This is a genomic window from Halomonas sp. OfavH-34-E, from assembly GCF_024124525.1.
Lineage (GTDB): Bacteria > Pseudomonadota > Gammaproteobacteria > Pseudomonadales > Halomonadaceae > Halomonas > Halomonas litopenaei.
On record NZ_JAMXRY010000001.1, the window covers coordinates 111,846 to 169,516 of the forward strand.

49 protein-coding genes and 1 other RNA gene (1 of these 50 only partly in view) are annotated in these 57,671 nt (G+C 63.0%); 10 read left to right on the plus strand and 40 right to left on the minus strand.

Annotated features, from left to right (window positions below; translation table 11 throughout):
• Window positions 1–726, plus strand: partial view of an MFS transporter gene (locus tag NH448_RS00555; RefSeq protein WP_253028328.1) — the 3' portion only. Its footprint begins 465 nt before the window's first position; 726 of the gene's 1,191 nt are visible here — the last part of the coding sequence; its start codon lies off the left edge, out of view; it ends in the stop codon at window positions 724–726.
• Between the two features lie 206 nt (window positions 727–932).
• Here the strand turns inward: NH448_RS00555 and pstB are convergent, their stop codons facing one another.
• From pstB to NH448_RS00585, 6 genes are all read right to left on the minus strand, one after another.
• Window positions 933–1,742 carry a phosphate ABC transporter ATP-binding protein PstB gene (gene pstB, locus NH448_RS00560; RefSeq protein WP_045993272.1) on the minus strand — a complete coding sequence of 270 codons (810 nt, stop codon included), beginning with the start codon at window positions 1,740–1,742 and terminating at the stop codon, window positions 933–935.
• A 63-nt stretch (window positions 1,743–1,805) separates the two neighbouring features.
• Complete coding sequence (pstA, locus tag NH448_RS00565) at window positions 1,806–2,972, minus strand: phosphate ABC transporter permease PstA (protein WP_045993232.1); 1,167 nt, start codon at window positions 2,970–2,972, stop codon at window positions 1,806–1,808.
• An 18-nt stretch (window positions 2,973–2,990) separates the two neighbouring features.
• The gene (pstC, locus tag NH448_RS00570) at window positions 2,991–4,247 is read right to left on the minus strand and encodes a phosphate ABC transporter permease subunit PstC (protein WP_045993231.1); all 1,257 of its coding nucleotides are present in this window, start codon (window positions 4,245–4,247) and stop codon (window positions 2,991–2,993) included.
• A gap of 106 nt (window positions 4,248–4,353) precedes the next feature.
• Window positions 4,354–5,367: a substrate-binding domain-containing protein gene (locus tag NH448_RS00575; RefSeq protein WP_108132630.1), complete on the minus strand. Its 1,014-nt coding sequence runs from the start codon at window positions 5,365–5,367 to the stop codon at window positions 4,354–4,356.
• A gap of 318 nt (window positions 5,368–5,685) precedes the next feature.
• On the minus strand, window positions 5,686–6,456 hold the full coding sequence (locus NH448_RS00580) for a sulfite exporter TauE/SafE family protein (protein WP_366077240.1): 771 nt from the start codon (window positions 6,454–6,456) through the stop codon (window positions 5,686–5,688).
• The gene (locus NH448_RS00585; RefSeq protein ID WP_253028329.1) at window positions 6,453–7,652 is read right to left on the minus strand and encodes a Bcr/CflA family multidrug efflux MFS transporter; all 1,200 of its coding nucleotides are present in this window, start codon (window positions 7,650–7,652) and stop codon (window positions 6,453–6,455) included. The genes NH448_RS00580 and NH448_RS00585 overlap by 4 nt, the downstream gene beginning before the upstream one ends.
• Before the next feature lie 132 nt (window positions 7,653–7,784).
• Between NH448_RS00585 and tal the strand changes: the two genes are divergently transcribed.
• Entirely contained in the window at window positions 7,785–8,723 is a 939-nt protein-coding gene (gene tal / locus NH448_RS00590; RefSeq protein WP_253028330.1) for a transaldolase, read from the plus strand.
• Between the two features lie 210 nt (window positions 8,724–8,933).
• On the opposite strand, the gene NH448_RS00595 is transcribed toward tal, so the two are convergent.
• The 9 genes from NH448_RS00595 to NH448_RS00635 form a co-directional block, all read right to left on the minus strand.
• Complete coding sequence (locus NH448_RS00595; RefSeq protein ID WP_045993227.1) at window positions 8,934–9,443, minus strand: STAS domain-containing protein; 510 nt, start codon at window positions 9,441–9,443, stop codon at window positions 8,934–8,936.
• Window positions 9,430–10,623 (minus strand): SpoIIE family protein phosphatase, encoded by a 1,194-nt coding sequence (locus NH448_RS00600; protein WP_045993226.1) that lies wholly within the window; start codon window positions 10,621–10,623, stop codon window positions 9,430–9,432. The genes NH448_RS00595 and NH448_RS00600 overlap by 14 nt, the downstream gene beginning before the upstream one ends.
• 12 nt (window positions 10,624–10,635) lie before the next feature.
• Window positions 10,636–11,406: a VacJ family lipoprotein gene (locus NH448_RS00605; protein ID WP_045993225.1), complete on the minus strand. Its 771-nt coding sequence runs from the start codon at window positions 11,404–11,406 to the stop codon at window positions 10,636–10,638.
• A gap of 160 nt (window positions 11,407–11,566) precedes the next feature.
• Window positions 11,567–12,694, minus strand: a complete 1,128-nt coding sequence (locus tag NH448_RS00610; protein WP_108447649.1) for a beta-ketoacyl-ACP synthase III — start codon at window positions 12,692–12,694, stop codon at window positions 11,567–11,569.
• A gap of 92 nt (window positions 12,695–12,786) precedes the next feature.
• A complete protein-coding gene (gene hrpA, locus NH448_RS00615; protein WP_253028331.1) occupies window positions 12,787–16,809 on the minus strand; it encodes an ATP-dependent RNA helicase HrpA in 4,023 nt (1,340 codons plus the stop codon).
• A gap of 156 nt (window positions 16,810–16,965) precedes the next feature.
• Window positions 16,966–18,654, minus strand: coding sequence for an AMP-binding protein (locus NH448_RS00620; RefSeq protein WP_108132629.1), 1,689 nt, complete (start codon window positions 18,652–18,654; stop codon window positions 16,966–16,968).
• A gap of 125 nt (window positions 18,655–18,779) precedes the next feature.
• The gene (locus NH448_RS00625) at window positions 18,780–19,565 is read right to left on the minus strand and encodes a class II glutamine amidotransferase (protein WP_108132628.1); all 786 of its coding nucleotides are present in this window, start codon (window positions 19,563–19,565) and stop codon (window positions 18,780–18,782) included.
• Window positions 19,558–21,411, minus strand: coding sequence for a vWA domain-containing protein (locus NH448_RS00630; RefSeq protein ID WP_108132627.1), 1,854 nt, complete (start codon window positions 21,409–21,411; stop codon window positions 19,558–19,560). The genes NH448_RS00625 and NH448_RS00630 overlap by 8 nt, the downstream gene beginning before the upstream one ends.
• Before the next feature lie 141 nt (window positions 21,412–21,552).
• Window positions 21,553–22,005 (minus strand): hypothetical protein, encoded by a 453-nt coding sequence (locus NH448_RS00635; RefSeq protein ID WP_108132626.1) that lies wholly within the window; start codon window positions 22,003–22,005, stop codon window positions 21,553–21,555.
• 70 nt (window positions 22,006–22,075) lie between these two features.
• On the opposite strand from NH448_RS00635, the gene NH448_RS00640 reads away from it, so the two are divergent.
• A complete protein-coding gene (locus tag NH448_RS00640; protein ID WP_253028332.1) occupies window positions 22,076–24,259 on the plus strand; it encodes a prolyl oligopeptidase family serine peptidase in 2,184 nt (727 codons plus the stop codon).
• A 57-nt stretch (window positions 24,260–24,316) separates the two neighbouring features.
• Window positions 24,317–25,195 carry a hypothetical protein gene (locus tag NH448_RS00645; RefSeq protein ID WP_253028333.1) on the plus strand — a complete coding sequence of 293 codons (879 nt, stop codon included), beginning with the start codon at window positions 24,317–24,319 and terminating at the stop codon, window positions 25,193–25,195.
• Window positions 25,196–25,292: 97 nt separating this feature from the next.
• On the opposite strand, the gene NH448_RS00650 is transcribed toward NH448_RS00645, so the two are convergent.
• The 6 genes from NH448_RS00650 to NH448_RS00675 form a co-directional block, all read right to left on the minus strand.
• The gene (locus NH448_RS00650; RefSeq protein WP_253028334.1) at window positions 25,293–26,627 is read right to left on the minus strand and encodes an allantoin permease; all 1,335 of its coding nucleotides are present in this window, start codon (window positions 26,625–26,627) and stop codon (window positions 25,293–25,295) included.
• A gap of 208 nt (window positions 26,628–26,835) precedes the next feature.
• Window positions 26,836–27,852 carry a biotin-dependent carboxyltransferase family protein gene (locus NH448_RS00655; protein ID WP_108132622.1) on the minus strand — a complete coding sequence of 339 codons (1,017 nt, stop codon included), beginning with the start codon at window positions 27,850–27,852 and terminating at the stop codon, window positions 26,836–26,838.
• The gene (locus NH448_RS00660) at window positions 27,842–28,756 is read right to left on the minus strand and encodes a carboxyltransferase domain-containing protein (protein ID WP_108132621.1); all 915 of its coding nucleotides are present in this window, start codon (window positions 28,754–28,756) and stop codon (window positions 27,842–27,844) included. Before NH448_RS00660 ends, NH448_RS00655 begins: the two co-directional genes overlap by 11 nt.
• Window positions 28,753–30,141, minus strand: a complete 1,389-nt coding sequence (locus NH448_RS00665; protein ID WP_108132620.1) for an acetyl-CoA carboxylase biotin carboxylase subunit — start codon at window positions 30,139–30,141, stop codon at window positions 28,753–28,755. The genes NH448_RS00660 and NH448_RS00665 overlap by 4 nt, the downstream gene beginning before the upstream one ends.
• Window positions 30,138–30,395: an acetyl-CoA carboxylase gene (locus NH448_RS00670; protein ID WP_045993215.1), complete on the minus strand. Its 258-nt coding sequence runs from the start codon at window positions 30,393–30,395 to the stop codon at window positions 30,138–30,140. Before NH448_RS00670 ends, NH448_RS00665 begins: the two co-directional genes overlap by 4 nt.
• An 81-nt stretch (window positions 30,396–30,476) precedes the next feature.
• On the minus strand, window positions 30,477–31,232 hold the full coding sequence (locus NH448_RS00675; protein WP_045993214.1) for a 5-oxoprolinase subunit PxpA: 756 nt from the start codon (window positions 31,230–31,232) through the stop codon (window positions 30,477–30,479).
• Between the two features lie 132 nt (window positions 31,233–31,364).
• Here NH448_RS00675 and NH448_RS00680 point away from each other — a divergent pair, with 132 nt between their 5' ends.
• Window positions 31,365–32,273, plus strand: a complete 909-nt coding sequence (locus tag NH448_RS00680) for a LysR substrate-binding domain-containing protein (protein WP_045993213.1) — start codon at window positions 31,365–31,367, stop codon at window positions 32,271–32,273.
• Between the two features lie 95 nt (window positions 32,274–32,368).
• Here NH448_RS00680 and NH448_RS00685 read toward each other — a convergent pair whose 3' ends face one another.
• The 6 genes from NH448_RS00685 to dnaX form a co-directional block, all read right to left on the minus strand.
• A complete protein-coding gene (locus NH448_RS00685) occupies window positions 32,369–32,827 on the minus strand; it encodes a YcgN family cysteine cluster protein (RefSeq protein WP_045993212.1) in 459 nt (152 codons plus the stop codon).
• A 4-nt stretch (window positions 32,828–32,831) separates the two neighbouring features.
• Window positions 32,832–33,125 carry a YcgL domain-containing protein gene (locus NH448_RS00690; RefSeq protein ID WP_045993267.1) on the minus strand — a complete coding sequence of 98 codons (294 nt, stop codon included), beginning with the start codon at window positions 33,123–33,125 and terminating at the stop codon, window positions 32,832–32,834.
• 126 nt (window positions 33,126–33,251) lie between these two features.
• A complete protein-coding gene (rnd, locus tag NH448_RS00695) occupies window positions 33,252–34,385 on the minus strand; it encodes a ribonuclease D (protein WP_045993211.1) in 1,134 nt (377 codons plus the stop codon).
• A gap of 36 nt (window positions 34,386–34,421) precedes the next feature.
• Window positions 34,422–35,027 carry a recombination mediator RecR gene (recR, locus tag NH448_RS00700; RefSeq protein ID WP_045993210.1) on the minus strand — a complete coding sequence of 202 codons (606 nt, stop codon included), beginning with the start codon at window positions 35,025–35,027 and terminating at the stop codon, window positions 34,422–34,424.
• A 92-nt stretch (window positions 35,028–35,119) separates the two neighbouring features.
• Window positions 35,120–35,446 carry a YbaB/EbfC family nucleoid-associated protein gene (locus NH448_RS00705; RefSeq protein WP_045993209.1) on the minus strand — a complete coding sequence of 109 codons (327 nt, stop codon included), beginning with the start codon at window positions 35,444–35,446 and terminating at the stop codon, window positions 35,120–35,122.
• A 39-nt stretch (window positions 35,447–35,485) separates the two neighbouring features.
• Entirely contained in the window at window positions 35,486–37,822 is a 2,337-nt protein-coding gene (dnaX, locus tag NH448_RS00710; RefSeq protein ID WP_253028335.1) for a DNA polymerase III subunit gamma/tau, read from the minus strand.
• Between the two features lie 282 nt (window positions 37,823–38,104).
• Here dnaX and NH448_RS00715 point away from each other — a divergent pair, with 282 nt between their 5' ends.
• The gene (locus tag NH448_RS00715; protein ID WP_253028336.1) at window positions 38,105–39,382 is read left to right on the plus strand and encodes a hypothetical protein; all 1,278 of its coding nucleotides are present in this window, start codon (window positions 38,105–38,107) and stop codon (window positions 39,380–39,382) included.
• Between the two features lie 18 nt (window positions 39,383–39,400).
• On the opposite strand, the gene NH448_RS00720 is transcribed toward NH448_RS00715, so the two are convergent.
• The 4 genes from NH448_RS00720 to NH448_RS00735 all read right to left on the minus strand — a co-directional run bounded on the left by NH448_RS00720 (window position 39,401) and on the right by NH448_RS00735 (window position 44,201).
• Window positions 39,401–40,432, minus strand: coding sequence for a histone deacetylase family protein (locus tag NH448_RS00720; protein ID WP_108447622.1), 1,032 nt, complete (start codon window positions 40,430–40,432; stop codon window positions 39,401–39,403).
• 209 nt (window positions 40,433–40,641) lie between these two features.
• Window positions 40,642–41,385, minus strand: coding sequence for a tellurite resistance TerB family protein (locus tag NH448_RS00725; protein WP_108447621.1), 744 nt, complete (start codon window positions 41,383–41,385; stop codon window positions 40,642–40,644).
• Between the two features lie 249 nt (window positions 41,386–41,634).
• On the minus strand, window positions 41,635–43,005 hold the full coding sequence (locus NH448_RS00730; RefSeq protein WP_108132613.1) for an NAD-dependent succinate-semialdehyde dehydrogenase: 1,371 nt from the start codon (window positions 43,003–43,005) through the stop codon (window positions 41,635–41,637).
• Window positions 43,006–43,175: 170 nt separating this feature from the next.
• Window positions 43,176–44,201, minus strand: a complete 1,026-nt coding sequence (locus tag NH448_RS00735; protein ID WP_045993203.1) for an aldo/keto reductase — start codon at window positions 44,199–44,201, stop codon at window positions 43,176–43,178.
• Between NH448_RS00735 and NH448_RS00740 the strand changes: the two genes are divergently transcribed.
• Together NH448_RS00740 and NH448_RS00745 are read left to right on the plus strand one after the other, a co-directional pair.
• Window positions 44,200–44,391 carry a hypothetical protein gene (locus tag NH448_RS00740; protein WP_045993202.1) on the plus strand — a complete coding sequence of 64 codons (192 nt, stop codon included), beginning with the start codon at window positions 44,200–44,202 and terminating at the stop codon, window positions 44,389–44,391. The two genes, NH448_RS00735 and NH448_RS00740, sit on opposite strands and share 2 nt — an antisense overlap.
• Window positions 44,392–44,421: 30 nt before the next feature.
• The gene (locus NH448_RS00745; RefSeq protein ID WP_045993201.1) at window positions 44,422–45,384 is read left to right on the plus strand and encodes a hypothetical protein; all 963 of its coding nucleotides are present in this window, start codon (window positions 44,422–44,424) and stop codon (window positions 45,382–45,384) included.
• A 1,555-nt stretch (window positions 45,385–46,939) separates the two neighbouring features.
• On the opposite strand, the gene NH448_RS00750 is transcribed toward NH448_RS00745, so the two are convergent.
• From NH448_RS00750 to ffs, 4 genes are all read right to left on the minus strand, one after another.
• Window positions 46,940–47,419, minus strand: a complete 480-nt coding sequence (locus NH448_RS00750) for a hypothetical protein (protein WP_157033062.1) — start codon at window positions 47,417–47,419, stop codon at window positions 46,940–46,942.
• A 740-nt stretch (window positions 47,420–48,159) separates the two neighbouring features.
• Window positions 48,160–49,281 carry a PAAR domain-containing protein gene (locus NH448_RS00755; RefSeq protein WP_162197830.1) on the minus strand — a complete coding sequence of 374 codons (1,122 nt, stop codon included), beginning with the start codon at window positions 49,279–49,281 and terminating at the stop codon, window positions 48,160–48,162.
• A 258-nt stretch (window positions 49,282–49,539) separates the two neighbouring features.
• Window positions 49,540–50,013, minus strand: a complete 474-nt coding sequence (locus NH448_RS23600) for a DUF6538 domain-containing protein (protein WP_342586440.1) — start codon at window positions 50,011–50,013, stop codon at window positions 49,540–49,542.
• 71 nt (window positions 50,014–50,084) lie between these two features.
• Window positions 50,085–50,181, minus strand: an RNA gene (gene ffs, locus NH448_RS00765) — signal recognition particle sRNA small type.
• 324 nt (window positions 50,182–50,505) lie between these two features.
• Between ffs and NH448_RS00770 the strand changes: the two genes are divergently transcribed.
• Window positions 50,506–51,729, plus strand: coding sequence for a carboxylate--amine ligase (locus NH448_RS00770; protein ID WP_045993197.1), 1,224 nt, complete (start codon window positions 50,506–50,508; stop codon window positions 51,727–51,729).
• A 174-nt stretch (window positions 51,730–51,903) separates the two neighbouring features.
• Window positions 51,904–53,925, plus strand: coding sequence for a hypothetical protein (locus tag NH448_RS00775; RefSeq protein WP_253028337.1), 2,022 nt, complete (start codon window positions 51,904–51,906; stop codon window positions 53,923–53,925).
• Window positions 53,926–54,178: 253 nt separating this feature from the next.
• Here NH448_RS00775 and NH448_RS00780 read toward each other — a convergent pair whose 3' ends face one another.
• The 5 genes from NH448_RS00780 to NH448_RS23605 form a co-directional block, all read right to left on the minus strand.
• A complete protein-coding gene (locus NH448_RS00780; RefSeq protein WP_253028338.1) occupies window positions 54,179–54,742 on the minus strand; it encodes a GNAT family N-acetyltransferase in 564 nt (187 codons plus the stop codon).
• Window positions 54,743–54,825: 83 nt separating this feature from the next.
• Complete coding sequence (locus NH448_RS00785; protein WP_204248958.1) at window positions 54,826–55,062, minus strand: hypothetical protein; 237 nt, start codon at window positions 55,060–55,062, stop codon at window positions 54,826–54,828.
• Between the two features lie 789 nt (window positions 55,063–55,851).
• Entirely contained in the window at window positions 55,852–56,262 is a 411-nt protein-coding gene (locus tag NH448_RS00790; protein WP_045993305.1) for a VOC family protein, read from the minus strand.
• 165 nt (window positions 56,263–56,427) lie between these two features.
• Window positions 56,428–56,820: a GFA family protein gene (locus tag NH448_RS00795; RefSeq protein ID WP_083970457.1), complete on the minus strand. Its 393-nt coding sequence runs from the start codon at window positions 56,818–56,820 to the stop codon at window positions 56,428–56,430.
• An 88-nt stretch (window positions 56,821–56,908) separates the two neighbouring features.
• Window positions 56,909–57,313 carry a GFA family protein gene (locus NH448_RS23605; protein WP_083970458.1) on the minus strand — a complete coding sequence of 135 codons (405 nt, stop codon included), beginning with the start codon at window positions 57,311–57,313 and terminating at the stop codon, window positions 56,909–56,911.
• Window positions 57,314–57,671: the final 358 nt, after the last annotated feature.

The following is a 57,671-nucleotide window of genomic DNA, read 5'->3' on the forward strand; positions in this document are numbered from 1 at the left end:
CTGGACCTCCCCTGGGCCTGGACCCTGATCCTGTCCTCGGCCCTGGCGGTGGCCGGTGGCATCGCCGTGGCGCTATTGGGCGACGGCCCGCACCTGCCAGCAAACGCGTCTCGCGCCAGACTGAAGGATGGCCTTGCCGCCTTTCGTGATCGCCACTTTCTCAGCGTCGCCGGCGGCTACTTCGGCCACTGCTGGGAACTCTACGCCTTCTGGCTGCTGGTGCCCTTCCTGGTCGGCCGTGAGGTCACGCGCCTTCAGGCGCCAGCCGACTGGGCGCCCTGGCTGAGCTTTTCGGTCATCGCCGTGGGGGCGCTGGGCTGCATCCTGGCCGGCGCCCTCAGCCGACGCCACGGCAGCGCCAGCGCCGCCAACCTGGCGCTCGCCACCTCCGGCGCCCTGTGCCTGATCTACCCCTGGCTTGGTCAGGCCAGCCCCCTGTTACTGCTGGCCCTGCTGTACCTCTGGGGCTTCAGCGTCATCGCCGACTCGGCCCAGTTCTCGTCACTGGCCTCGGCCACCGCCCCCAGGGCGCACATCGGCGCGACCCTGGCGGTGATGAACGCCATCGGCTTCACCCTTACCCTGCCCGGCATCTGGCTCGGTGCCAGCCTGTGGCAGGAGCACGAACTGAGCGTGCTGTGGCTACTGTTGCCCGGACCGGTGCTGGGACTGTGGTCGATGCGTGGTGTCGCCGCCTACGTCCGCCGCCAACCCGCCAGCTCCTGATGCCAGTTCCTGACACCAGCCCCCTGACACCAGTCCCCTGCACCTGACCCTGACCCTGACCCTGACCCTGACCCTGACACCAATCCTGACACCAGAGCGGACCACTACGTCTCCCGGGCCCGGTTCACAGGTAGTAAAAAGGGAGGCCCGAAGGCCTCCCTTTGCTACTGCGGTGAACGCTACCACGCTGACCGAGGCTTCTCGGCCTAGCCGTAACGACCGGTGATGTAGTCCTCGGCCTTCTTGGTATGCGGGGTCGAGAACATGGTCTTGGTGTCGTTGTACTCGATGACCTCTCCCAGGTGGAAGAACGCCGTGTAGTCGGCGACACGAGCCGCCTGCTGCATATTGTGCGTCACGGTGATGATGGTGTACTGCTGCTTGAGCTTGTCCATCAGGTCTTCGATGGTGGCGGTGGAGATCGGGTCCAGCGCCGAGGTCGGCTCATCCATCAGGATCACGTCCGGCTGGACCGCGATGGCACGGGCGATGCACAGACGCTGCTGCTGGCCACCGGACAGCGAGGTGCCGGGCTGGTGCAGCTTGTCCTTGACCTCTTCCCACAGGCCGGCGTCACGCAGGGCGCGCTCGACCAGCTCGTCCTGGTCGGCCTTGCGGCTGACCAAGTCATGCATCTTCGGGGCATAGACGATGTTGTCGTAGATCGACTTGGGGAAGGGGTTCGGCTTCTGGAACACCATGCCGACCCGACGCCGCAGCGCGACCTCGTCCATCTTGGGCTCGTAGACGTCGCGGCCGTCCATCTCGATCAGGCCCTTGACGCGTACGCTCGGGATCAGATCGTTCATGCGATTCAGGCAACGCAGGAAGGTCGACTTGCCGCAACCGGACGGGCCGATCAGGGCAGTCACGTTCTTCTGGTACAGATCCATGTCGATCGACTTCAGCGCGTGGAAGTCTCCGTACCACAGATTCAGGTCGTTCACTCGAATGCTCAACTCGTGGTTGGCATCCTCGTTGCGAGTGACCGGCTGGCCGGGCTGGTCCTGCTTCATCACGCTTTCTCCGCGCTGGGCAACTTTCATGTTCATGGCAACGTATCCTGTTTGGGGGCCGGTTTACCAGCGCCGCTCGAATTTCTTGCGCAGCACCACCGCGGTGGCGTTGAGCGTGATAAGGATCGACAGCAGCACCAGAATGCCGCCCGACGTCTTCTCGATGAAGGCCCGGTCAGGCTCGCCCGCCCAGGTGAATATCTGTGCCGGCAGCACGGTGGCCGCCTCGGTAAAGGAGTTGGTCACATCGGGGATGAAGGCCACCATGCCGACGATGATCAACGGAGCGGTCTCGCCCATGGCCTGAGCCAGGCCGATGATCGAACCGGTCATGATGCCCGGCAGCGCCACCGGCAGGACGTGATCGCGCACCATCTGCCAGCGTGAGCAGCCGACGCCGAAGGCGGCATGACGGATGGAATCGGGCACGCTGCGAAGCGCGGTCCGGGTGGCAATGATGATCACCGGCAGAGTCATCAGCGCCAGGGTCAGGCCACCGACCACCGGGGAGGAACGCGGCACGCCGAAGAAGTTGATGAAGATCGCCAGGCCCAGCAGACCGAACAGGATCGAGGGAATCGCCGCCAGGTTGTTGATGTTGATCTCGATCAACTGGGTAAAGCGGTTGTCCGGCGCGAACTCCTCCAGGTAGACCGCCGTCATCACGCCGATGGGAAAGGCTACCGCCAGGGTCACCAGCAGGGTCAGCACGGTGCCCATGGCCGCCGAAGCGATACCGGCGAGCTCGGGCATCTTGGAGTCACCGCTGGAGAAGAAGGTCGAGTTGAAACGCAGCTCGGCCCGCCCATCCTCTTTCAGCCGATCGACCACCGCCATTTCCTTGTTGCTGAGCTTGGCGTGGTGGCCCTTGAGGTACTGGTCCACCTGGCCGTCGGCCAGCACCCACTCCATGCGGGTGGTACCGAGCAGGTCCGGGTTGTCTTCCATGCGGCCGGGGATCAGGCGCAGATAGCCGCGACTGACCAGCGGGCGGACGTCTTCCTGAACCGCCGCCAGGGGAATCTGGCTGGCCTGCTCGGAGTAGTCCACCTCGACCTGGATCTGGGCCTGCTGGAAGGCCGGCAGCCCCTTGACCAGCATGTCGGCAAAGAACAGCACCAGGAACAGGCCGGCAAGGCCGAGCGCTCCCATGGACGCCCACTTCAGTCGGGCCGACCTGCGGTGGCGAGCGCGGAGCTGGGCGCTGATGTCATCGAAGGATTGTCTCATTGGCTTTGGCTCCACGGCTTACAGGTTGTTGACGCGATACTTTTCGCGGAAGCGACGGATCATGATCACCGACACCAGATTCAGGCTCAGGGTTACCACGAACAGCATCAGTCCGAGTGCGAACGCCGACAGCGTCTCGGCACTGGCGAATTCCTGGTCACCGGTCAGCGCGGCGACGATGCGCACGGTCACGGTGGTCATGTCTTCCAGCGGATTGAAGGTCAGGTTGGGGCGCATGCCTGCCGCCATCACCACGATCATGGTCTCGCCCAGCGCCCGGGACACCGCCAGCAACGAGGCCGAGATGATGCCCGGCAGGGCTGCCGGCACCACGATGTCGCGAATCATCTCGCCCTTGGTCAGGCCCAGCGCCAGCGAACCTTCGCGCATGCTGTTGGGCACCGAGTTGATGACGTCATCGGACAGCGAGGAGATGAACGGAATGATCATGATGCCCATGACGATGCCCGGGGCCAGGGCGTTGTTGAACGAGGCCTCGAGACCGAAGAACCCGGCCACGGCAACGATGATCGGCGCCACCGTGATGGCGGCGAAGAAGCCGTAGACCACGGTCGGAATGCCGGCCAGCACCTCGAGCACCGGCTTGGCGATGGTACGCACCTTGGGCGGCGCGAACTCGGCCATGTAGATGGCCGCCAGCAGACCGATCGGAATCGCCACCAGCATGGCGATGAAGGTGATCATGAAGGTACCGGCGAACAGCGGCACCGAACCGAACTTGGCGGCACTGGCCCCTTCCTCGGCGCGACCGGCGGCCTCGAGGAAGCTGGCACCCGGGTTCCAGGTGGTGCCGGTGATAAAGTCCCAGAAGCTCTGCATCTGGAAGAAACGAATCGCCTCGAAGACGATGGACAGCAGGATCCCCAGGGTGGTGAAGATGGAGATCAGAGCCGCGCCGGCAAGAAAGAAGCGGATGACCCGCTCGATCGCCTGACGCGCGTGGAAGTCGGGGCGCACCATCGCCACGCCCAGCACCAGGCCGATGCAGGCGATGACCAGGCAACTGGCCAGCAGCAGCAGCGGCGGAATCTCGGCACCCACGAGCAGCATGATGAAGCCACCCACGGCACCGACCACCAGTGCCGGACCCGCCGTTGACATGACGGTGAACCAGCCGTACTGATCGGGCTGGGCGTACATGGAGGTGCCGGAGGCTCGGACTCTGGCGGCCTTGCCGCGGGCCAGGAAGAAGGCGATCAGACCGAGCAGAAGCAGCGAGCCGCTGAACATCGCCAGGAGTTGATTGGTCTGCATGGGTGTCTCTCGGGGTTCTGTGCTCAAGCAAGCATAGGCTTGCCGGAACGTGTACCGGCCGACACCCGTTGCAGGATGCCGGCCGGCGTGATCAGGACCGTGTCCCTTACTTCAGGTCGGCCAGCTCGAGGGTCTCGTGGTTCTCGACGGCACTGCGAGCCTCGGCGCGCTCGTCTTCCGGCGCCGGGATCAGGCCGATGCCCTTGAGGTAGCCGAGGTCACCGACCATCTGCTCGCTCATGAACATGTTGGCGTACTCGTACATGGCCGGTACGTCTTCGGCGTGCTGGTTCTTCACGTAGAAGAACATGGAGCGAGACACCGGGTACTCACCGCTGCCGATGGCGTCCGGAGTCGGCTCGACGCCGTCGATGCTGGAGCCGATCAGGGTGTCGGAATTCTCTTCCAGGAAGGAGTAGCCGAAGATGCCGAAGGCATCGGTGTTCTCGGCCAGACGCTGAACGATCAGGTTGTCGTTCTCGCCGGCGTCGATGAAGGCACCGTCGGCGCGCACGTCGGTGTAACCTTCACCGCCGTAGGCCTCCATGTCCTCGGAAACGGCTTCCATCACGAGCTCAGCGAAGGCATCACGGGTACCGGAGGTGGTGGGCGGTCCATAAACGGCGATCTCGCGATCCGGCAGTGAGGAATCGATGTCGCTCCACTTGGTGTAGGGGTTGTCGACCAGCTCACCATCGACCGGCACCTTGGCGGCCAGCGCCAGGAAGATCTGCTCGCGGGTGACGTCCATCGCCTCGTTGTCGCCGGACTGGGCGAAGGCGATGCCGTCATAGCCGATGAAGGCTTCGGTGATGTCGGTCACGCCGTTGGCTTCACAGGTCTCGAACTCGGAAGTCTTCATGCGACGCGAGGCGTTGGTGATGTCCGGGGTATCGTCACCCAGACCGGAGCAGAACAGCTTCATGCCGCCACCGGAACCGGTGGACTCGATGACCGGCGTCGGGAAGTCGGTGGTGGCACCGAACTCTTCGGCCACGTAGCTCGAGAACGGGTAGACGGTGCTGGAACCAACGATACGGACTTGATCGCGGGCTTGAGCGACACCCACCACGCCCATGACGGCAGCGGCGATAGCGGTGGTCTTGAGGATGCGGTTCATGGAGAAAGCTCCTGATGATGAGATGGTCAACCTTCGCGAAACACACAATGCCGCAGAAAAATGACAGCTTCATGACAGCCCACTCCGGTTAACGCCTTCCCGATACCTCTTACGCTTCCCCCCTGCCCCTCCTCCTGCCCGGCCATGTCATGACGGCGTCACGGCTCTGTCACCGCGACCCCGGTCAATGCCACGCTTTTACAGCCGACGGCAACCTGAGCGGACACAAAAGAAGGTGCCGCAAAAAAAGGCCGCCCGGCTTTGCGCCGGACGGCCAATCTGGTGTCGCTTCGATGCCGACAACATGAAACAACCGGGTTAGCTGATCAATAGCCCCAACGCCGCCGCGGCGCACAGGGTCAAGGACGCCGCCTGCAACAGTCGCCGAGGCAACTTCGGCGCCAGCACCGCCCCCAGGGCGTGGCCCGCCACCACCATGGGCATGAAACTGAGGCTCACGCCCAACAGCCACAGCGGCACCCTGCCCACGGCGGCCAGGCTCGCCAGGGTCATCAACGACGAGATAAGAAAGAACGCCGCCAGGTTGCCCCGCAGGCGGTCCATCGGCATGCCGTGCATCAGCAGCACGATGGGCGGTCCGCCGATCGCCGCCACGGCACCGAACACTCCCGACAGAAAACCAGCACCAAACAGTGACGAGCGGTTGACCGGCAGGCGCAGCTTGAACAGCGTCACCACCACCGCAAACAGCACGATGCTGGCGATCATCACCTCCAGCGTCGCCATGGGTGCCACCAGCAACAGCCAGACCCCGAGCAGGGTTCCCGGCACCTTGCCCACCAGGGCCATGGAGATATCGGTCATGGCGACTTCCCGGCGATAGCGGCGTACCACCAGACAGGACACCAGAAAGCCGTAGACCACCAGCACCACCGGCACCAGGGACGGCGCCTTCAACAGGATCAGTGGCGCCCCCACCACCGCCATGCCGAAGCCGGTGGTACGCTGGACGAAGGTCCCCAGCGCCAGTACCGCCCCCACCCACAGCCACGAGCCGAGGGTCAGCTCGCTGAGCACCCACCACTCCCTTGCGCAGTCCTGCGCTGCGGCCAGCAACGACGCCATCATGACGCCACCTCCTCGACCCGAGGCGGACGTCCGGCGAGCACGCGCAGGCCGACGTTGCCAATCAACGCCACCGTGACCATGGCGATCACCATGGGCCAGGCAGAGTCGATTTCAAAGGCGGTGACCAGGGCACCGGACAGTGCTGCACTGCTGAACTGGATACTGCCGAGCAGCGCTGTGGCGGTAGCGCTCATATGACTGAAACGCTCCAGCAGCGACGAAATGGCGTTGGGCGAGATCAGCCCCACCACGCCCAGAAACGCCATCACCAGAGGCACCACCGTGAACAGCGAGTCCGTCCCCGTGGCCACTACCACCAGCAGGCCGCCGGCGGCGACCAGCTGAATGGCGAGACCAAGGCGCAGGTTCTGCTGGGGTGTACGCCGACGCAGCAGGCGAATATTGACCCGGTTGGACAGCGCCATCACCACCACATTGGCACCAAAGACGAAGGGATAGGCCGCCGGCGACAGCCCGTAGTGCTGCATGTAGAGAAACGGCGACGAGGTGACGAAGGCAAAGATGCCGGCGAAGGACGCCGCCACCGCCAGGATGTAGCCCATGGCCTGACGGTCGGTCAGCACACTTGCGTAGTTGCGCAGCACCTGACGGGGCGAGGCCACCGGTGCCCCTGCTGGCCGGGTCTCCGGCAGAAAGGCCCCGAGCAGCCACATCAGGAAGGCGGCATAGACCGCCAGGAAGACGAAGATCAGCCACCAGTCGGCCAGGTACAGCAGCAGGCTGCCGACCATCGGCGCCACCAGCGGCGCCAGCATCAGGATCATCGCCATGGTCGACATGACCTTGGCCGCCTCGCGGCCACTGAAACAGTCGCGCACGATGGCTGCGGAATTGACCACGCAGGCGCCGCCGCCGAGCGCCTGGACAAAGCGCCAGACTAGAAGCTCCGTCAACGAATCGACGCTGACGATCACCAGACTGGCGATCAGAAACAGGATCTGTCCGGCCAGCAGCACCGGCTTGCGTCCGATGCGGTCGGAAAGCGGCCCGCAAGTGAGCTGGCCCACGGCAAAGCCGACCATGAACACGCTGAGTGAAAGCTCGGTGTGATGAACACTGGCCCCCACCGACTCGGCCAGCGCCGGCATGGCCGGCAGATAGGCGTCGATGGCGAAGGGGGCAAGGGCGGTATTGGCGGCCACCAGCAGGGCGACACGCCGGGCATTCAGGGACACAGGCGCTCCATGAAGAACAAGGTTTGAAAAATTGTCATCGGGTTGATCGTGACGCCGCTGCGGCTGTTGTCCACATCGACGCCTTGGTACAGTAGGTCCAGCTCACCACCGCCCAACTACGGAGATTGCCACATGGCAGACGATCTGCTGACCCAACTGAAGGCGATGACCACGGTGGTCGCCGACACCGGCGACCTGGACGCCATTCGTCGCTTCCAGCCCACCGACGCCACCACCAACCCGTCGCTGATCCTGCAGGCCGCCAGCCACGCCGATCGTCGCGCCCGCCTGGCCGCCATCGCCAAGGAGGCCAACGACATCGATGACGCTCTCGACGCCGTGGCGGTGGACATCGGCAGCGAGATCAGCGAGCTGGTGCCTGGGTATGTGTCGACCGAGGTCAGCGCACGGCTATCGTTCGATACCGAAGGTACCCTGGCCCGCGCCCATTCACTGATCGAGCGCTATGCCCGCAAAGGCGTCGGCGCCGAGCGCATCCTGATCAAGGTGGCGTCCACCTGGGAAGGCATTCGTGCCGCCAAGACGCTGGAGCGAGAAGGCATCCGCACCAATCTGACGCTGCTGTTCAGCTTCGCCCAGGCCCAGGCCTGCGCCGACGCCGGGGTCACGCTGATCTCGCCCTTCGTCGGCCGCATCCTCGACTGGCACAAGGCCCAGCAGCCGGAGGCCGACTTCAGCGGCGACAACGATCCCGGCGTGCAATCGGTCAAGCGCATCTACGACCACTACAAGGGCCACGGCTACTCGACCATCGTGATGGGCGCGAGCTTCCGCAACACCGACGAGGTCAAGGCGCTGGCCGGCTGCGATCGTCTGACCATCTCGCCGGCACTGCTCGAGGAATTGCACGGTCAGCAAGGCGCTCTCGAACGCCGCCTCGTGCGCGGCGACGCCGAGACCAGCGCACCGGAGCCCCAGACCGAAGACGACTTCCGCTGGGCCATGAACGAAGACGCCATGGCCACCGAAAAACTGGCCGAAGGCATCCGCAAGTTCATGGCCGATCAGCGCAAGCTGGAAAGCCTGCTGACCGAACTGCGCCAGGGATGATCACGGGCGCACCACCGGCAAGCCTGGCTGGGCCTGGCTGCAGATGATCAAGAGGGCGATCCATGGATCGCCCTCTTGCATTATGCGCTTGCCAGCTTGCGGCGATCTGACACCGCTTTCCGCTTTCGGAGTTCGCCATTTTCTACGCCTTCGGCGCCTTCTGCTGAACACGCCTTCGGCGCGTCGACGTCAGGCCCGGCAAGGGCAGGATCAGGCCTTGTGCGAAGCGTCGTTCTGGGCCTCGAGCATCTCGACCAGCGGCTGGAACTGTTCGTGGTTATGCTCGTTCATGCGCATCAAGATACGATGCGCTTCGAGGATGCGCTCCCGCAGCCCCTCTTCATCGGCGGGCACTTCGGGGAGCTCCTCGAAGTCGTCGACCTCGGCGATGGGACGCTCCAGCAAGGTAAAGAAAGCGCCAAAGCCCATCACCTCGAGCATCCGCTTGACGTCGGGATTGTCGGCCACGATGGTCGGCGCCTGCTCGAGCTTGCCGCGCAGCGCCATGGCCACCTTGGCCAGGAAGCCAAGCGCCGTGGAATCGACGTTGCTGGCCTCGCGCAGGTCGATCATCACCGCCTTGAGTCCCGGCGTGTCGGCCAGTTGCTGGGCCTGGAGATCCAGGGTGGCACACAGGGTCAGGCGCACGTCGCCACATAGCTTCAGGACGAACACACCGGCCTCGAATGCCGCCTTCAGTCGACCTTCATGCACTTTCATCGCCAAACCCGCTCACCAACATGATCGTCAAGTCGTCGGGCAGCTCTTCGCGCCCCGAGGTGGGATCCTCCAGCGCTTCTTCATCGCTGGAGAGCGCCCCCAGGGCCAGCCCCCGACGCATCGTATCCAGGGAATCGCTGTCTTCGACCCGCTGCCTGAGATCGTCAAGGCGCGCCTCGAGACTGTCCCCCGGCAAGCACTCCAGCACCCCATCGGAGCAGAGCCAGAGCGAAAAGTCATCGGGCAAGTCACATCCCAGTGCCGGATAACTGACCTCCGGAAACAAGCCTACCGGCATGCCCTCTCCCGCCAGCGTGGTGACGCCCTCGTCGGACTTCAATAGCGGCATCGGCAGCTGCGCGCCGAGAGAATAGTGCAGATAGCGCTTCTGCTGGTCGATCACGCCGACGAACAGGGTGGCGTGCTTGCCGATCCCCGTGTCCAGCAGCTCCCGGTTCAACTGGGACAGCCAGCGCGGCGGCAATGCCTCGGGTGCCTCACCGTCCCACTCGCCTTGCCAGCGATTGAACAGGTACTTGAGCAGCACCGTCACGAAGGCGGACGAGGCTCCGTGGCCCGACACATCAGCGAAATAGAATAATGTATAGCGCTCATTGTACGCCTGGATATCGAGAAAGTCGCCTGACAGATACAACGAGGGCGCAAGCCAGTAGTCACAGCCGATCGCCCCCAGCTGCTGCGGCCTCGGCGGCAGCATGCGACGCTGGATCTGGCCGCCGGCCTGCTGGTCGAGCCGGAGCATCGCCAGGTGGGTCTCCAGGCTCTCGTTGAGCTCTTCCAGTCGCGCTCGATCCTCTTCGCGCTCCCGGGCCAGACGATTGACGTCCACCACACGCCGGATCATCCGCCTGAGCAGATGGGCATGGCGCAAGGGGTCGATCACGTAGTCGACAAGGCCCGCGTCAACGGCCTTGAGCAGATCGTCGTCTCGCCGGTCCTCGCTGACCACCAGGGTGGGCCAGCGCTCGGCCAGCACCATCCACTCGCGACTCGGTACCGCCAGCGAATGTGCCACCACAAGCGCCGTGGAGCCGGGAAGCTCATCGGCGCTGGCGGCGGCAAAGACCGCAAGTCCGTCGCGAGCAATCGCGTCCACCAGGGCGTCGCGGTGCTCGCCCGGGTGGTCGATTACCCCGATCAGAGGTTTGGCTGCTTGCATGCAGATGCCACCTTACTCGGCGAAGGCATCTTCGTCGTAGTCAAAGCCATCGTCGATAAAGCTGTCGTCACCAAGCTCACCATCGGTGACCTCGAAACGACGACGCTGTAGCCAGGCGTCACGAATGAAGCTGTAGCGATCACCGCGAATCAGATCCTCCTGATCGAGAAGGCTGGCACGCGCGTCGAGCAGCTCGAGACCACGCAGCGAGTAGCGCACGGTGTCGTCCTCGACGTAGGTCAGCGGGTAGGTGTACCAGTCGACCGGCAAGGCGCTGGTGTCACGCACTGTGCTGGGGCCGAGGAACGGCAGCACCACGAAGGGCCCCTCGCCCACGCCCCAGGCAGCCAGGGTCTGGCCAAAGTCTTCCTCGTCGGCGATAAAGCCGGCATGGGTCGCCGGATCCAGAAGACCACCCAGACCGAAGGTGGTGTTCATCAAAAAGCGCATGCTCGAGTTGCCCGCATTGGCACCCTTGCCCTGCAACAGGCTGTTGAAAACCGTGCGCACTTCGCCGAGGTTGTCGAAGAAGTTGCTGACACCGCGCTCGAGCGGGTCCGGGGTCACGTAGCGATACCCCTGGGCGGCAGGCTTGAGTGCATAGCGATCCAGCACATCGTTGAAGGCGAAGACCCTGCGATTGAAGCCCTCCCAGGGGTCCGCTGGATTGGGCTCGCTGGATACGCCGCTGCTGGCGCAGCCACTTGCCGCCAGGGCGACGGCCATGACCAGGACACCCCTCTGCATGCCCTTGCCCAGGGCACCGCTGTAGTTCGCGTTCATCGTTCGACTGCCTCCCTTGCCTGTCCTTGTCACGATCGTCAATCTATCGGCGCTGTTGTCCGGGGTTGGACTCCGGGTAGCGTCAGCGACGACGCCTCTGCGTACGGCAGTCGTCTGGTTCCGCCGACGAGTCAGCTGTCGGTTCCCCGGAGGGTCGGCCTCAGTCCCTGCGAATCACCACGCAGCCCGCACTGTAGCCCGCGCCGAAGGAACAAACCACCCCGGTAGCGCCCGGTTCCAGGTCCTGATGATGCAGATGGAACGCGATGATCGAACCGGCAGAACTTGTATTAGCGTAACGGTCAAGAATAATCGGCGCTTGATCCGGAGCAGGCTCCTGGCCCAGCACCCGTCGTGCGATAAGATCGTTCATGTGTCGATTGGCCTGATGCAGCCATAACCGCGACAGCGTACCAGGCGCGATATCCAGGCTCTCCAGGTGGTCACGGATCAACTGTGCCACCATCGGGCAGACTTCCTTGAAGACCCTGCGGCCTTCCTGCACGAACAGCTTGTCGGCTGCCTGGGGGTCGGCGTCGGTGACGCGGTTGAGAAAGCCCGCATTGTTGCGAATGGCGTTGGAAAACTGCGTCACCAGTCGGGTCCCGAGCACCTCGAACCGTGTCTCGGCTGTCGCCACCTGGTCGCTTTCCAGCACCAGGGCGGTACAGGCGTCGCCAAAGATGAAGTGGCTGTCACGGTCGCGGAAGTTCAGGTGTGCCGAACACACCTCGGGGTTGACCACCAGGGCGCGGCGCACGCCGCCGGAGCGGATGGCATTGGCGGCGTTGTCGATGGCGAAGGTGGCCGAGGAACAGGCCACGTTCATGTCGAAGGCGTAGCCCCCGGTGCCCAGCGCACGCTGCAACTCCACCGCCACCGCCGGATAGGGGCGCTCCAGATTCGAGCAGGCCACGATCACCAGGTCGATGTCGGCGGCCTCGACCCCCGCTGCGGCCAGCGCCTCGTGCGAGGCGGCCAGCGCCATCTCGCACTGGATGCCAGGGCTGTCGTTGTCGCGCTCGTCGAGCTTCGGGCGCATGCGCTCGGGATTCAGGATGCCCTCGGCGTCCAGCACGTAGCGGCTGTGGATACCCGAGGCCTTGACGATGAATTCACTGCTGGAATGCGCCAGGGCGTCACGTTCCCCGGCCTCGATCGCCTCGCGGTGGCGGGCATTCTCGGCATCCACCCAGGCGTTGTACGACGCCACCAGGGCGTCGTTGTCGATGGCGTTGGCCGGGGTATACAGGCCGCTGCCGGTAATAAGCACCTTCGCTGGGGTCATGCCCTTCTCCTTCATGCGGCACCTCGGTGCCGCCGGTCGATCGCGACCGCCCGGGGCGGCCACTCACTTTCGTCATCTTTGGCGCGGGGGCCTTACCCCCGCCCGGTCAATTCCGCCCAGCGTTTCTCCAGGCGCTTCTCCGATACCGGCATGGCGGTACCCAGCTGCTGCGCAAACAGCGATACCCGCAACTCCTCGATCCACCAGCGAAACTCCACCAGCGATGGATCTTCGACGCCGCCTCGGTGCTCGGCCTGTCGACGCGTCTCGAGGCGCGTCTCGAAGTCCTGCACCGTCTGCATCAGCATCTGGTCGCGCATGCGCTCGCGCGGGGCCTTCTCCAGGCGCACCTGGGCGGCCTCCATGTAGCGCGGATAAGCCTCGAGCCAGGCACCGGCGTCGGTCACGAACCCCGGGTACACCAGCCGCTGCATCTGTGCCTTGAGGTCACTGTATACCAGCGCCAGCGACAGGCTCAGGTTACCCTTCAACGCCTTTGTCACCGCCAGGTGGCCCTCCAGTGCCGGCTTGAGCACCGCCACCAGCTTGTCGGCATGGGGAACGATATCCTGGCGAACCGCCTGAATGCGTTGTTCCAGGGCCTCGGCACTGCGCGGCAGCGGGTCCACCGCCACGACCTGCCGGAAGACGGCTGTCACCACATCTTCGGTCAGTGCACGCTTGCTGCCTACCTTGGCGAACAATAGAGCACAGGTCGACAGTCCCTGGGTACGCTCGATAGCCTTCACTTGATCTGGCAGCCGTTCCATCGCCGCCTTGACCACCCCGCGGCGATGCGCTTCATGGGCCTTGGCCGGATGATCGAACAGCTCGAGGCTGAGCCCGCTCGACGAAGGCACCAGCGCCGGGAATGCCTCGACACGAATCCCGGCCTGGGAGGTCACCCGCGACTCCGGCAATGCCTGCTCGGGGAAGCCCGACAGCTCGGACTGGCTCTCCACGCTCTTGGCCAGCGCCCGGGCACCCTGACTGGCGGCAGCCTCGAAGCGCCGCTCCAGCGCCCGCAGGTCGCGGCCCTGGCCCAGCACCTTGCCACTGTGGTCGACCACCTTGAGGTTCATCACCAGATGGGGCTCGAGCTGATCGAGGCGCCAGTCGTCCGGCGACAGGCGCAACCCGGTCTTGACCCGCAGAAATTCACCGAGCGCCTCGGTCAGGCTGCCGTCCCCGGGCACCAGTGCCTCCAGCGCTGCGTCGACCCAGTCGGGGATCGGCACCACCTGCCGGCGTATCGACTTGGGCAGCGACTTCAACAGGGCGATGCACTTGTCCCTGAGCAGTCCCGGCACCAGCCACTCGAGGCGAGACGACGACAGCTGAGACAGCATCGCCGCCGGCACCGTCATGGTCACACCGTCATCCTCGGCCCCCGGCGCGAAGTGATAAGCCAGCGGATAGCGCACACCGTCGATCGACAGCTCGTCAGGATAGGCGTCACCGGTGACGTCATCCGCCTCCCGTGCCAGCAGCGCCTGACGGTCGAACTTGAGAAGCTCAGGGTCACTGCGCTCGGCCTTGCGGCGCCAGGCCTCAAAGCCCTTGCCGTTGACGATATCCTCAGGCAGGCGAGCGTCGTAGAAGTCGAACAGCTGCTCCTCGTCCACCAGAATGTCGCGCCGCCGTGCACGATCCTCGAGGTCCTCGACCTCGTCGATCAGCGCCCGGTTGTGGGCGAAGAACTCGCCCTTGGTGCGAAACTCGCCTTCCACCAGCGCCCGGCGGATAAACAGCTCACGGCTTTCGACCGGGGCGATGGGACCATAGTGGACCTTGCGCCGGGCCACGATCGGCAGCCCGAACAGGGTGACCTGCTCGAAGGCCACCACCTGGGCCCGCTTCATCTCCCAATGGGGCTCGCTGTAGCTGCGCTTGACCAGATGGCCCGCCAGAGGCTCGATCCACTGAGGCTCGACCCTGGCCACGCTGCGCGCGAACAGCTTCGAGGTCTCGACCAGCTCCATCGCCATCACCCACTTCGGAGACTTCTTTGAAAGCCCCGATGCCGGATGAATCATGAACTTGCGATTGCGCGCCCCAAGATACTCGCGGTTCTCGGTCAGGGTGCCCAGATGGCTCAGCAGGCCGGTCAACAGCGCCTTGTGCATGGCCACCGTCTGCTGACGCTTTCGCTCCTTGGCCTGACCGTCGTCATCTTCACCTTCGGCGGCGATGGCGGGCCTGGCCGACGGCACCTGGATATCCATGTCCTTGAGCAGCTGACGCAACTGGCGGAAGGTATCGTGCCACTCGCGCAGGCGCAGGTAATTCAGGAAGTTATCACGACACCAGCGACGCAACCGGTTGCCCGAGAGTTCCTCTCGGGCGGCTTCGAAGCCGTGCCACAGATTGAGCAGCGCCACGAAGTCGGAATCCGGATCCTGCCAGCGGCGGTGGGCCTGATCGGCGGCTTCGCGCTTGTCGGAGGGTCGATCACGCGGGTCCTGCACCGCCAGCGCCGAGACCACGATCAGCACCTCGCGCAGGCTCTGCTGCTCGCCCCCGGCCAGCACCATGCGGGCCAGGCGCGGATCGATGGGTAGTCGCGCCAGCCGTCGCCCCAATGTCGTCAGGCGGCTGTTGTCGTCGACCGCACCCAGCTCATAGAGCAACTTGAAGCCATCGGTGACGAAGCGCGAGTCAGGTGGATCGACGAAGGGAAAGTCCTGGATGTCGCCCAGTTTCAGCGACAGCATCGACAGGATCACCGAGGCCAGGTTGGTGCGCCGGATCTCCGGATCGGTAAACTCAGGGCGCGCCAGGAAGTCGTCTTCGTCATACAGACGGATGCACACGCCTTCCGCCACCCGGCCGCAGCGGCCCTTGCGCTGATTGGCGCTGGCCTGGCTGACCGCCTCCACCGGCAGGCGCTGAATCTTGGCGCGATAGCTGTAGCGACTGATGCGCACCAGCCCCGGGTCGATCACGTAGCGGATACCCGGCACCGTCAGCGAGGTCTCGGCCACGTTGGTGGCGAGCACGATGCGCCGCCCGCTGTGGGGAGCAAACACGCGGTTCTGCTCGGCGTTAGAAAGCCTGGCGTAGAGCGGCAGTATCTCTGTGCTCTTGAGATCGGCGCGCCGGAGCACGTCGGCGGTCTCGCGGATCTCACGCTCACCGGGCAGAAACACCAGGATATCGCGGGGACCATGGAACCAGCGCTTTTCGCGCTCGATGGTCTCGATTTCCTCCACCGCGTGAAGGATACCCTCGCTGAGGGTGCGGTCTTCCTCGTCATCTTCGTCGCGGATCAGCGGCCGATAGCGCACCTCCACCGGGTAGGTACGACCCGAGACCTCCACCACCGGAGCAGGACGCACGACGCCGTCCTGGTCTCGGCTGGCAAAGTGCTGACTGAAGCGTTCCACATCGATGGTGGCGGAGGTGATGATGACCTTGAGGTCGGGGCGGCGATCGAGCAGGCGCTTGAGGTAGCCGAGCAGGAAGTCGATATTGAGGCTGCGTTCGTGGGCCTCGTCGATGATCAGGGTGTCATAGCGGCGCAGGTCCGGATCCTGGCGGGTTTCCGCCAGCAGGATGCCGTCGGTCATCAGCTTGACCAGGGTGTCGTCGTTGGTCTGGTCGGTGAAGCGGACCTGATAACCCACCTGCTCGCCCAGCGGCACCTGCAGTTCTTCTGCCAGACGGGTCGCCACCGAGCGCGCCGCCAGGCGCCGCGGCTGGGTGTGGCCAATCAGCCCGCGACGGCCAAGCCCCAGCTCCAGACACAGCTTGGGCAACTGGGTGGTCTTGCCGGAGCCGGTTTCGCCGGCCACCACCACCACCTGATGGGACTCCAGTGCCTTGAGAATATCGGCTCGCCGCGCCGCCACCGGGAGCTGTTCGGGATAGTCGAGCGTGACCGGGCGCGCCTGGCGCGAGGCCAGGGTCTGACGAGAGCGCTGCCAGTGGTGCTCGACCTCCTTGAGTCCCCGGTCGATGGGCTTGCCGTCGCGTCGACGACGCTCGAGACCGGCCAGACGCTTGGCCAGCGTCGGGCGATCGCGAAGCATCACCTGTTCCAGTCCTTCGGTCAGAAACTTCAGGCGAGAGGCGTCGTCGGCGTTTTGCTGGGCGGTGGGCGTAGAACTACTCACGTTGGGGTCGAAGGCTCCGGGTGGATCATGGGCGCCGCGTCGCACGGACGCGGGGCGGGAAGGCTCCCGCAACGCAAAGGGCGCTATTGTAACGCCGCAGCCAAGGCAAGGGCCAATCGCCGGCCCCTGCCCTTCCCCGGACCTTGTCGGCGGGCGTCAGCCGTCGGTGCCGGTCCCGGTTTCGGTGCTGCCTTCGTCACGCAACTGGCGCCGGAGCACCTTGCCGACGTTGGTCTTGGGCAGTTCGTCACGAAACTCCACCAGCTTGGGCACCTTGTAGCCGGCCAACTCCTGCTTGCACCAGGCGCGCAGCTCGTCACTGGTCAAGGAGCTGTCCTTGGCCACCACGAACAGCTTGATGACTTCGCCGCTGGTATCGTCGGGCACCCCGACGGCGCAGGACTCGACCACCTTGGGGTGGGCCGCGACCACGTCCTCGATCTCGTTGGGATAGACGTTGAAGCCGGACACCAGAATCATGTCCTTCTTGCGATCGACGATACGCACGTAGCCATCGTCCTGGATGACCGCGATGTCACCGGTGTGGAAGAAGCCATCGGCATCGATGACCTTGGCCGTCTCGTCATCGCGGTTCCAGTATCCCTTCATCACCTGGGGGCCGCGCACGCACAGCTCGCCCGGCTCGCCCGGCTCGGGGTCGCCACCGTCAGGGTTGCACAGCTTGAGCTCGGTGCCGGCGACGGGGCGGCCGATGGTGCCCAGCTGTATCGCCTCCACCGGGTTGAAGCTGACGATCGGCGAGGTCTCGGTCAGGCCGTAACCCTCGGCGATGGGGCAGCCTGTCACCTCTTCCCAACGCTTGGCCGCGGCCTTGGTCAGCGCCATGCCACCGGAGATGGTCAGGTGCAGGTGGGAGAAGTCCAGCGCCTTGAAGTCGTCACGATTGCATAGCGCATTGAACAGCGTATTGAGCCCTACGAAGCCGGTGAAACGCGTCTTCGAGAGTTCCTTGATAAAGGTATCGAGGTCCCGCGGATTGGTGATCAGCAGCGAATGGTTGCCGCCTTCCAGCATGAACAGGCAGTTCACCGTAAAGGTATAGATGTGATAGACCGGCAGCGGCGCGACCACCACCTCGCTACCCTCGCTCAAGCCACCCCCGATGATCTGCTTGGCCTGCAGCATGTTGGCCACCAGATTGCGGTGGGTCAGCATCGTGCCCTTGGCAAGCCCGGTGGTCCCCCCGGTGTACTGTAGCGCGGCGATATCGTCGAGCTCGCGTTCTACCTCACGGTGCTCGAGGGAGGCGCCTTGCTTGAGCACCTGACGCAACCCGACCGCCTTGGGGATCGAGTAGCGCGGCACCATCTTCTTGACGTACTTGACCACAAAGTTGATCAGCGGTCGTTTGGGGAAGTCGTGCAGGTCACCGATCTCGGTGATCACCACATGCTCGATGTCGGTCTTGTCCAGCACCCGCTCGAGCTTGTCTGCCATGTTGGCCAGGATCAGGATCGCCTTGGCGCCGGAATCCTTGAACTGGTGGGTCATCTCGCGCTCGGTGTACAGCGGATTGGTGTTGACCACCACCATGCCGGCGCGAATGGCACCGAACACCGCTACCGGGAACTGCAGCAGATTCGGCAACTGGATCGCCACCCGATCACCGGGCTCAAGGTTGGTCTCGTGCTGCAGCCAGGCGGCGAAATCACCGGACAGCCGGTCAAGCTCGGCGTAGGTCAGGGACTTGCCCATGCACGAGAAGGCCACCTTTTCGTCGTAGCGCTTGACGGAGCGGTGGAAGATATCCATCACCGAATGATAGTCATCGAGCCCTTCCAGGGCCTCCCCCCGAACGATCGATGCAGCGGCGTTCTCACTCATGGGCGTTCTCCATTCGGGGGACCAGGTCCCCTCTTATTATCAAATTGTGGTGTCGACACTGGCTACCATAGCCCAGTCCCGCAGCGACTGTAATACGCTTGATTCAAACTTTCGTTTAAAACCCGCTATTCATCGCTTAGATAACGGGCCACGATCTCGCCTTCCCGCCACACCAGCAGCTCACCCGGCTGCATGCGCACCCACTCTTCGTTGTCGGTGAGCGGTTCGGTGGCCAGCACCGAGACCACATCGTCGGGGGTGGTGTGCTCGACAAAGTTGACCACCATCTCGGCGTCCGACAGGTTGGCCTCGCCAAAGGGCGCGCGGCGGGTGATATGGGCGAGCTTGGTGGAACAATAGGTGTACAGGTACTCGCCGTCGGCCAGCAGCAGGTTGAAGACGCCCAGACCTCTGAGCTTCTCGCACAGCTCGTGCAGCGAAGACCACAGACCGCGACGATCCTCCGGCGGGTCTGGATAGCGCCGCCGGAGCTCACCCAGCAGGTGGCAGAAGGCGTGCTCGCTGTCGGTGGACCCCACCGGTCGATAGCTGGCGAGGTCCAGCGTCTCCCAGCCGGACAACTGGCCGTTGTGGGCATAGCACCAGGGCTGCCCCCACATCTCGCGCACGAACGGATGGGTATTGGCCAGCTTCACTCCGCCCACATTGGCCTGGCGGATGTGGCTGATGACGATATTCGACTTGATCGGGTATTCACAGATCAGCCGGGCGATTCGCGAGTGCACCGAAGGATGAGGGTCGCGAAATTCGCGATAGCCCCCCTCTTCGTAAAAAGCGATGCCCCAGCCGTCACGGTGGGGACCGGTGCCGCCGCCACGATGCAGAAAGCCGGTAAAGCTGAAACAGATATCCGTGGGCACATTGGCACTCATGCCCAGAAGCTCACACATGGGGTTCCTCTCTTGTTGACCCGGCCGCAGCCAGGCGAGTGCGCCGGCGACGCCACAACAGCCAGGCGATCACCACCACCGCCAGGATAGCGGCCACCAGCCAGCTGCGCGGATCATGCCGAGCACGCTCGAGGGCGGGCTCAAGACCAGGCCTTCCCTCGCGCCACCACTGCACCAGCCGCTCGGGGCCTTCATTCACCAACGCCACAAACTGGTCGGCCAGCGCCTCGCCAGCCTCCTCCTCGGCCTGTCGCTCACTGGCTTCGGCGAAGCGTTCACCGGACAGGGTGGGGCCTGCCAGCGCCCGATCCAGGGCCACCTCGCCATCGCGATTGATCCACAGCGGCGGCAGGTTCCAGCGGGTCTCGTTGCCGTCGATCGTCGCCACCGCCGAGATCCGCAGCGGACGGCTGACCTCATCCTCCTGGGGCGGAATTTCCAGGCTCCAGCGCCTGGCGTCTGCCGGGGCCACCTCCAGCGACTGGCCCAGCAGATCGGCCTCGAAGCGGGTGTTGTCGTGGCCAAGGCGCGGATGTTCGGCCACCAGCGTCACCCGACGCCCGGATTCGTCCAGTGCCGCGCCGACGGCCGGCAGCACATTGACCGCCTGCACCCGTCGGCGATGGAAGTCCTCGCCCTCGGCGGTGATCACCAGCTCAGCCGCGCCGGTGCCCGACGGCGACGGCAGCCGCCCGCGAAACACGCCATCATCGTTGCCAAGCGCCAGGATCTGCAGGCCGTCCACCGCCTCGCCGGACAGCTCCGCCGTCACCTTGAGCCCCTCGGGCACCGTCACCTCGCCGTCACTTTCGACACGCACCGCCAACGGCACCTCGAAGCCGGAATACAGCGTCGCGGGCAGCGTCTCCGTCACCAGGTGGCGATCGCTGTTGACGGTAATCCGCGAGTCCGCCGCCAGAGGACCTTCGATCCGCCACTCCCCCTGGGCGGGGTCGGGTACGCGGATCAGGTCGAAGCGTGGTTCCCGCTGCCAGCGCACCTCTGCGGGTGCGGTGTCGCGGGTGTAACGGGTGCCGTCCGGCGCCACCAGGGTCACCTCTCCCTGGCCGGGGTCATGGAAGATCAACGCGGAAAAATCGTCGACGCCGGCATCGACGGTGAAACGACGGTCCTCAAGCGGCACCTGATCCACCGGGAAGATGCGCTCGACGATATCGAGAAAGGCGCCCAACAGGGCGTCCGGTGTCTCGACCACCGCCGCCAGCCCCCCGGTGCGCTGCGCCAGTCGCTCGACCAGGGCAACGTCGGCGCCTGGCGAAAAGGCGATGGCGTGGATGGCCACCCCCTGGTTGGCCAGGTCCGGCACCATCGCCTCGACCAGGCGTTGGCGAGAGGCAAGGTCCACGTCGGGCTTGGCACCCCGGCCCGGCGACAGGTCGATCACCCCGTCGGTCAGCAACACCAGGTGGCGCCAGCCGTCACCCTCGGCTGCCGCCGCGGTGCGCAGCGCCGCCTCGATATCGGTATGCTGCTGATACTGTTCCAGCGCCGGCGGCAGCGCCAAGGCCCGCTCGCGCCACTGGGCGTCGACCTGCCCCAGAGGCAACGGATTGTCGATCGACTCGCCGAAGGTCCAGATGCCGGCGCTGACACCACTCGGCAACAGCGCCACCAGCATGTCCAGCGCACTGCCTGCCAGGCGATTGGGGTCATTGGTCTTCATGCTGCCGGACACGTCCACCACGACGCGAACGTCCGGTGGCTCATCCGAGCCCGCTTGCCCAGTCGCCGACTGGGCAAGCGCCGTCAGCGGCGACAGGCACAACGCCACGATTGTCGCCATCATTACCCCTTTCCCGCAGCGTTGCTGGCCCCGCTTGGCCATGTGTCCTCCTTGGAACTCGCCCGGAATCTCCAGGCCGTGGGCGGTGGACGTCTTTTACATCCCCCTTCGACGTGTTCATCGATGGTCCACCGTTCACGGTGGCCAGAGCGACCTCGCCAGCAGTTTCTAGCCGAACAGTTTCTAGCCGAGCACCGGCTCCTGACGCTCCCGCCCTTCTTCACGCGACGCCCCATGAGCCTCTGCGTCCTGGTCACGCGCCGCTGCAGCGGCCTCGGCCTTGCGCAGACGGCGGCGACGGCCACTCCACCACAGTGCCAGTCCGAACAGCGCACCGATCGCGGCGCCGACGATGACGCGCGTGGCCGCCGGCACCAGCACGCCATTGTTGCCGTCCATGAAGGCGACCGCTGCCACCATGATGGCCGGCGCCTGACCGCTGTAGACCTGGCCTTCCTCGATCAGCGGCAGTTCGAACATCGACGGCATCCACATCACGCCGGCCACTGCCCAGGTCAGCACCAGGCGTGGCAGGCGCGGTAAAAAAGCCAGTCCAAGGTAGCCAGCCAACAGTACGACCAGCGACAATGCGCCATAGATCAACCACAGCGTGGACATGGAATCCGAAATCAACATTGCATGCTCCAACCTGACGTGCGCGCCGCGCACAGATGAAATTTCTCTTGAGTATGGTACATCTCGCACCATGAAAGCACAGCCGCCAAATGCACCGGCCGCAGCAACTCGGGGCCCCGCCCTGGACTTCACGCGTCAGGACGATAACGCCTGGCACTGGCTCGAGAATCGCGACGATCCCGCCGTGAGTGACTTTCTCGAGGCCGCCAACCGCCAGGCCGACACCTGGTTTGCCCCTCTGGAATCCTTGATCGAGCGACTCTACCAGGGCCACCTGGCGCGGCGAGAGCTGGCCGTCAAGGGGCTGCCCAGTCGCCTGGACCACTTCACCCTGTGGAGCGAGACCGCCGCCGACGCCGACTATCCGGTCTGGTGGCGCCACCCCAACGATGCCCCGCAGTCGCGCGAGGTGTTCTTCGACCTCGAGGCCAGAGCGCAGGAGCACACCTTCCTCGAACTCGGTGACATGGCGCTGTCCCCGGACGAGCAGTGGCTGGCCTGGACCGAGGACACCCAGGGTGACGAGACCTATCGCCTGTTCATCAAGCGCCTGCCCGATGGCGCCGAGCATCGACTGCGGGACGACATCGGCCCTGAGCTGTGCTGGGCCGAGGACGGCCAGACCCTGCTGTTCACCCGCTACGACGCCACCCAGCGACCCGACAGCGCCTGGCGGCTCAGCCTGTCGCTGGATGCGGCCAGCGCAGACGCCAGGGTCGAGACCGACGAGCTGGTCCTGCGCGAGGACGACGCCGAGTTCTGGATCGGTCTGGGCAAGACCCGATCGCGGGCCTGGCTGACCATCGAGTCGGCCTCCAAGGACACCAGCGAGACCCATCTGGTTCCGGCCCACGCGCCAGCGACTCCCCCGCACTGCTTTCAGCCCCGTCGCCCGGGCGTTGAGTACGCCCTCGATCATCGTCCCGGTCACTTCTATGTGTTGCACAACGAAGGGCTGGTGCACTTTCAGCTGGAAGTGGAGAACGAGGACCGCTCCGGTCAGCGGCGAGTACTGGTGCCCCATCGCCAGGAGACCACCCTGGAGGGTGTCGATGCCTACGCCTGGGGCCTGGTGATCGCCGAACGCGACCACCTCGAGGCCCAGGTGCGCCTGCGTCGCCTCGAGTTCGACAGCGACCACAGCGTCACCCTCGACGCCCCCCTGCCCTGCTCGCCCGCACCGCTTAGCCTGGGGCTCGGCGACAGCCCACACTTCGACGACCGGGTACTGCGCCTGCGCGAGGAATCCTTCTGCACCCCGCCAAGCTGGTGGTCGCTGGATCTTGATAGCGGCGAGCGCCGACTGCTCAAGCGGCAGCCTCTGCACGGCGATCTGGCACCGGAAGACCTGCACTGCCAACGGCTGTGGGCCGAGTCCCACGACGGCGAGCGGGTACCGGTGTCCGTGGTCTGCCGCAAGGACCTGGCGAACCAGCCGCTGCCGACGCTGCTGTATGGCTACGGCGCCTACGGCGAGGCGCTGGACCCATGGTTCTCGGTATCCCGCCTGGAACTGCTCCAGCGTGGCGCGGCCTTCGCGGTGGCCCACGTGCGAGGCGGCGGTGAGCGCGGCGAACCCTGGTACCTGGCCGGCAAGCTCGAGCACAAGCCCAACAGCTTCGAGGACTTCCTGGCCGCACGTGACGCCCTGGTCGACGCGGGTGTATCGAATCCCCAGCGTATCGTCGCCTACGGGGCCAGCGCCGGCGGTCTGCTGGTGGGCGCCAGCCTCAATCGCGCGCCACAGGCATTCTGCGCGGCGGTACTCGACGTGCCCTTTGTGGACGTCCTGCGTACCATGGAAAACCCGGACCTGCCGCTGACCACGGCGGAGTACACCGAATGGGGCAATCCCAGCCACGCTGCCGACGCCCGACGCATCGGCAGCTATTCACCGCTGGACAACCTCGATGCCGAGGCCTGGCCGCCAGTATTCCTCCAGGGTGGCTGGCACGATAGCCGTGTGCCCTACTGGGAGCCGGCCAAGCTCTACGCACGCCTGAGCCTGGCGAACGCCGAGCAGGCGGCACTGTCCAACCGGACAACCCTATTGAAGACCGACATGACGTCCGGTCACGGCGGCGCCTCGGGTCGTTTCAAGGCCTGGCGCGAAGGGGCACGCCAGGATGCCTTCGTGCTCTGGGCCCTGGACTTGCTGGATGCAGACCTGGTGAATGCGGACCTGATGGACAACTCTCCGGTCGAATCACCAAGGCCCCATCCCTGCTCCACCGACGAGAGCCCGCAGGCCTGACCGCACCTTTGGACGCCCTTGGCCGCTTTAGCGGCCACTTTCAGAATAAGGAATTTCATGAACGCCAAACCGATGCTCGCCCTCACCGCTGCGCTATGGCTCGGCACCTCCCTCGTCGGCTGCTCCGACGACAGCGATTCCGAGACGTCCGAAGGCGCGTCACAGCAGAGCGAAAACGTCACCTCCGGTAATGGTGGCGGCAGCAACGAGAGCGCAGACTCCGCCAGTGAAGACGACACCAGCGGCGAACAAGGCGACGACATCTCGGAGATGAGCCCGGCGGATCGCCGCGAGGCACTGGAGCAGTCCCTGCGCGCCAACTTTGATCCCCAGCTCGGCGAGATTCGCTACCTGGTCGGCTGGAGTGACCTGAACGACGATGGTCAGGACGAGGCCGTGGTCCACGTGGTCGGCCCGATGGTCTGCGGCACCGGGGGTTGCGATACCCTGATCCTCGAAGCCCAGGACGACGCCTACCGCGTCATCAGCGCCCAGCCCACCACCCAGCCTCCGATCCAGCTTGGCGAAGCATCTCACGAGGGCTGGCGAGACCTGGTGGTCAAGCGCCACCTGGCCGCCGATCAGCCGGCGCAGGCCCTGCACCTGCGCTTCGACGGCAGCAGCTACGTCGAAGCCGAGGGCAACGAAGGCGAGGCCGAGAACGCCACCGTCCTGATCGAAGACTTCAACAGCCTCGATGACGCCCGTCCGCTGTTCACCGGTGAGGGGGCCATGTCGGGGTCTCTCGAAGGTGACATGGAAGGCGAGATGGAAGAAGCGATGGAAAGCGAGCGCTCAGAGCCGGCGGTCGACCCCGACGCCGCCGCTACAGCCGCCGAACCGCAAGGTAGCGATGACGCCCAGGCTGACAACGAAGGAGACAGCACAGAAGACGGCGACGACCGGCAGACGGACGCTAGCCACAGCGGCAATTGATCGCCAACACTCGGCGAAGCCCTCTTTGCCGACAAGGCGCCGGGCCTCTTCACGAGGCCCGGCGCTGTCGTTTCCCTATCTAGCCGGTCATAGCCGGTCAGGCGGCGGTGGCTCCATGACGGGCCAGACCACGGCCCAGGGCGTAGCTCCCCCAGGCCACCACAAAGGTCAGCGGTGCCGAGGCTCCGGCCAGACTCGGCGACAGCATCAGCGCGATGCCGACAATCGCTGCCAGGGCCCAGGCCGCCAGCCCCACAGGGTTGAAGGCGCTGATGTCAGCGTCCAGGTCGACCTCGAGACGCCCCTCCGGCGACAGGATATGGGCCAGTGCCACCCCCACCCAGGCCACCACGAACACGCCTTGATAGGCCAGGGCCGCCAGCAGGTAGCTGAACACGTCCGCCCGCATCAGCAGGTAGGCAAGCCCGCCCACCAGACAGCCGGCCAGGATCTTGTTGAGCTTGAGGCCGGTGAGCTTGCCGACGAAGGCCTCGAGATTGACCGTCGCCAGGTAGAAGTTGGCGGTATTAATGCGGCTCTGGGTCACCCACACCAGCGCCAGCCCGCCGAGCCCCATCAACTCTAGCAGCCCCAACACGATGGACGCCTCCGACAGGCCGTCGGTAGGCAGGCAGGCGTCGAGCAGGATCCCCACCACTCCGCTGAACACGAAGGTCATCAGATAAAAGGGAATGCCGAAGGTGACGCGGGCATGGAAGCGGCTATCCTCGACGCGACCGAAGCGGGCGTAGTCGAAGGTAAACATCATCAGCACCCAGACCCCCATGTAGTAGGCAAAGGTGGACAGCCAGCCGAAGGGACTGGCGCCTCCTTCGGGCACCCGGGAGAGCCAGCCGGAGGGATAGCCGAACTCGGCCATCGCCATGCCCACGGCGATCAGCATGCCGACGATGTACACCGGCAGCAGCACGCCGTTGAACTTGTCGAGCCAGTGCTGGACGCTGCCGAAGATCAGCGAGACTCCGACCACCACCACGATCAGGGTAGCGCTGGCCATGCCGAGCGAGGGCGACCACTCGGACAGCACCAGCGCCATCACATAGCCTTCGAATACCGCGTAGTAGAGCGCCGTGGCAAAAAAGATCAGGGTCGCGATCATCGCCCCCAGATGACCGAACAGGACCCGGGAAAACAGCGCCACGGTCAGCCCGGTACGTATCGCATAGCGGCTGATCACCGCATTGATGACGCCGTAGCAGACCACCGTCAGGGCGATCCCGATCAGCGCGTTGGTGGTGCCGTAACTGCGGGCCATGGCGGCGGCCACCACCATGTAGAAGATGGCGCTGCATACCGCCCACCAGGCCATCATCAGATTGCCCCTGGGCATGCGTTGGTCCAGGGGCATGGGGCGGTCGGCGAAGTCGCCGGCGCCTTGCCCAGCCTTCTCGCGGGATGTCGTGTCGTTCATGGTTGTTGCCTCGTGCTGTTGTTGTGGTTGGACGAAGCCCTTGGACCGAAAAGCCAGCCCATACCTCGGTGACAGGGCTCGAGTGACATTCCGGGCAAGGGGAGCCCGGGCGGAGACATCTGGCTCCGCCGGGCAAAGTGGCAATTGCGGGAATAAGTGAGACGGGATCGAAGCACTCAGGCTCTTGCCTTCGATCCTTTTCAGCCGGCTAGTCGAGCGCCTGGCCGAGGGCCTGGTCCCGGGCATCGCCCAGTGCTTGACGCAGTGCCTCCAGGCGCCCTGCGTAGGCCCTGCGCGCCTCCAGCGCCTGTTCGAGGGACACCTGTACGAAGCGCACCTTCTGATGGGGCTGAATCTGGCCCACCAGATCCATGTCGGCGCTGATCACCGTGCCAACCATGGCGTAGCCACCGCCGGACACGGCGTCTCGGTGGAGAATGATCGGCTCGCTGCCGGCGGGCACCTGGATCGAGCCGATGGGATAGCAGGCATCGACGATGTTGGACGGGTCGTCACCGGCTCCGAAGGGCGGCTCTCGCTCGATGAACCGAAGCGGTGTACCGCCCTTGAAGCGATAGCCGATGCGATCGGCCTCCGAGGCCACGCTCCAGTCCTCCTGATAGAAGCGTTCCCTCGCCTCTTCCTCGAGCAGGTGGTCGTAAAGTCCGGGCACAACGCGCAGCTCATAGTGCTTGGCAAAGCGCGGCACAAAGGCCTCGGGAAGACGCCGACCGACTGCCGCGCGGCTTGCGGCGTTCGATTGACCGAGGGGCAGCACATCGCCAGCCTTGAGCGGACGCCCCTCGTAGCCACCGAGGGCGCCGAGCGCGTAGGTGCTGCGGCTACCCAGACGCTCGGGCACATCGATGCCGCCCTCCACCGCCAGGTAGAGCCGCGCCCCGGCGCGCACAAAGTCGAAACTCAGCACGCTGCCGGCGGGCACCTCGAGCACCTCGAAGTTGGGATGGGGCTGGCCATCGATCTTCGGCACCATTTCCGCGCCGCCGGTGGCGATACGGCAGGCCTGGGTAAAGCGCAGCTCCGGCCCCATCAGGGCGCACTCGAGCACCGCGGCGTCCTCGGCGTTGTCCAGCAGCAGGTTGGCCGAGCGCATGGCGAACTGGTCCATGGCGCCAGAGGGCGGAATGCCCAGGTGGTAATGACCGGCGCGTCCAGCATCCTGGACCGAGGTCGCAAGCCCCGGCTTGATCACTTCAATGCTCATTGAGCACCTCCTCGACGCGACGGGCCACGGCTTCCGGGGCCTCGCGATATTCATCCAGGTCGAACACGAATGGCGCGGTTTTCGGGCGGAAGCGCCCGGCCTCGGCAGCGGCCACCATCGCGTCGTACTCGCTGCGATCGACGGGTCGATGCTTGACGATGTCACCGGGACGGAAATAGATCATCGAGTCATCGATGTGGGGCTGGCTGCCGCTGGGATCGTAGATCGGCATGGGGGTCACCCCGAACATCTGATAGCCCCCGGCGCCGCGCACCGAGTAGATGCAGCTGAAGCAGCCGCCATAGCCGACGGTCTGCTTGGGCGTATCGGTACGAGGCCGTACGTACTTGGGCACCTCGATCTGCCGCTCACGGGGCACCATCTGGTACATGAACGGCAGGCCGGCGACGAAGCCCACCATGGACACGAACCAGGGACTGGCGCTGTGGGCCTCGATAAAGCCATCGACGCTGGCAAAGCCGTTGATCCTGGCGGCGTACTCCAGATCGGTGCCTGACGGGTCCTGGTGGCGATCGCGAAAGCGCATCAGCGTCTCGTGGGTCCAGGGGTCGTTGTAGAGCACCGGCACCTCCACCACCCGGGTCTCCAGGCGCTGAACCTGCTGGCCGAGCACCTCGGCATCGATCTGCTCCAGAGTCTCGATCAAGCGTGACAGCGGCAGCCGGTCGGGATCGTAGCGCACCTGATAGGAGGCGTTGGCGGGACAGATCTCGGCCACCCCGGGGATCTCGCGCTCGGCAAGCCGACTGGTGATCGACACCCCGCGAAAGAAGGCTTCCAGGTTCATCGCCTCGGACAGTTCGACGAACAGGAACTCGTCTCCGGCGGCGCTGTAGCGCGCTGGCTTGGCCTGCCTGGGGTCACGCTGGGTGGATGGCTTCATGACGCTTGCTCCTGTACTGATGGCGCTGACGCCGCCGAGGCTGTGTCCAGCCAGAGCTCCAGGGTGCCGGTATGGAAGTCGCCGCGACGTACTGCCTGGTCTTCCACCAGCCGACGATGCAACCCCGCCGTGGTGGTGAAGCCCTCCAGCGTGAATTCGTCGAGGGCACGACCGGCACGGACCAGCGCCGAGGCGCGATCCTCGTCCCAGACGACCAGCTTGGCCACCAGCGAGTCATAGAACGGCGGCATCCTGTAGCCCTCGTACAGGGCGCTGTCGACGCGTACTCCCGGGCCGGTGGGCCAGGTCAGTCGCTCGACCTGCCCCAGCGACGGGAAGAAGCCATTGTCCGGGTCTTCCGCGTTGATACGCATCTCCACGGCCCAGCCACGTATCGCGATATCGTCCTGGACCACCCCCAGCGGCTCACCCAGGCATACCCTGAGCATCGCCCGCACCAGATCGACACCGGTGATCATCTCGGTGACCGGATGCTCCACCTGGATGCGGGTATTCATCTCGATAAAGAAGAACTCACCGCTGTCATCGTCGTACAGGTACTCAAGCGTCCCGGCGGCCTTGTAGCCGACGTGCTCGGCGAGCGCCACCGCTGAGGCGCAGAGGCGCTCGCGGGCGGCCTCGTCCAGCGCCGGCGATGGGCTTTCCTCGAACACCTTCTGACGCCGTCGCTGCAGCGAGCACTCCCGCTCGTACAGATGCACGGCACGCTCACCGTCGGCCAGGATCTGCACCTCGATATGTCGTGCACGCTCGATAAAACGCTCGAGATAGACGCTGTCATCGCCGAAGGCGGCTCGCGCCTCGCTCTGGGCCAGCGGTAGCTGGGCGCGGAGTTCCGCCTCGTCGGCAGCGGTGCGAATGCCGCGCCCGCCACCGCCGGCGGCGGCCTTGATCAGCAGTGGATAGCCGACCTCGAGTGCGACCTTCACCGCCTCCTCCACGTCGGCCACCGCCGACGGCGACCCCGGCACCACCGGAACACCTGCGACCAGAGCGGTGCGCCTGGCCTCGGCCTTGTTGCCCATGCGCTCGATCAATTCGGCGTCGGGGCCGACGAAGATCATGCCGGCCTCGACCACACGGCGCGCGAAGTCGGCGCTCTCCGACAGGAAGCCGTAGCCGGGATGGACCGCCTCGGCACCGACTTCCCGGGCTGCCGCCAGGATCGCCTCGATGTTCAGATAGCTCTTGGCGGCCTGGGCCGGGCCGATACATACCGCCTCATCGGCCAGTTTGACCGCCAGGCTGTCGGCGTCGGCCTCACTGTGGGTGACGATGCTGGTCAGGCCGAGTTCGCGGGCGGCGCGCACCACCCGCACGGCGATCTCACCGCGATTGACGATCAACAGACGGGTCGCATTCATGCCTCGCCCTCCGAAACGTCGATGACCAGGATGTCCTGACCGGCTTCCAGCACATCGCCGTCATCCACCTCGATGGACGCGATCTGGCCTGTCACCTCGGCCTTGAGTTCGCAGAACTGCTTCATCACTTCGAGCAGGCCGATGGTGTCGCCGGCCTGGACGCTATCACCCGGGGACACGAAGGCCTCGGCCTCGGGCGAGGGACGGCGATAGAAGACGCCGGGAAAGGGGGCTTGCTGTGTTTGCTGGGACATGAGGTCTCTCGCTTGTCATTGGAATTGGTTTGCGCTGAACACGATCAAGGTGAAGATGGCTGTGGCCAGGCGGCCGCAGGCTCAGGGAGCCTTGAGCTCGATGCTGGCATCGGCCAGCCGGCGGCGGATGGCGTCGAGCATCTCCAGCGCCCCGGGGGAATCGCTGTGCAGACACACCGACTGAAAGCTGACCGGTACACGCTTGCCGCTGGCGGTCTCGACCACGCCCTCGCGGGCCGCCAGCAGCACCTTCTCGGCTACCGTTTCGGGGTCGAGGCGCTGCACCTGCCGGACAAAGACGATGGAACCCTGATCGTCGTAGTCACGATCGGCGTAGAACTCGTGGACGCGCTGGATGCCCTCGGCCTCGGCGACCCGATCGATCACCGACCCGGCCAGGCAGTAGATCGGCAGATTGGCGTCGATGGTCATCAGTGCGCGACATAGCGCCGTGGCGAAGCCCTCGTCCCTGGCCGCGTGCATGAACAGGGCCCCGTGAAGCTTCAGGTGATGAAGGCCTAGGCCCTCCCGGGCGGCCAGTTCGCGCAGGGCGCCGAGCTGATAGATGACGTCATTGACCAGTTCATCGGCGGCGGCGTGAATATGCCGGCGACCAAAGCCGACCAGGTCGCGGAAACCGGGATGGGCCCCCACCGCGACACCGTGCTTCGCCGCCTGCTGCAGGCTATGGGTCATGATGGTGGGATCGCCGGCGTGGAAGCCGGTGGCGATATTGGCGGAACTGATGCCGGCCATGATGCGATCGTCGATGTCTCCGCCGATGCGCCAGGCGCCGAATCCCTCCCCCATGTCGGCATTGAGGTCCAGTGTTGTCATTGTGGGTCTCCTCGCGGGTGTTCCATCGTTGTATATGAGAGACGCCACTGATTGGAAATACCAATTCTTGTTTGGCATTATCAAAAAATCCGAATAACAGGTTCGAACAACAGAACTTGAGGGAGATCTCACATGGCGCGCAGTCCTTCCCTTCGCAAGCTGCGCTACTTCGTGGCGGTGGCGGAAAGCGGCAAGGTGACCCAGGCCGCGGTGGACCTGAACGTGTCCCAGTCGTCGATCACCACCGGGGTGCGGGAAATCGAGGACGAGCTGGGCGTCAAGCTGTTCGACCGACAGGCCCAGGGCATGGTGCTGACCCGCGAAGGCACGCGTTTTCTCGACCGGGTCAGACACGTCTTCCAGGCGGTGGACGAGGCCTTCGACTCGACCCGGGTGCACTCGCCGACGCTGGAGGGACGCCTCGATCTGGCCATGAGCTATACCGTGGCGGGTTACTTTCTTCCGCCGCTGCTGGCACAGTTTCAACGTCGCTATCCCGGTGTGACGGTACGCCTGCACGAGGCCTCGAGGCCGACGATCCAGGCCGGCCTGCTCGGCGGGCGCTTCGATCTGGCCATCATGTTGATCTCCAACCTTGAACCGGGTGCCCCGCTGGCCCAGCACCTGCTGATCCGATCGCCCCGCCGCCTGTGGGTCGCCAGCCACCACCCTCTTCACGGCAGGCGCGACGTTGGCCTGGCCGACGTCGCCCGCGAGCCCTATATCATGCTCAACGTCGACGAGGCCGAGCAGACCGCACTGCGCTACTGGGCACCATCGGGACTCGGTCCACAGACGCTGTTCAGCACATCCTCGGTGGAAGCGGTGCGCTCCCTTGTCGCCAGCGGCTCGGGCGTCAGCATCCTGTCGGATATGGTCTATCGGCCCTGGTCGCTGGAGGGCCGACGCATCGAGCACATCGACCTGGCCGACCCCATCCCGACCATGGACGTGGGCTTCGCCTGGGACCGCAAGAGAGCACTGTCGCCGCCGGCCCAAGCGTTTCGCGACGCCCTGATCGAGGCCATGGCGGCGGGCTGACGGCACGCCAGGTACCAGGGGCATGCCACAACGCAAGCGACCTCCCGAAGGAGGTCGCTATCAGAGATTGCAGGTGGCGTTGCCACAAGAGGCGTTCAGCCCTCGACCGGGATCACTGCGATGATGTGGTCCTCGAGGTCGGCCTCGTCCACCTCGGTCTCGGGGATGGCGAAGCTGCGCACGCTGATACCCTTGCGGTGGACCCGCTCGGGATCACCGCAGATCAGATGGTGCCAGCCGGCGAGCTTTCGTCCCTCGGCCAGCCGTCGGTAGGCGCAGGAGTGCGGCAACCACTTGAACTGGTGGGCGAGCTCGGGCGTCAGTTGGGTGCAGTCCGGCACCTTGGCGAGGCGATTGTCATAGTCGCTGCAGCGGCAGCTGTGGGTATCGAGCAGCCGGCAGGACAGGCCCAGCACCGCCAGATCGCCGGTGTCCTCGTCCTCGAGCTTGCGCAGGCAGCACTGGCCGCAGCCATCGCACAGCGCCTCCCATTCCTGCTGGGTCAGCTCATCGAGCGCGTAGCGCTCCCAGAAACGTTCTCTCAGCTCGGCCATGACGTCAGTAGCGGGCTTCGGTGGGGGTGCGATACAGGTCCAGCAGATACTCGTCCTTGGCCGGCGGCATCTGAAAATAGAACCCCTTTTCCTCGATCGCCGCCATCACCTCGGCGCCGCTGGCGCGCGCCAGCGCCTTGTCGGCGGTGAGGATCATGGTCATCACCGATACCGGCGTGCCGAAGCGCTCCATCAGCGCTTCGGGGACCCGCTTGAGCCCCTCGCGCTTGTCCACGTAGAGATACATCTCGTCCTTGCGCGAGCTCTTGAATATCTCGCACAGCATCTTGCCCTGCATCGTCGTCATGTCGGTCTCATCGGGCGCCACCTGGGCTGCCCTGTCGGTCTGGTGGGCGTCCTTTCGATTCATCGGACGCCTCGTCGTTGCTGTTAGTGTTTCGTCAGCCTGGTCGAGTCCTTCTTTCTAGCCGGCTTGGGCCAACTCCCCCAGGGCTCCTTCAAGGCGCTCATTAAGTCGTTCGCCACGCCAGCCACTGGGCAGCGGCAGCGGCTGGTTGCGCAGGCTGGCGGTGACCAGGGCTTCCAGCTCACGCCGGCGCAGCAGCACCTCGGGGGCGACGCCCAGCGACTCGGCGTCGAGATTGACCACCTTCTTGAGCGCCTTCATGCGCGCCTTGAACGGCGGCAAGGTTGGTGCCAGTGGCGCAGGTGCGAGCTCCGAGACCTCTCGGTGGGCGGCCTGCTTGACCATCGCCAAGAGGGTGTCGCCCTCTCGCTTGATCAGGGTCGGCTTGACGCCCTCCACCGCCGCCAGGTCATGACGGTTGGCCGGCATCTTCTCGGCGATGGCGTAGAGCACACGATCCTGAATCACCCAGTTGCGCGGCAGGTCCCTGGCCCGGGCCTCGCCCTCGCGCCAGGTGGTCATCAGGCGGTAGGCCTCGACCTGACGCGGGGCCAGCCGCCATAGCTGACGCTGGCGCAGGTACCACTGGCCGTCGCTTTCGCTGGAGCGCTGCGACTGGGCCACCAGGTCGGTACAGTCCTCCAGCACCCACTCGAGTCGACCGTGGCGCTCCAGCGACTCACGCTGGTGCTGCCACACCATCAGCAGGTAGACCACGTCCAGCGCCGCGTAGCTCAGCTGGGAATCGCTCAGGGGGCGCTCCAGCCAGTTCGAACGGGTCTCTTCCTTGGGCAGCGTCTCGCCCACCCAGAACTCCACCAGCCGCTGGTAGCCCATGGCGGCGTCTTCGCCCAAGAGCCCCTGGGCCACCTGGGTGTCGACCAGCGGCGTCGGCGCGACCCCGGCCCAGTGGCCGAATACCTCGAGGTCCTCGCTGCTGGCGTGCAGGAGCTTCAAGGCGTCATTGGTCAGCAGTTGCCGGCAACGCTCGGTGCAGGCGACCTCCAGCGGGTCGATCAGATAGGTGGCGTCGCCACCGTAGATCTGGATCAGTGCGGGAACCGGGTGAAAGGTCTTCTCGCGAAAGAACTCCGTGTCCAGCGCCAGTACCGGTGCCTGGGACAGCGCCTGGCAGGCGTCGTCGAGAGCGTCGGCGCTATCGATCCATCGAATATCAGGGATTACAGGCATTCAAGCATCCATTTGAGGCAACAACGTTCGCCCGACTTATTCACTGTCGAAGGGCAGGCGACCGGAAAAGGCGCGGCTCAAGGTCCCGCCGTCGACGTACTCGAGCTCCCCCCCCATGGGAACACCATAGGCCAGACGCGACAGACGTGCACCGTGGCGCTGGATCTGGGTGGCGATATAGTGGGCGGTGGCTTCGCCTTCCACGGTGGGATTGGTCGCCAGCACCACCTCCTCGATCAGACCTTCTTCCATCAGGGTCTCGAGCTGATCGAGACCGATGTCCTCGGGCCCGATACCGTCCAGCGGCGACAGGTGGCCGTGCAACACGAAGTAACGTCCCTGAAAGCCGCCGGCCTCCTCGATGGCCAGCATATCCGCCGGCGACTCGACCACACACAGCAGGCTGTCGTCCCGACGCGCGCTCTGACAAAGCCCGCACAGCGGCTCTTCGGTCAGGGTCCGGCAGCGCTGGCAGTAGCCTACCCTTTCGACCGCCTCACGCATCACCTCGGCCAGACGCTGGCCGCCTTCACGCTGGCGCTCCAGCAGGTGCATGGCCATGCGCTGGGCGGTCTTGGGCCCGACGCCCGGCAGCACGCGGAGTGCGTCCATCAATTGCTCGACCAGGGGAGAAAAACTCATGGGCAAACTCGTCCAGCGCCGGGCAAACACTGCGTCCGGCGGATACACTCTCGCCCAGGCCAGTCGCTGGCCCGGGTCGCGTCAGGGTCGGCTTAGAACGGCATCTTGAAGCCGGGCGGCAGGTTGAGGCCCGAGGTCACCTCTTCCATCTTGGCCTTGGAGCTGGTCTCGACCTTGCGCACGGCGTCGTTGACCGCAGCGGCCAGCAAGTCCTCGAGCAGTTCCTTGTCCTCTTCCATCACCGACGGGTCGATCTCGACCTTGCTGACGTCATGGCGGCCGTTCATGGTCACCTTGACCATGCCGGCGCCGGCTTCACCCAGCACCTCGGCCTTGGCGATTTCTTCCTGGACCCGCTGCATCTTGTCCTGCATTTCCTGGGCCTGTTTCATCAGGTTACCCATTCCACCTTTCATCATGGTCCGATCCTCTCGTTTTAAACTGTCAGGCGCAGACGCTCAGCGTCTGGCCTTGCGGGTCTCGCCGGCGGGGGTCACGGTGGACTCCACCAGCCTGGCGCCGAATGTCTGCTGCAATTGTTGAATATGGGGATCACGCTTCAAGGCCTCAACCGCTTCGGCGTGGCGTTCCGCTGCCAGGCGTTCGGCCATCTGCCGCGGAGTCTCGACGCTGGTGTCGAGCTGACGCACCTCGATCTCGAGTCGACGGGGATACCCCAGGGCCTCGAGGGCATCGCGAATCCGGTTCTGGTGAACCTCGGCGTTCATCGCCGATTGCGACGGGTCCAGATGCAGATGTAGCCGTTCACCGTCGTCGGCGGCCACCACGCAGTGGGCGGCAAGGTTACGGGTCAGGCCCGACACGCCAAGATCATCGAAGTGGGCCAGCCAGGCGCTGTGAGTCAGCGCCCCTGTCGGCATCGCGGTAGTCTCGCCAGCGGCGGGCTCTGCGGCGTGCTGCTGGTGCTGCGAGGCCTCGTCGACCATCGCCTCGGCCGCCATCGCCTCTGCAGCCATCTCCTCGACCTCGGCGTCGGGCTCAAGGCTTGGCTCTGCGCTTGGCCCAAAGCTTGGCTCGGGGCTGGGCTCTTCGCTACTCGCTTCGCCCCCGGCGACCGCAGGCGTTTCGGCCAGGTGCGGTTCAGTCGGGAGCGGTTCGGTCGGGAGCGGTTGGTCCTGAGTAGACGCCATCGCTTGCCCGGCCTGGGCCTCGGCGGACGGCGTCTCGGCCGGGCCGACCGGCTCGTTCGAGACGGTCGGTGCCGGCTCGCTGGCAACGGCGGTGGGCGCCTCAGCGCCCGGCGTAGGGTCCTCGGGAGCACCGCCCTCCCAGGGCGGCGGCACGTCACTGGCGTGGTTGTTCGCACGATAGTCGGCTTCGCCGCCACTATCATCGCGACTGTCTGGCGCTTCACCCGGCATGGGCGCTGGCCCATCGACGGGCGCCGGCGCGGCATCGACACTGGCCTCGACCGGCGCCGCCGTCTGCGCCTGGGTCTCGGACGAGGATGGCGCACCAGGCTCGGGCTGTGGTTCAGGCTGCGGTGCGGGCTGAACGTGAGGTTGAGGCTGAGCTTGGTTCTGAGCTTGTTTCTGGGCTGGGGTCTGAGCTTGTGTCTGAACTTCGGGCTGCGGTTCGCTCCGAGAGTCAGGCAGCGCGGCAGACGGTGAACCCGCCTGCGGCGCTGCCTCGCCGCGCATCGGCAGCGGCGTCCGGGCGGGCCTGGGCACGCCCTGGGGACGAAACGCCAGCATCCGCAGCAGGGTCATTTCCAGGGCGGTACGCAGGTCAGGGGCGTGGGCCATGTCGGCACGTCCCTGTACCCCGATCTGATAGTAGAGCTGCACGTCCTCGGCGGCGAAGCGCCCGGCCAGTTCAAGCAGCGCCTGACGGTCGCCGTGACCGTTGTCCAGCGCCGACGGCACCATCTGACCGATCGCCAGGCGGTGCAGCACCGCCGTCAGATCGTCGAGCACCGCACCGAAGTCCGGACCCTGCTCGGCCAGGCTCGCCACCTCCTGGAGCAGCCGCGCGGCGTCCACCTCGGCCAGCGCCTCGATCAGCGCCAGCACGTGGCGATGGTCGAGGGTACCGAGCATGGCGGCGACGTCGGCGTGGCGGACCTCACCCTGGCCGAAGGCGATCGACTGGTCGGTCAGACTCATGGCATCGCGCATGGAGCCGGCGGCGGCCTTGCCCAGCAGCCACAGTGCAGACTCCTCGAAGGGTACCTGCTCGGCTTCCAGCACCTTGGACAGGTGGCCGACGATACGCTCCGGCGGCATATGCTTGAGGGTAAACTGCAGGCAGCGCGACAGCACCGTGGGCGGCAGCTTCTGCGGATCGGTGGTCGCCAGCAGGAACTTCACATGGGGCGGCGGCTCTTCCAGGGTCTTCAGCAGCGCATTGAAACTGCTGGTGGAGAGCATGTGCACCTCATCGATGAGGTACACCTTGTAGCGACCCTGGGTCGGCGCGTACTGAACATTGTCGAGCAGCTCGCGGGTGTCCTCGACCTTGGTCCGGGAGGCGGCGTCGACCTCGATCAGGTCGACGAAGCGGCCCTGGTCGATGGACTGACAGCTATCGCAACGGCCACAGGGGGTCGAGGTCACGCCGTCGTCACCTTCCCCCTTGTCGGTGCAATTGAGGCACTTGGCCAGGATACGCGCCAGGGTCGTCTTGCCGACACCTCGGGTCCCGGTGAACAGGTAGGCATGGTGCAGGCGGCCCTGGTCCAGGGCATTGACCAACGCCCGCTGGACATGCTCCTGCCCCACCAGTTCATGGAAGGTGCGAGGCCGCCATTTGCGGGCCAGTACCTGATAGCTCATTGAACGTTCTTTCCTGCGGCTGGGCTTTGGGCCAGGCGACCCGCTGAGACAACGCGGCGGGAGCGAGGCGGCGTGGCGGTCACGCGACGGTGTTTCCCGCCCGATGGTCGTGGCATTCTACCGGGTGGGGCCTTGGGCGCAAAGGCCAAGGGGGGTTCACGCCGTTGAAGCGGCACCTTACACCTGTGCGCCCGTCTGGCGTTGCTCGCATCCGCCACTGGTGAGAGGTACCCGCAGCCAACCGACGGTAGCGTCCCGCCTTCCATTGCCACAGGACCCTTCATGTCTGACTCCGCGCCCACCTCCTCCGAGACGCCCCCCACCGCGAATCGACGGCTATCGCCCTCACGGCGACTGAAGGTGCTGCTGACGCTGGCCATCGTCGCGGTGATGGCACTGTCCTGGCTCGATGTGCTCGACCGTGCGACCCAGCGCCAGGTAGAGGGCGCCACTACCCAGGCGCTGCTCGCCTTCGCTGCCGCCCGGGGGCTCAATGCGGGCATCTCGGTGCTGCAGTCCACCGAGATGGGCGTTGGCGTGTCGACCCATCCCTTCGAGGCGCTGGACCCCTTCAACGACCTGGTGGAGGACTACGCCAGCGTGATGAAGCTGGCCATCGGCTCACTGATCGGCCAGACCCTGCTGCTGGAAATCACCGGCTCGCTGATGTTCAAGATCGCCCTGAGCCTGGCCGGTGCCTTGCTGATCCTGTGCCTGTGGCGAGACTGGCGGCTGACGCCACTGGCGTGGAAGGCCTTCGCACTGATCGGACTCGGCCGGTTTCTGCTGCTGCTGACACTGGTGGCCAGCACCCTGGTGGATCAGGCGTTTCTCGATGAGCGCACCAGCGCCAGCATGGCCGAGGTCCAGGGCCTGTCCGAAGAGGTCCAGGCCACCGGCCTGGCCGAGGCCGGCGATGCCTTGACGCCACAGCAGCGCGAGCGGCTTGAGGCCGAGATGGCCGATACCGACCAGCGACGCCAGCAACTGCGCGAATCGCTGATCGAGACCAATCGACAGATCGGCAAGGCCGAGGACGCGGTGGAACAGAGTCGCGGTCGGCTGTCGCTGTTGACCGCCCGGCTGAGTCTGACCGAGCGCCTCAACCCCTTCCACGACAACCCCGAGATCGAGCGCCTCGAACAGCAGCTTGGCCAACGGCGACAGCGCCTGGCCGGGCTCACCGACGAGCGCGAGGGCCAGCTCGCCGAGCTCGCCGCCGTGGACCGCGAACGCGATACCCTGCGCCGCCGCCTGGCGGGCGAGGACCCGGACGAAGGTCTGTTCGACGGCCTGGCCGAGCGCATCGGAGCCCTCACCGACGGCCTCAGCATCAGCGCCATTCAGAGCCGGATCGAATCCGGCACCAACGCCATCCTCCAGTTGATGGCGCTGTTTGTGATGCGCACCCTAGTGATTCCGCTGCTGTTTCTGTGGCTTGGGCTGAAGCTGTTCAAGGGGCTGTATTCGCGGCCCGGGGCATCGCTTCGCCTACCACCACCCGCACCGGAGCGGGTGATCCATCCGCCGCCCCAGGCAGACGTCGAGTCGCGAGACTGAACGCCGCCCCCTGGAAGCCTAGGCGCCCTGGAAGCCCTGAAGCACCTTGGCCACATTGACGCCGATCTCTTCCACCGCGTAGCCGCCCTCCATCAGGATGACGGTGGGTAGGCCCAGGCTTGCCAGGCGCCGCCCCATGTCGAGGAAGTCATCGCTCTTGAGGCGGAAGCTCGAGATGGGGTCGCCTTCGAAGGTATCGACACCCAGCGACACCACCAGAAGGCTTGCCTGCTTGTCGCTGATCTCGGCCAGGGCAAGCTCCAGGCGCTCGCGCCAGGTGGCATAGTCGGTACCCGGCGGCAACGGATAGTTGACGTTGTAGCCAAGCCCCGGCCCCTCGCCCTTCTCGTCGGCGTGGCCGAGATAGTAGGGAAAGCACTGGTCCGGGTCGCCGTGGATCGACTGGGTCAGGACATCGTCACGGCCATAGAAGACCTGCTGGGTGCCGTTGCCGTGGTGGAAGTCGACGTCGAGGATCGCCACCCGAGCGTGACCATCGTCGAGCGCACGCTGGGCCACGATGGCCGCATTGTTGAAAAAGCAGTAGCCGCCGAACTGATCACTGGCGGCGTGATGACCCGGCGGGCGGCACAGGCCAAAGCTCGGCTGGCCGCTGGAAGCGGTGTGCTCGTAGGCCGACAGCGCCACGTCCTTGCTGGCCATCGCCGCCTCGAAGGTACCGGGGGAAATCGAGGTGTCGCCACCGAGCGCATAGTAACCAAGCTTGCCACCGACATGGCCGGGAATACGATCCTCGCGCATGGTACGCGTCGGCCAGATGGTAGGGATGGCCTCGCCGCCGTGACCGGCTGCCTGCCATTCATCCCAGCAGGTCGAGAGAAACTCGACGTAGGCTGCATCATGCACCGCCAGCACCGGCGCCAGGCCGTGCTCCCTCGGTGCGGCGACCGGTCCGACACCGCTGTCACGGAGCTGTGCGAGCACCAGGTCGACCCGCTCGGGGCACTCGAAGGGGGTCATCAGCTGGCCATCGTGGAGTTCGGTCCTGGCACGACGCAGCTTGGTCGCTTCACTGTGGTACACCTGCATGCTTGCATTATTCCTTTTGTTGACCGGCGACGGGGTGACCGACAACGCCTTCAGCGCAAATCGGGCGTACGCATTGTGCCGCCAGGCCCGTCAACAAGGGAAGCCCGGCGACCGGCGCCGGGCTTCATCATCAAGAGGCTTTTCTGTCAGGGCTCTTGTCAGGGCTTGCTTGTCCGAGGGCTTCTCAAGCAGTCGTGCGTGGCCCTAGCCTAGCCCTGCCCCTCCAGCTGGCGTTCCAGTTCGCGACGCACGTTCTCGTCCAGCGACAGCGCGGTGCCCAGCTCGTCCAGCCAGGCACGCTCCATGGCATTCTGGTCGTCGATCACGGCGGCGCTTGCCAGGTACATCTCCCGCGCCGCCTGGGGCGAGTCGGCCTGACTGGCAAGGGCATGGGCGTCCAGCGGCGCCTGGAGCTGACGCTCGACCCAGGCATGCAACTCATCATCGGCCCCGAGCTGCTGAATCTGCTCGCTGATCAGGGCGCGCTCCTGGGCGTCGATGTGGCCGTCGGCCCGGGCCGCCATGATCACCGCCTGCAATACCTCCAGGCTACGCCGTTCCTGGGCCTCGCCGCCGAGCTCCTCCAGCGGAGCTCCTTCACCGGATTGAGCCCCCTGAGACGCGGGGGTGGCCTCATCACCGCCACGGGACTTCTGCCAGGCCTTCCAGGCCAGCATGCCGACGCCGGCGATGGCGCCATACTTGATCGCCTTGCCGCCCATGCTGCGGCCGCGCTTGGATCCCATCAGCATGCCCAGCGCGCCGCCCCCGAGCAGGCTCTTCATGTCCATGCCGCCGCCACCGCTGGACGACGACGATCCCCCGGAAAGCTGGGACGAGACGCTGTTGATCAGCCCCTGCACGTCGAAGCCGCCCTTGCCGGAAGACGAACCGCCGGAAGACGAACCGCCGGCCTGTTTCATCAGTTGGTCGAGCAGGTACTTGGCATTCATATCGCACTCCTCCTTGGTCGATGGTCATTGGAAAGCTCGACGACGGCGAGGTTCCCTGGATACGAGCCGCCGTCTCGATTCAACCGCGGACAAGGGCCCATGGCGTCACCATAGACACTGGCACTAGCCTTGGCATCCTGATTTATCCTCGCGGATCGAGCCCTCCTGAACGCAAGAACCCGCCAAGCGAACTTGGCGGGTCCTGGTTCAGCGGCGCACCCCGCTGTCGGCTCAAATGTCGGCCCGGGGTCAGCGTGCCATCTTCACCATCTGGCGGTTGACGAACTCATCCATGCCATCCTTGCCAAGCTCGCGGCCGAAGCCGGAGCGCTTGACGCCACCGAAGGGCAGCTCGGCTTCACTGCCGGGCGGCTCGTTGATGTGGACCATGCCCACCTCGAGACGATTAGCCAGCTCGAGCGCTCCCTCCGGGTTGGAGGTCTGGATCACCGCGCCCAGGCCATAGGGCGTGTCGTTGGCCAGGTCGATCGCGTCCTCCAGATCGGCGGCACGGTAGACCACGGCCACCGGTCCGAACAGCTCCTCCTGGAAGATCCGCATGTCGCGGGTCACGCCGGTCAGCAGGGTCGGGGCGTACCAGGCGCCAGCGCGATCCAGGCGCTTGCCGCCGGTGACCAGGGTCGCGCCCTGGCGGATCGCGTCCTGGACCTGAGCATCCAGGTTGGTCAGCGCCTGCTCCGAGGACATCGGTCCCATCACGGTATCGTCCGCCATGGGATCACCGACCTTGATCTGCTCCACCGCCTCGCGGAAGGCCGCCAGGAAGTCATCGTAGACGGCGTCGTCGACGATGATCCGCTTGGCCGCGTTGCAGGCCTGACCGCAGTTGCCGAAACGTCCCTGCACCGCCTGCTTGACGGCCTGCTCCAGATCGGCGTCGGGCAGCACCAGGAAGGGATCGGAGCCACCCAGCTCCAGCACCACCTTCTTGAGCTGGCGACCGGCCTGCTCGGCCACCGCCGCGCCGGCACGCTCTGAACCGGTCAGCGACACGCCCTGCACCCGCGGGTCGGCGATCAGCTCGCCCACCTGCTCGTTGCTGGCGTAGAGGTTGGTGTAAAGCCCCTTGGGCGCCCCCGCCTCGGTGAAGATGTCCTCGATGGCCTTGGCCGACTCCGGACACTGGGGAGCGTGCTTGAGCAGGATGGTGTTGCCGTTGAGCACGTTGGGGCCAGCAAAGCGCGCCACCTGATAGTAGGGGAAGTTCCACGGCATGATGCCCAGCAGCACCCCGAGTCCCTGCTTGCGCACCTCGGCCTTGGCGCCGCCGGTGACGATGGGCTCCGGCTCCAGCCAGGCCGGGCCGTTGTCGGCGTAGTAGCGGTAAATGTCCACCACCACCGACATTTCGCCCAGGGCCTGGGACTTCGGCTTGCCCATCTCGCGCACGATGATATCGGCGAGCTGGTCACGACGCTGTTCGTGCAGGTCGGCGACCCGGTGCAGCAGCGCCGCACGTTCGGCGGGGGTAACGTCACGCCAGGCCAGATACGCCTGGTGCGCCGACTCCACGGCCTTCAGAATCTCGCCGTCGCTGGCGTCGGGGTAGGTGGCTTCGACCTCTCCGGTCGCCGGGTTGGTAACCTTGTAGTGGCTCATGGCTGTCTCTCCTTGCGGCATGGCTGTGCGACCAGCCTTCGCATGGCGAAGGCTCTCGGCAGATTCAGGGGCTAAACAGCATAGCGCCGGCCCGCCATGGTGGACAGGAGGATTCGACCAGAGTTCGGCGTGGCTGCCGAACAAATTTCTCCCCCAGGCCTGTCGACGCTTCAGTGATCCCCGTCACCACGCGCCGTTGCAAACTCCTCGGTGTCGATATCCGCCTGCTGGGCCTCGCTGTAACGCGCACCGACCACCTGGTCCGCCGTCATCATGGCGTTGATCAGCGCAAGCGTGCCGGCATCCAGCGTCAGCGCCTCGGCAGCCAGGTTCTCTTCCTGGTGGGTGGCTGTACGTGATCCGGGGATCGGTATCACGTCCGCCCCCTGCCCTCTCAGCCAGGCCAGCGCCAACTGGGCGGGGGTGCACTCGCGCTGGCGCGCCAGCGCCTCGAACTCGGCCAGCAGGGCAAGATTGCGCGGGTAGTTGTCGGCACTAAAGCGCGGCATGCCTCGGCGCATGTCGGCTTCCTCGAGCCTGGCGGGGTCACGCAGGGTACCGGTCAGAAAGGCGCGGCCCAGCGGGCTGAACGCCACCAGCACGGTATTCGACTCACGGCAGGCGTCGAGTAACGCGATCTCGGGGTTGCGCGTCCACACCGAGTATTCCGACTGCACCGCCGCGATGGGATGCTCCTGCCGGGCCTGCCTGAGCGTCGCCGCCGACACCTCGGACAGCCCGACCCCACCGATCTTCCCTTCCTGCTCGAGTCGTCCCAGTTCTCCCACGCTCTCCTCGATCGGCACCTGACGATCCCGTCGATGCAGGTAGTAGAGATCCAGATGATCGGTCTTCAGTCGCGAAAGGCTCTGCTCGCATTGGCGGCGCAGCGTCTCAGGCCGCCCGTCGATGCGCTTGGCACCGATCTCCGGGTCGAAGGCCATGCCACACTTGCTGGCCAGGAAGACCTCTTCACGGCGACCGGCAAGCGCTTGCCCCACGACTCGCTCATTGGCCGTCTTGCCGTAGAGGGTGGCGGTATCGAAGTGGCGGTAGCCCACCTCGAAAGCGTGCTGCACCACCCTGACCGCCTCGGCTTCCGGCAACGGACTGCCATAGGCGTGGGACACGTTCATGCAGCCAAGGCCGATGGCTGGCGCCCGCAACCGCTCGAGCCGACGAAGGACGTCTGACATGCAATCTCCCGATCATGTTGATAAAAAACTGACAACCCACATCGAAACGACGGGATTTCCCCTTCTAAGCGTCATCGACAGCCACTACTATCGTATTAGCCTGATTCAGCATACCTGTTTAAGGCTACACCAGTATGCCCGCGAGACGGCCATCGCTTCTGGTAACCCGGAAGCGATTCCCAGCACATAACGATAACCCCTAAAAAGGATAGACAACGCAGTGGACAACCTATCGATTGGCGTGGACATCGCCACCAGCCTGGCGATCCTCGGTGCCTTCGTGTCCTGGACGCTGGACAATCACCGTCAGCGGCGCATGGCTCGCGAGGTCGGCATCAATGACCAGGCCCGCGCCATCGCCGTGACCAAGGTCCAGGAAACCACCATACAGCTGTCAAAAGACTTCAACAGCATGATCACCAACGCCGGCAAGATCGAACGACGCCTCAACCGGCTGTGGAAACAGGATGGTGTGGATGCGGTTCAGCGGCATATCGAGCAGAACGACGACTACCTGGAAGAGGTCGGCGAATACCTGCAGGCGTTCAAGGACGAGGTCTCGCGCTACTACGAGAGCTGCCACGTCCACAAGTACCTGCTGTTCCCGGTCCTCGGCAGCCTGCCCGAAGGCGACGGCATGGTCGCCAGCATCAAGAGCGACTTCGACGATATCGCCCGCTGCCATGACGAGATCAACTCAGGCTACGCCCACCTGCTGCGTGAACTGGAAGGCGCGGTCAAGATTGCCGACCGGCTCGCCAAGGTCGACGAGCAGGATCCCGAGCACGCCGCCCTGAAAAAGAAGCTGGTCAACGCCGTCAGCAGCATCGCCTACGACCCCGACTACAAGGAGTTCATCCACTACTTCATCCCCGACGGCCAGGAAGAAGCCTTCTACCGTGAGTACGACAACCGGGAGATCCAGGACCAGGAGCTGAGCGGCGTGGTCATCGGTAACCTTTACGGCACCCTGATCAAACGCCCTGCCCGCGCCCAGGCCATGTGCCTGCTGCTGGCCCGACAGTCGATCCAGCGCACCCGCACCGAATGCAAGGAGGTGCTGTGCTCACTGAGCGCCGTCGCCAGCGTGCTGCTGTCGCGCAACGAAGAATCCACCCTCTCGGCGGAAATCGCCAAACTCAAGTCCGATGACTACTTTGCCCTGGATCGCGAGATCCGCTAGGCAAGGCAGTATCCGCCTGGGCGAGGAAGAGCCGAGACGAGAAAGACAGGTAGGGGCGCCGAGCAAGGCGCTCCGCTGTGTAAACAGGAAGTTCCTGGTATCGCAGCGCAGGCGGCGCATCTGACGGACGACACACTGCTTGCCGCCGTTGCTGCGGCCAACCACCCTTGGATCCCGGTCTATCTTGCGATAGCCCCCTACTCCTCCGCTCCCAGGTCTGACATCCTCGCCCCCCAACAGAACCTTATTGCCTCATTCCCGCTCAGGCGAAGCGTCACGGTGCCTTCCATATCAGCCAATGAGACACTTGAGCCACGGGTGTTCGAGACCATGCTGGGCGAAGTATTGCAAAGGCAATCAAGCGCCGGCTGATACACGCCAAGGCGTCCCACACGATGATGAAATGAGCCATATCCAGGCCATGATACAGAGCAAGCGCAATGGTGAAGATTGAGTAGTCAGTCTTGGCGCGTGAAGACGCATCCTGGATTGTTGAATATATCTTCAGGGACAACCCCGAGGCGACGCCAAAACTCTTTCACCAGATCAAAGACAAGATAGATCACCTCCCCGACCACCCAAGACGGGAAGGGAACCAGGGACAGGCGAGATGGTCGCCACAGACAACTACGTTGACGTATAGGGTCACGACCTTGGAAGATCATGGTATGTTCGACTGTACTACTTGTGTGCAGTACTTGATGTTGCTGATTTTTCACTTGCCCAATGTCTTCTTGAGGGAGGGCATGTCCTCGATGTCGTAGGTGAGTGCTGTCAATATATCAGTTGTTTCCTTGTCTTGTTACATCGGCACAATCAGTGATTGTTCTCACAGTAGAACCAGTGTTCGACTTCAGCTCTCTCACAGAAGGCGTAATGAACCTTAGTGTTTTCCTCAATCGCCTTCTCGACGTTATCTACTATTACCTCTTCAAGCAGGTCGCCTGAGTCATAGACGTAATACCTATAGTTTAGGAAAACATTAAAACTTCTGTTAATCGAGTATATTGATAAACACCTGCGTTCTGAGCAACTTAATGATGCACTGTTAATCCCAGCTTCACGTAATTTTCTGCGAATCAACTTGACCTTTTCACCATTAAGACCATTATTAGGTTTAGTGAAAAATGGCATGACCCGTATGTATCGGCCATCATAAATCTCTTCAAGTTCGCTTAATATTTCCTGCATCCTAACCAAGACGTCATCGGGGGGTTGTCTTGGCCATAGATACGCCAACAGACTACTAACAAGCAGCAGTACGACACCCCCGATGACTCTCTTTCTCATTGTTTATATTCTCCGGCTTCTGGCTCATGCACAGTCGTGACGCACTTTTGAAGCCACCCTGATTGGATAAGGCGCTGAGGCTACTTGACCTTACCCAGCTTTGGTGGACACCAAAGCTGGGTAAGATCAGCTATTTGGGTGTGATACCTGATCTTATGGATCTTCCACTTGCTCAATACCTTCTTGAGCGAGAGCATGTCCTCGATGTCGTAGGTGAGTGCTGTCAATATATTAGGTGTTTCCTTGTCTTGTTACATCCCTACAATCAATGATTGTTCTCACAGTAGAACCAGTGTTCGACTTCGGTTATCTCGCAGAAGCCGTAAATAATTTCGGTGTTCTCTTCTATTGCCTTCTCAACGCTCTCTACCATTACTTCTTCAATCAGGTACAGCAGGTCATCGGGAACATATTTATAATACTTTGAGTTCCCAAAACCAACAAATCCATTGCCAACATAATGGACTGATAGGCAACTACTCCTATAGCAACTTAATGATACGCGAGCAAGCCACGATCTCCGCATTTCTCTTTGAATCCACTTCACTCTTTCGCTATCAAGACCATCGGGTTCTGCAGTATATGGCCATATAAAAATTGTCTCACCTTCATACATCTCCTCAAGCTTACCAAGTATCCCCTGCATCCTGTCCAAGACGTCATCGGGAGGTTGTCTTGGCCATAGATGCACTAACAGGCTACTAACAAGCAGTAATGCAACACCCCCGATGACTCTCTTCTTCATTGTTTATATTCTCCGGCTTCTGGCTAATGCACAGTCGTGACGTACTTTTGAACCCACCCTGGTTGGACAAGGCGCTGAGGCTACTTGATCTTACCCAGCATTGGTGGATACCAATGCTGGGTAAGATCAACTCTTTGGGTGTAATACTTGACTTTATGGCTCTGCCACTTGCTCAATGTCTTCTTGAAGGAGGGCATGTCCTCGATGTCGTAGGTGAGTGCTGTCAATATATCAGTTGCTTCCTTGTCTTGTTACATCCCTACAATCAATGATTGTTCTCACAGTAGAACCAGTGTTCGACTTGGGTTCTCTCGCAGAAGGCGTAATGAACCTCAGTGTTTTCCTCTATCGCCTTCTCCACGCTATCCACTATTATTTCTTCGGTCATGCTATCAGAATCATATTTGTAATAAATATAGTCACCAAAGATAATAAAACCCCTGTCAATATCATAAACTGATAGGCAACTATGTTCAGAACAACTAAGTGATACGATACTTAACCCCGCCTCCCGCATTTCTCTCCGAATCCATTTAATCCTTTCACTATCAAGGCCATCAGGTTCCGCATTATACGACCGTATCAAGATCATCTCACCTTCATACATCTCTTCCAATTTAACCAGTATCCCTTCCATCTTAGCCAAGACGTCATCGGGGGGGGTGTCTTGGCCATAGATACACCAACAGGCTACTAACAAGCAGCAGTACGACACCCCCGACGACTCTCTTTTTCATTGTTTATATTCTCCGGCTTCTGGCTAATGCACAGTCGTGACGTACTTTTGAAGCCACCCTTATTGGGTAAGGCGCTGAGGTTACTTTCTGCATCACGATGTCAGCCGTGAGTGAGGAAGGTTCAGGATATTCATGGTATAGCTCGAACCCTAAACGTACTGAGAGGTTATCTGTCACATCGTCAAACTTACGCAGACTGAGCCACCAACCAGGAATCTCCGATCTATAAGTGACGTCCTGGTCATCATGCAGAGTGTCGGAGCCCACCTGCTCAAGTCCTGCACCTTCCAGCATCAGCCCTTCAGAAAAGCCACAGTACAGGCTGACGTAGCCGTAGTGGATATTCGCCCAGATATCGTAGTAGTACTCATATTCACCGTATTTGTGGTGCCATCGGTAGGAGGACTTACCGAGTGATGAGAAATCACCATCTTCATTATTGCTGATCCTGCTTTTATGATCCCAATCAGCCCTTTCCCTCACCATCAACGTCCACAGGGCAAGAGCGAATGCCCTACTAGGAACTTTTGGCATCAGGAAGTTACGGATATTCGCCAGCGAGGGATACTCGCCGCTCATGCCATTCAGCTCTTTGGTGAACCCTTCAACGAAAAGCACTCTGCTCTGCCCGTTCCAGATTGACATCATCCGGCCTGGCCGGGACACGGTATTTCGCTGAATCTCGTCTACGATGTACGCAGCCAGGTCCAGTGCTTGGTCAGGATGGTTACAGGGAGCCTCAGCCGGTTCCGTATTGGCGAAGGACTGCCTAATTCCAGCACCAGGATACTGTCTTGGTCGTGACACCGCTGTGTCGTAGTAGGCCTGTGCGGAAGGCTGACGATCATCCCCCAGTGCATGCACGCCATTCATGGAAGAGATCAGCGTTGCTCCGCAGGCAGTATGACAGCCATCAAAGGCAACAGATTTACCATTGACCGTGATGGTAGGGTGCCCCTCGACAATAGGGCAGACACCATGCCCCTTGACTGGACATGCGACCATATCACCAACAACAGCAACCTGCTTTCCGTGGACGATGTAATTCGCTTGACCGGAGACCACTCTTCCACCGTGCGAGCTGTAGTCTCCAACGAAAATTGCTCCATCCCCTGGATTGAACATATGCAGCGCTCCCTGCGCCATCGCTCAGACAAGGGATCATAGTACTGCCGGCAGCAACAACATGATGGCTGATTATATGCAGAACCAACCTGCAGAAACGTTCCTAAATTAAAGAAAAAGCGAACGCCACAATTACGCGGACACTTTGCATTTATTACCTTCGTCAAGTGCCTGCAGTTTATACCCGCCGGACGACGACGCGGCCCCTGGATATCCGACCAGGCGCTAGGCTCTAACTAGTCCCAGATGAGGCCTCATTTAATAGCCGGACAACACCTCCAGCGTCTTGAAGCTGACGCCTTCTCGTTGCTGATGCCGGCGGTAACTCTCGAGAAGCTCTGATAAGCCCGGATAGGCTGGCGCTGCTGGTCCTGCGCTGCGAATCGGTGTCGGCTTGGTCGTTGCCGCCAGAGGCACCACGCCACCACAAGCCTTGTCATCGCCCTCGTTGGCTGCGTGCTGGGTCAGCAGTTCATGGCTCTCCAGCAGTAGTGCAGCCGCCGCGACCATGGCTTCTCGCCGACAGCGAGTCCTTAGCGAACGGCGAATCTCGGTCTTGCCTACGGTTTGCCGCGCCCTTTCCGGCACAACAACGCGAAAGTACCAGATGCCGTGACGGGATCTGAACAGATAGGGAGCGCTGGGACGCCTGGCGCTGGAACGCTTGGAGGGTGTGCAGCTATTGCACGAAGGGAGGGTGTTGCGGGCCACGGGACGCACTGATCCAGGCATCTTTGTACCACTGGGGATCAATGAGGCAGAAGGTCCTGCAGGATCAAAGGCATGGCCTGAAATGGAGGCGGCCCCGACAGCCACATCCCGGCACACGCGTCCACCACTACCGTTGCTCCCTTCCGGGCCTGGCGGGGTTTGCGGTCTAGCGTTGCGGGAGGACCGACAGGGCCACCACAGCAAGGCGAGCTCGACAACAAGGAAATGTCGACTGCCTGAAAACGTCACCGGGCAAGGCCTGAAAAATCAGCCTCTTGCTCAGGACGCGGGCACTATACCAAGGTCATGCCCGGGCCACAAGGGCAAACCCAGTAGACTTTGCCTCAACAGTCATGCAGCGCTCGAAATGTGAGACTTCTACACTGAAGCTGTATGGTGGAAGCACCTTAACGCCTGGGAGCTCATACTCACCAGGCGTCACTTTTTGAGGATGACGACCACGAACAACCAGCACCATTACGCCCACCAACGCCCATTCCAAGGAGGCGCTGCATGAACAAGGATCCCAACAAAGGCTACATCGCACTACTCGGCTGGAGCCTGAACGCCATCGAGGCTGCCGAGAATTTCGACCGTCGCTACGTTGTGGTGGCCCCGGACTGGGCCGAGGACTACTGCAAGCAGCACGATATCCCCTACGTCTCCTGGAACTTTGAACGGCTCAACGACCGCTCGCTGGAAATCGCCGAGACCCTGCGCGACATGGGCGTGGACGTGTCCATTCCGCTGTTCGAGGAAACCGTGGAGTGGGCCGGTGCGATCAACTCAGTGCTACTCGACAACCCGCGCCTCTACGGCCAGTCGCTGCTGCTGCGTGACAAGGCCCTGATGAAGCGGCGTGCGCAGCTCGGCGGTATTCGTGTCGGCATCTTCGAGGAAGCCCACGACCACCAGGACGTCATCCGCTTCCTCAAGCGGGTCAACCAGACCCTGCTCAAGCTCGACGGTGACCCCAACGACCCGATCCACCTCAAGGCCTTCGACAAGGCTGGCTGCCTTGGCCACCGGGTGATCCGTACACCCGACGAGGTCGACACCATCCCGGAAGAGGAATTTCCGGTGCTGATGGAATCCCACCTGGATGGCTGGGAGTTCGCGGTGGAGGCCTGGATCCATGACGGCAAGATCGCCTTTCTCAACATCTCCGAGTACGTGACCCTGGGTTATTCGGTGTTCGTGCCGGCCTCGCCGGAGCTTGAGCGCTACCGCGAGCAGATCCGCGTGCAGATCGAGAAGCTGATCAAGGCCTTCGACATCGATTTCGGCCTGATCCACCCCGAGTACTTCGTCACCAGCGATGGCGAGATGTACTTCGGCGAAGTGGCCTATCGTCCGCCCGGCTTCAAGGTGTTCGAGCTGCTCGAGCGGGTCTATGGCTTCAACGCCTACCAGGCCAGCATGCTGGTGTTCGACCCCAAGACCACGCCCGAGGAAGTCGCCGAGTTCTTCCCGCGCGAAGTGGTCGACGCCAACGGCTTCGCCGGCTGTTTCGGGGTCTATCCGCGCCGCCGTGTGGTCAGCCGTCTGGAAATCCCGGAGTCGGTGGAAGACCACCCCTACTTCGAGTCACACGAGCTGACCGCGCCGCTGGAAGAGACCGTCACCAAGCGTACCGCCTTCGGTACCCACTGGGGCCTGGTCTACTTCAAGGGCGACGACGCCCATACCTTGCGCGACCTGTTGAAGGCACAGGAAGACGAGGACTACTACATCTAGGCCTGCCTGTTAAGCGCTGCCCCGTCGGGGCAGCGCCGCCGGATTGGCGACGCCGCGGCCCGAGCATGCGTATACTGGCGTCGTCCGCTCGACGTGACACGACTCGACCCCCTGATGTAGGGACTGCTGCCGGAACTCCTCCGGGAGCCAACTTCAGGACGACAAGGAGCCGGTGTGACCAACCCAGACACTCCATCCCCCGCGGATAACGACAAGCTTCGGGGCCTGCTGACCAAGCTGGACGACGCGATCGCCAGCCTTGGCGAGTCCCGGGAGTTCGCCAAACCGGCCAAGCTGCCTCGGGTCATCGATACCTGTCGCCGGGTGCTGATGCAGCCGGGAGGCTGCGCGGAAATCGAACAGCGCGCCGAAACCCTCGAACAGGCTGGCCTGTTTCTGGGATCGGACTGGGCCAGCCCGCATATTCTGATCCCCTCCCTGACCACCCAGTCGCTCAAGAGCGCCGACAGTTCGATGGTTGTTATCGAGGCCTTGAGCGAGTTGCGTATGCTGGCAGTCGCCAAGGGACGCTATCGCCACCACCTCATTTCCGATGAGGGGGCCCACCACTACCTCACCCAGGTCATGGCGATCAATCTGCCGCTGCTGTTTTCCGCCCCGTCGGAGGCAGAGCGTGAGACCCAGGGCCGTCTGGCCGAGATTCCCCGCCAGCTGTTTCAGTACCTGGCCGAGCGCATCGGCTACGAACACGTCATCGACGAGCTGATCAGCGAGATCTGGCGGATCCTGCAGCAGCGCCCGATCCAGGTCGATCCGGTCAAGCAGATGATCACCCAGATCGCCCTGTGTCAGGCCAACCCCGAGATCGACCTGGGCGCCAGTGGCCAGGGCGCGGACCGCCTCGTCAGCTCGCTGTTCGGCCCGACCCAGGGCTGCCGTGAGGACCCCGGCATCGAGGTCTACCGCGAACGGCTAGCCAGCATGGACGCGAGAGGCCTGCAGTACGAAGCCAGCGGTTTTGCCAGGGCGATGCACGACACCGGCCTGGTGTCGCCCTATCACCCGGTGCTGCTGCGCCACCTGCTCGACTTTGGTGACAACCTGCTGTCCGAGGCGCTGGGGCTTTCGTCCACCGGCCGCGATTGCCTGCTGTGCTACTGCGATCTGGTCCACACCATGGTGCGCACCGCCATCTATCCAGAGACCGCCCAGGCCGTCTATGGGCTGGCACTGACCCTGGAACGTGGCATCCTTTACCAGCCACCGGTGGCGCCGGCACTGTGGCGGCAGCTTGGCCTCAAGCTATCCGACTGGTCCGAGGCGCGACTCCACGCCGCCTTCGGTGATGGCGTGTCCTACCGGGCCCGCCTGATGGAAGGAGTGCTGTGCATGCTGGGCCTTCCATTGGGGGTCGGCCAGGGCAACAATCCGACCTGCCAGTCGGCACGGGCGCTCTCCATGTGGGCATACAACGACCCGGACTATCTGTTGCAGATGGTAGCCTGGGCCGCCCGCGACGATGAGATCCTGATGCACTTCGAAGGCCAGCCGATCTCGTCTCAGGAGAGCATCTCCGGCGTCGCCCAGACCCTGCCGCTGGACCTTGATCCAGTGTCGCTGCTGGTGGTACCGCACCTGGACCGTATCTACGCCGAGATGGGGCGTCGCTGCCTGGGCCGCGAGGGTGATCCCCACCGCTGGGTCAACCCGGAGTTCCATGGCTGGTGGGCAGGACGCGGGTTTCGTATCAATGTCGACGTGGCCACCGGCCAGCTCACCGACCTGGACACCTTCCTGCGCCATTTCTATGCGAGCTACCACCCCTACTACAACGGTAACCAGCCGCTGATTCACCCCCAGCCCGCCGGCATCGCCGTCACCGACAGCGCCGGGCGCTTCATCGGCTGGCATGCCATCACCGTGTTGCGGGCCTCGCTGGATCCGTCGGGACAGATGCGCATCTACTTCTTCAACCCCAACAACGATAGCGGACAGGACTGGGGCATGGGCGTGAAGGTCAGCACCTCCAGCCATGGAGAACGCTTTGGCGAGGCCTCTCTGCCCTTCGAGCAGTTCGCCTCGCGTCTGTACATCTACCACTACGACCCACTGGAGCACGGCGAACTGGCCCAGGTCGACCAGCAGGAACTCGACCGCGTCGTCGCCATGATTCAGGAAAGCTGGGGCGCCGACCGCATCCCGGCAGGTGGCCTACAGGCCGACGAGGGCGTCTAAAACGCCACTGGCCCGGACTTGGCGGAAGAGTGCTTCCTTCCGCCAAGTCCGGGCCAGTGCCCTTCCTTCTACCTGTGTAAACCTTTTTGAATCGTCGTCCAGACACAACAGACACCGAACACACGGTGTCAGAGGACCTGCTACCCTCGCCGCCACCCGACTCGGCTTGCCGGGCCTGCCGGTGCATGAATGTCTGGATTCAAGGTCGTCTAGCTCATTAACGTCGCCATCATGCGCTTGCCACGTGCAATTCTCAGCTAGCCATTGCTGATGGGTCGCTTGCCAGTCGACCATACATCGCCGAGTCAGAGACAATGCCGTTGACTTCCCAACGCTGTCTCAACAAGCCTTCTCGGGAAAACCCGAGTCTCTCTAGCGCTTTTGCAGAGGACTGGTTGTCCGGGTCGATCTCTGCCTCAATTCGCCGTAGCCCCAATGAATTGAAACCATACTGAATCAATGCCTCGCCTGCCTCACCAATGTAACCCCTTCCCCAAGCAGAGCGACCCAACCCAAATCCGATCTCGGCACGCCTGGATTCCGTGTCATAGCTGAACAACATACATTTACCAGCCAGTTCACCCGTAGACTTCAGATATACGCCAAGTACGAGCGATGTTTGACGTCGCATCGAATCATTACTCGCATTGATGAAGTCAATGGCGTCTTGAATGGTTTCCCAAGGCGCAGTATTCCAATACCGCATAACCTCAGGATCAGAGAAAATTCCCAGCAGGCTTTCCGCGTCCTCAATTGCTATAGGCCTAAGTGCCAATCGTTCGGTTTCCACAACTGGAAAAAATAACTCTTTCGACATTCACCTCTCCACTTTTGCGTATAACGCTGAGCAAAGCGGCGCCACTTCAGTGGCAGCCAACGACCCCGTACTGATGCGATTCGTTATGCAGTGATCTGTTGCACAAAGCCGGACTCATCCCGAACTCCAACTCGGTTGCCATCAGGATCACTGATATTGATGGTTCTTCCCCATGCACTCTCGGTAATAGAAGCTTCGATGCCCCATGACCTAATTTCCCTCAGCGCATCTTCCAGGTCATCAACGTTGAACCGCAACTTGAAACTGCACTCTTTTGGCGACTTGATGCCCTTCTTCGCCTTGCCCCCCTGTTCAACCATCAGGTATCCGCTTCCATACTCGAAACAGGATAGTTTAAAGTCATCCTCATTTTTTTTCGAACAGTAGAGGAAGACCAAATAGGTCGCGATAAAAAGCAACGCAATCCGAATAGTTTTCGGAGTTCAGGATGATTCCGTAACGGGACACATTCGCGTACACAATTCCCCCTACTGCTTGACGTTTAGCGTACCGGCGAAATATGGAGCGCAGCGACAAAGCTTGCCCGCGTTCACGCGGTGGTTAGGCGAGTTTACTCCATATCGAAAAGATAACCGACATGTCGACCACAACATGGAAGGAATGGGAAGTGCTCAACCTTCTTGCGGCTTCAGCCACTTGTCACACCGCAACTAAGCCTCATTAAATGCGTGCTCGCAGCTCAAACACTTAAAATTATCAAGAATATTCTCGTCTACTGCCCTACCCGTCATCGCTCCAGCCGTGGCACCTACTGTACCTCCTGCCAAGGCACCAGCGATAGCTCCCGCCACTGTACCAATCGAGGCTCCCGCTGCCGCACCAAGAGGGCCAGCAATCAAGCCAACTGCCGCACCTGCCTTTCCTCCTGCAGCAGCGCCAGCAACGGCGGTTGCCGCCCCACCGGCTGCTCCACCCATCCCCCCGATGGTAGCCCCGGCTCGCTTTCCATAATTCCGCTTGTCAATCTTTAAAGATCCACACTTTGGACACTGCATTGTCACTCTCCTTCTGCATAACGCCCAGCGTAACCGGTTGGCTTTTCAGCGTCACCGGAAAAGCCAGTCCGCGTTGATGCTATGGTTAGGCTCTTATTCATGAAGCCATGGCGCATAACTCAGACCTACCAACACTCCCTCGGGGCTCATAAACCTTGCAACTGTCTGCCCCCAGGGTTCAGCCCGGGATTCATGAACGAACTCCTGCCCCCTTTCCTTCAATTCTTTCACTGCCGCTTCCACTGCAGCTGCGTCCGCCAACTCAAATTCAATTGTAGCTGTCGGCTCAAGAACATGGTCAGGCCATTCCTCCTGCCCAAAACAAGATTGGGCCGCCATAGCGAGGGGCCATACCCCGAAATGATTCGCTCCTGGGAATTTATCCATGAAACGATAATCGTCCATCTTTTCTAGCGGCAGACCTAGCGCATCCTCATACAAGGACGTACTTGCCGCAGGGTCTTTGGTAATTGATGCAAAGCCTGCAATACACTTGATTTCCACTCAATTCCTCCGTGGCTCATGGAGCCTAACACCTGAACTCAGGGGCATTTGCGCTTTGCGATAGCAAGCGGGTGTCGGGTCAAACGTCCCCTGCAGCAACTGGTTAGGCCGCACCGGCTCAACCTTTGATGATTGTGAAAAGAAGCGCGACGATTCATCGGCGGCCTATTCTTCAACACGGCTCGTGGGGTCACGATCTTGGGTGTAGCGCCGGACAGATGGAAACGCCGGCAACCAAGACTCTCGACGGCTCGTCCAGAGTTCGTAGGTCGGGGTTAGTTGATCAGGAAAGTCCAGCGAACCTAGATTGACCTCGATTTCATCTGCGCTGCACGAATAGACCGATGAGCCGCATTGTGGGCAGAAATGACGCTCCTCATAGTTTCTGGTCTCGCCATCGATCATGACTGCGTCTCTGGGAAAAACGGCGGAAGCGTGAAAGAGGGCACCATGGTGCTTGCGGCAGTCAAGACAATGGCACAGGCCGACGCGATAAGGCTGGCCTGATGCCATAATTCGAACGGCACCACATAGGCAACCACCGTTGTATGTGGCCATTCATTGCCTCCAGTGAGCAGTACGCATCCGTGCGGCCTAACGCCTGAGATAACCGGCATGCGTAAGCATGTCCGAGTTGATTGATTTGTTAGGTATCTTCACCTTCATGCCCCTCTAGGTAAACAGGCAAATCATCGCCTAGTTGAAACCAAGACAACTTATATTTAGCCATAGTTAAGTCCTTTGGTGGTAAATTCTCAGGGTCATCCAAGGTGCAGGTGGTAACATCAATAGACGATGGTGATTCAGTAGAACTGAAGGTTAGTGGTGTACCGCAGTCTGGGCAGAATGTACGAGTACCATGAGCGGAAGACTTAAATATTGAGGGACTGCCACTAATAAAATGGAAGTCTTCAATTGGCACCGTGAACCAAGTGACGAGTGGAGCTCCACTGGTACGGCGACAAATAGAACAGAGGCAATTGGTTTCGAAGCTGGGTGAATGGCCAGCCTCGTAGATTATATTGCCGCAGAAGCAATGACCCTTTAACATAAGACTACTCACTGATACCTAACATTTTTAATCGTAGGCGTGCTCAAATTTTCCGCGACTAGTTCCGCAAAGTCCCCCGATTATCTACTTGAAATCCCACGGGTGGTTTCACTTCTCCGTCAATTCGCGAAATCTGAAAACGTGCATGCTCATTTTTTCCGATAACCGTGCCGCATATTGCTTCGAGGTTTTTTTCTATCCTTTTGTTTTTCCAACCAAAACCTTGAGACTATGCGCATTAGGTGAGCACCCACTTTCAGCATTCCCTGCCGGCCCTCGGCGTGCAGCCAGATATACTGTGTATAAATCCATTTTAGTACGAGCGCTGCGGCCCCATCAGGAGACCCTTGCTGGCCTC

Bases quoted from the DNA above. Each gene is read 5' to 3' on its own strand.
- NH448_RS00650 (WP_253028334.1), bottom strand. From the start codon at position 26,627: ATGAACGACACGACATCCCGCGAGAAGGCTGGGCAAGGCGCCGGCGAC.
- NH448_RS00610 (WP_108447649.1), bottom strand. From the start codon at position 12,694: ATGACCCCAGCGAAGGTGCTTATTACCGGCAGCGGCCTGTATACCCCG.
- NH448_RS00620 (WP_108132629.1), bottom strand. From the start codon at position 18,654: ATGAGTGAGAACGCCGCTGCATCGATCGTTCGGGGGGAGGCCCTGGAA.
- pstC (WP_045993231.1), bottom strand. From the start codon at position 4,247: ATGCAGACCAATCAACTCCTGGCGATGTTCAGCGGCTCGCTGCTTCTG.
- NH448_RS00750 (WP_157033062.1), bottom strand. From the start codon at position 47,419: ATGAAGAAGAGAGTCATCGGGGGTGTTGCATTACTGCTTGTTAGTAGC.
- NH448_RS00655 (WP_108132622.1), bottom strand. From the start codon at position 27,852: ATGAGCATTGAAGTGATCAAGCCGGGGCTTGCGACCTCGGTCCAGGAT.
- NH448_RS00605 (WP_045993225.1), bottom strand. From the start codon at position 11,406: ATGAACGCGAACTACAGCGGTGCCCTGGGCAAGGGCATGCAGAGGGGT.
- recR (WP_045993210.1), bottom strand. From the start codon at position 35,027: ATGAGTTTTTCTCCCCTGGTCGAGCAATTGATGGACGCACTCCGCGTG.
- NH448_RS00740 (WP_045993202.1), top strand. From the start codon at position 44,200: ATGCAATCTCCCGATCATGTTGATAAAAAACTGACAACCCACATCGAA.
- NH448_RS00630 (WP_108132627.1), bottom strand. From the start codon at position 21,411: ATGGCCAAGCGGGGCCAGCAACGCTGCGGGAAAGGGGTAATGATGGCG.
- tal (WP_253028330.1), top strand. From the start codon at position 7,785: ATGGCAGACGATCTGCTGACCCAACTGAAGGCGATGACCACGGTGGTC.
- NH448_RS00690 (WP_045993267.1), bottom strand. From the start codon at position 33,125: ATGCAGGGCAAGATGCTGTGCGAGATATTCAAGAGCTCGCGCAAGGAC.
- NH448_RS00640 (WP_253028332.1), top strand. From the start codon at position 22,076: ATGAAAGCACAGCCGCCAAATGCACCGGCCGCAGCAACTCGGGGCCCC.
- rnd (WP_045993211.1), bottom strand. From the start codon at position 34,385: ATGCCTGTAATCCCTGATATTCGATGGATCGATAGCGCCGACGCTCTC.
- NH448_RS23600 (WP_342586440.1), bottom strand. From the start codon at position 50,013: ATGCCTGGATCAGTGCGTCCCGTGGCCCGCAACACCCTCCCTTCGTGC.
- NH448_RS00780 (WP_253028338.1), bottom strand. From the start codon at position 54,742: ATGTCGAAAGAGTTATTTTTTCCAGTTGTGGAAACCGAACGATTGGCA.
- NH448_RS00715 (WP_253028336.1), top strand. From the start codon at position 38,105: ATGTCTGACTCCGCGCCCACCTCCTCCGAGACGCCCCCCACCGCGAAT.
- NH448_RS00625 (WP_108132628.1), bottom strand. From the start codon at position 19,565: ATGTGTGAGCTTCTGGGCATGAGTGCCAATGTGCCCACGGATATCTGT.
- NH448_RS00785 (WP_204248958.1), bottom strand. From the start codon at position 55,062: ATGGTTGAACAGGGGGGCAAGGCGAAGAAGGGCATCAAGTCGCCAAAA.
- NH448_RS00660 (WP_108132621.1), bottom strand. From the start codon at position 28,756: ATGAAGCCATCCACCCAGCGTGACCCCAGGCAGGCCAAGCCAGCGCGC.
- NH448_RS00575 (WP_108132630.1), bottom strand. From the start codon at position 5,367: ATGAACCGCATCCTCAAGACCACCGCTATCGCCGCTGCCGTCATGGGC.
- NH448_RS00685 (WP_045993212.1), bottom strand. From the start codon at position 32,827: ATGGCCGAGCTGAGAGAACGTTTCTGGGAGCGCTACGCGCTCGATGAG.
- NH448_RS00705 (WP_045993209.1), bottom strand. From the start codon at position 35,446: ATGATGAAAGGTGGAATGGGTAACCTGATGAAACAGGCCCAGGAAATG.
- NH448_RS00720 (WP_108447622.1), bottom strand. From the start codon at position 40,432: ATGCAGGTGTACCACAGTGAAGCGACCAAGCTGCGTCGTGCCAGGACC.
- pstB (WP_045993272.1), bottom strand. From the start codon at position 1,742: ATGAAGCAGGACCAGCCCGGCCAGCCGGTCACTCGCAACGAGGATGCC.
- NH448_RS00675 (WP_045993214.1), bottom strand. From the start codon at position 31,232: ATGACAACACTGGACCTCAATGCCGACATGGGGGAGGGATTCGGCGCC.
- NH448_RS00635 (WP_108132626.1), bottom strand. From the start codon at position 22,005: ATGTTGATTTCGGATTCCATGTCCACGCTGTGGTTGATCTATGGCGCA.
- NH448_RS00680 (WP_045993213.1), top strand. From the start codon at position 31,365: ATGGCGCGCAGTCCTTCCCTTCGCAAGCTGCGCTACTTCGTGGCGGTG.
- pstA (WP_045993232.1), bottom strand. From the start codon at position 2,972: ATGAGACAATCCTTCGATGACATCAGCGCCCAGCTCCGCGCTCGCCAC.
- dnaX (WP_253028335.1), bottom strand. From the start codon at position 37,822: ATGAGCTATCAGGTACTGGCCCGCAAATGGCGGCCTCGCACCTTCCAT.
- NH448_RS00580 (WP_366077240.1), bottom strand. From the start codon at position 6,456: ATGATGGCGTCGTTGCTGGCCGCAGCGCAGGACTGCGCAAGGGAGTGG.
- NH448_RS23605 (WP_083970458.1), bottom strand. From the start codon at position 57,313: ATGTTAAAGGGTCATTGCTTCTGCGGCAATATAATCTACGAGGCTGGC.
- NH448_RS00665 (WP_108132620.1), bottom strand. From the start codon at position 30,141: ATGAATGCGACCCGTCTGTTGATCGTCAATCGCGGTGAGATCGCCGTG.
- NH448_RS00730 (WP_108132613.1), bottom strand. From the start codon at position 43,005: ATGAGCCACTACAAGGTTACCAACCCGGCGACCGGAGAGGTCGAAGCC.
- NH448_RS00645 (WP_253028333.1), top strand. From the start codon at position 24,317: ATGAACGCCAAACCGATGCTCGCCCTCACCGCTGCGCTATGGCTCGGC.
- NH448_RS00670 (WP_045993215.1), bottom strand. From the start codon at position 30,395: ATGTCCCAGCAAACACAGCAAGCCCCCTTTCCCGGCGTCTTCTATCGC.
- NH448_RS00795 (WP_083970457.1), bottom strand. From the start codon at position 56,820: ATGGCCACATACAACGGTGGTTGCCTATGTGGTGCCGTTCGAATTATG.
- NH448_RS00755 (WP_162197830.1), bottom strand. From the start codon at position 49,281: ATGTTCAATCCAGGGGATGGAGCAATTTTCGTTGGAGACTACAGCTCG.
- NH448_RS00725 (WP_108447621.1), bottom strand. From the start codon at position 41,385: ATGAATGCCAAGTACCTGCTCGACCAACTGATGAAACAGGCCGGCGGT.
- NH448_RS00600 (WP_045993226.1), bottom strand. From the start codon at position 10,623: ATGCAAGCAGCCAAACCTCTGATCGGGGTAATCGACCACCCGGGCGAG.
- NH448_RS00595 (WP_045993227.1), bottom strand. From the start codon at position 9,443: ATGAAAGTGCATGAAGGTCGACTGAAGGCGGCATTCGAGGCCGGTGTG.
- NH448_RS00735 (WP_045993203.1), bottom strand. From the start codon at position 44,201: ATGTCAGACGTCCTTCGTCGGCTCGAGCGGTTGCGGGCGCCAGCCATC.
- NH448_RS00770 (WP_045993197.1), top strand. From the start codon at position 50,506: ATGAACAAGGATCCCAACAAAGGCTACATCGCACTACTCGGCTGGAGC.